The organism is Chitinophaga rupis (assembly GCF_900109685.1).
In the GTDB taxonomy this organism is placed as follows: Bacteria; Bacteroidota; Bacteroidia; order Chitinophagales; family Chitinophagaceae; genus Chitinophaga; species Chitinophaga rupis.
Genome location: NZ_FOBB01000001.1, coordinates 115,344 through 173,014, shown reverse-complemented (window position 1 = coordinate 173,014; position 57,671 = coordinate 115,344). Strand labels below are relative to the sequence as shown.

The 57,671-nt window shown below is 47.3% G+C and carries 35 protein-coding genes and 1 tRNA gene (2 of these 36 cut by a window edge); 22 read left to right on the top strand and 14 right to left on the bottom strand.

Annotated features, from left to right (window positions below; translation table 11 throughout):
- Window positions 1-2,181: the 3' portion of a catalase/peroxidase HPI gene (gene katG, locus BMZ54_RS00655; protein ID WP_089906234.1), read on the top strand. 99 nt of this gene lie to the left of the window's left edge; the window shows 2,181 of its 2,280 coding nt (coding positions 100-2,280); its start codon lies beyond the left edge, outside the window; it ends in the stop codon at window positions 2,179-2,181.
- A 92-nt stretch (window positions 2,182-2,273) separates the two neighbouring features.
- On the opposite strand, the gene BMZ54_RS00650 is transcribed toward katG, so the two are convergent.
- Complete coding sequence (locus BMZ54_RS00650) at window positions 2,274-3,884, bottom strand: DUF6377 domain-containing protein (RefSeq protein ID WP_089906233.1); 1,611 nt, start codon at window positions 3,882-3,884, stop codon at window positions 2,274-2,276.
- Between the two features lie 461 nt (window positions 3,885-4,345).
- On the opposite strand from BMZ54_RS00650, the gene BMZ54_RS00645 reads away from it, so the two are divergent.
- The 6 genes from BMZ54_RS00645 to BMZ54_RS00620 all read left to right on the top strand — a co-directional run bounded on the left by BMZ54_RS00645 (window position 4,346) and on the right by BMZ54_RS00620 (window position 15,385).
- Window positions 4,346-7,360, top strand: a complete 3,015-nt coding sequence (locus tag BMZ54_RS00645; protein ID WP_089906232.1) for a SusC/RagA family TonB-linked outer membrane protein — start codon at window positions 4,346-4,348, stop codon at window positions 7,358-7,360.
- A 119-nt stretch (window positions 7,361-7,479) separates the two neighbouring features.
- Window positions 7,480-9,222 carry a RagB/SusD family nutrient uptake outer membrane protein gene (locus BMZ54_RS00640; protein WP_089906231.1) on the top strand — a complete coding sequence of 581 codons (1,743 nt, stop codon included), beginning with the start codon at window positions 7,480-7,482 and terminating at the stop codon, window positions 9,220-9,222.
- A gap of 63 nt (window positions 9,223-9,285) precedes the next feature.
- Complete coding sequence (locus BMZ54_RS00635; protein WP_089906230.1) at window positions 9,286-11,457, top strand: TIM-barrel domain-containing protein; 2,172 nt, start codon at window positions 9,286-9,288, stop codon at window positions 11,455-11,457.
- Window positions 11,458-11,606: 149 nt separating this feature from the next.
- Window positions 11,607-12,467: a helix-turn-helix domain-containing protein gene (locus BMZ54_RS00630; protein ID WP_089906229.1), complete on the top strand. Its 861-nt coding sequence runs from the start codon at window positions 11,607-11,609 to the stop codon at window positions 12,465-12,467.
- Window positions 12,468-12,553: 86 nt separating this feature from the next.
- Window positions 12,554-13,447, top strand: a complete 894-nt coding sequence (locus BMZ54_RS00625; protein WP_143080867.1) for an MBL fold metallo-hydrolase — start codon at window positions 12,554-12,556, stop codon at window positions 13,445-13,447.
- Between the two features lie 123 nt (window positions 13,448-13,570).
- Window positions 13,571-15,385: a glycoside hydrolase family 2 protein gene (locus BMZ54_RS00620; RefSeq protein ID WP_089906227.1), complete on the top strand. Its 1,815-nt coding sequence runs from the start codon at window positions 13,571-13,573 to the stop codon at window positions 15,383-15,385.
- A 62-nt stretch (window positions 15,386-15,447) separates the two neighbouring features.
- Here the strand turns inward: BMZ54_RS00620 and BMZ54_RS00615 are convergent, their stop codons facing one another.
- From BMZ54_RS00615 to BMZ54_RS00585, 7 genes are all read right to left on the bottom strand, one after another.
- A complete protein-coding gene (locus BMZ54_RS00615; RefSeq protein ID WP_089906226.1) occupies window positions 15,448-16,830 on the bottom strand; it encodes a Gfo/Idh/MocA family protein in 1,383 nt (460 codons plus the stop codon).
- Window positions 16,831-16,873: 43 nt separating this feature from the next.
- Window positions 16,874-18,184: a DUF3472 domain-containing protein gene (locus tag BMZ54_RS00610; protein ID WP_089908146.1), complete on the bottom strand. Its 1,311-nt coding sequence runs from the start codon at window positions 18,182-18,184 to the stop codon at window positions 16,874-16,876.
- Window positions 18,185-18,273: 89 nt separating this feature from the next.
- The gene (locus BMZ54_RS00605) at window positions 18,274-19,785 is read right to left on the bottom strand and encodes a RagB/SusD family nutrient uptake outer membrane protein (protein WP_162277443.1); all 1,512 of its coding nucleotides are present in this window, start codon (window positions 19,783-19,785) and stop codon (window positions 18,274-18,276) included.
- 10 nt (window positions 19,786-19,795) lie between these two features.
- On the bottom strand, window positions 19,796-22,978 hold the full coding sequence (locus BMZ54_RS00600; RefSeq protein WP_162277442.1) for a TonB-dependent receptor: 3,183 nt from the start codon (window positions 22,976-22,978) through the stop codon (window positions 19,796-19,798).
- 282 nt (window positions 22,979-23,260) lie between these two features.
- Entirely contained in the window at window positions 23,261-24,433 is a 1,173-nt protein-coding gene (locus tag BMZ54_RS00595; RefSeq protein WP_089906223.1) for a FecR family protein, read from the bottom strand.
- A gap of 71 nt (window positions 24,434-24,504) precedes the next feature.
- The gene (locus tag BMZ54_RS00590) at window positions 24,505-25,089 is read right to left on the bottom strand and encodes an RNA polymerase sigma factor (RefSeq protein ID WP_089906222.1); all 585 of its coding nucleotides are present in this window, start codon (window positions 25,087-25,089) and stop codon (window positions 24,505-24,507) included.
- 231 nt (window positions 25,090-25,320) lie between these two features.
- Window positions 25,321-25,851 carry a hypothetical protein gene (locus BMZ54_RS00585; protein ID WP_089906221.1) on the bottom strand — a complete coding sequence of 177 codons (531 nt, stop codon included), beginning with the start codon at window positions 25,849-25,851 and terminating at the stop codon, window positions 25,321-25,323.
- Window positions 25,852-26,998: 1,147 nt separating this feature from the next.
- Between BMZ54_RS00585 and BMZ54_RS00580 the strand changes: the two genes are divergently transcribed.
- Both BMZ54_RS00580 and BMZ54_RS00575 read left to right on the top strand, forming a co-directional pair.
- Complete coding sequence (locus tag BMZ54_RS00580; RefSeq protein ID WP_089906220.1) at window positions 26,999-27,520, top strand: RNA polymerase sigma factor; 522 nt, start codon at window positions 26,999-27,001, stop codon at window positions 27,518-27,520.
- Window positions 27,507-28,196: a hypothetical protein gene (locus BMZ54_RS00575; protein WP_089906219.1), complete on the top strand. Its 690-nt coding sequence runs from the start codon at window positions 27,507-27,509 to the stop codon at window positions 28,194-28,196. The genes BMZ54_RS00580 and BMZ54_RS00575 overlap by 14 nt, the downstream gene beginning before the upstream one ends.
- Window positions 28,197-28,453: 257 nt before the next feature.
- Here the strand turns inward: BMZ54_RS00575 and BMZ54_RS00570 are convergent.
- Window positions 28,454-28,526 (bottom strand) — tRNA-Lys (locus BMZ54_RS00570).
- Between the two features lie 135 nt (window positions 28,527-28,661).
- Here BMZ54_RS00570 and BMZ54_RS00565 point away from each other — a divergent pair.
- The 4 genes from BMZ54_RS00565 (at window position 28,662) to BMZ54_RS00550 (ending at window position 35,412) form a co-directional block, all read left to right on the top strand.
- The gene (locus tag BMZ54_RS00565) at window positions 28,662-29,840 is read left to right on the top strand and encodes a thiolase family protein (RefSeq protein WP_089906218.1); all 1,179 of its coding nucleotides are present in this window, start codon (window positions 28,662-28,664) and stop codon (window positions 29,838-29,840) included.
- Between the two features lie 239 nt (window positions 29,841-30,079).
- Window positions 30,080-32,536 carry an ABC transporter permease gene (locus BMZ54_RS00560; protein WP_089906217.1) on the top strand — a complete coding sequence of 819 codons (2,457 nt, stop codon included), beginning with the start codon at window positions 30,080-30,082 and terminating at the stop codon, window positions 32,534-32,536.
- 22 nt (window positions 32,537-32,558) lie between these two features.
- Entirely contained in the window at window positions 32,559-34,934 is a 2,376-nt protein-coding gene (locus BMZ54_RS00555; RefSeq protein ID WP_089906216.1) for an ABC transporter permease, read from the top strand.
- A 31-nt stretch (window positions 34,935-34,965) separates the two neighbouring features.
- Window positions 34,966-35,412: a DinB family protein gene (locus BMZ54_RS00550; protein WP_089908143.1), complete on the top strand. Its 447-nt coding sequence runs from the start codon at window positions 34,966-34,968 to the stop codon at window positions 35,410-35,412.
- Window positions 35,413-35,414: 2 nt separating this feature from the next.
- Here BMZ54_RS00550 and BMZ54_RS00545 read toward each other — a convergent pair whose 3' ends face one another.
- The gene (locus BMZ54_RS00545) at window positions 35,415-36,128 is read right to left on the bottom strand and encodes a S24 family peptidase (RefSeq protein ID WP_089906215.1); all 714 of its coding nucleotides are present in this window, start codon (window positions 36,126-36,128) and stop codon (window positions 35,415-35,417) included.
- 717 nt (window positions 36,129-36,845) lie between these two features.
- On the opposite strand from BMZ54_RS00545, the gene BMZ54_RS00540 reads away from it, so the two are divergent.
- The 5 genes from BMZ54_RS00540 (at window position 36,846) to BMZ54_RS00520 (ending at window position 45,230) form a co-directional block, all read left to right on the top strand.
- Window positions 36,846-38,504, top strand: coding sequence for a DUF1800 domain-containing protein (locus BMZ54_RS00540; RefSeq protein ID WP_089906214.1), 1,659 nt, complete (start codon window positions 36,846-36,848; stop codon window positions 38,502-38,504).
- 20 nt (window positions 38,505-38,524) lie between these two features.
- Entirely contained in the window at window positions 38,525-40,114 is a 1,590-nt protein-coding gene (locus BMZ54_RS00535) for a DUF1501 domain-containing protein (protein ID WP_089906213.1), read from the top strand.
- Window positions 40,115-40,198: 84 nt separating this feature from the next.
- Window positions 40,199-40,528, top strand: coding sequence for a hypothetical protein (locus BMZ54_RS00530; protein WP_143080866.1), 330 nt, complete (start codon window positions 40,199-40,201; stop codon window positions 40,526-40,528).
- An 84-nt stretch (window positions 40,529-40,612) separates the two neighbouring features.
- Window positions 40,613-43,060: a TonB-dependent receptor gene (locus BMZ54_RS00525; RefSeq protein ID WP_089908139.1), complete on the top strand. Its 2,448-nt coding sequence runs from the start codon at window positions 40,613-40,615 to the stop codon at window positions 43,058-43,060.
- A 265-nt stretch (window positions 43,061-43,325) separates the two neighbouring features.
- On the top strand, window positions 43,326-45,230 hold the full coding sequence (locus tag BMZ54_RS00520; RefSeq protein WP_089906211.1) for a beta-N-acetylhexosaminidase: 1,905 nt from the start codon (window positions 43,326-43,328) through the stop codon (window positions 45,228-45,230).
- A gap of 142 nt (window positions 45,231-45,372) precedes the next feature.
- Here BMZ54_RS00520 and BMZ54_RS00515 read toward each other — a convergent pair whose 3' ends face one another.
- Both BMZ54_RS00515 and BMZ54_RS00510 read right to left on the bottom strand, forming a co-directional pair.
- Entirely contained in the window at window positions 45,373-45,783 is a 411-nt protein-coding gene (locus tag BMZ54_RS00515; RefSeq protein ID WP_089906210.1) for a DUF983 domain-containing protein, read from the bottom strand.
- A gap of 124 nt (window positions 45,784-45,907) precedes the next feature.
- Window positions 45,908-47,692 carry an ABC transporter ATP-binding protein gene (locus BMZ54_RS00510; protein WP_089906209.1) on the bottom strand — a complete coding sequence of 595 codons (1,785 nt, stop codon included), beginning with the start codon at window positions 47,690-47,692 and terminating at the stop codon, window positions 45,908-45,910.
- Between the two features lie 261 nt (window positions 47,693-47,953).
- Between BMZ54_RS00510 and BMZ54_RS00505 the strand changes: the two genes are divergently transcribed.
- Both BMZ54_RS00505 and BMZ54_RS00500 read left to right on the top strand, forming a co-directional pair.
- The gene (locus tag BMZ54_RS00505) at window positions 47,954-50,083 is read left to right on the top strand and encodes an elongation factor G (protein ID WP_089906208.1); all 2,130 of its coding nucleotides are present in this window, start codon (window positions 47,954-47,956) and stop codon (window positions 50,081-50,083) included.
- A gap of 127 nt (window positions 50,084-50,210) precedes the next feature.
- Entirely contained in the window at window positions 50,211-51,206 is a 996-nt protein-coding gene (locus BMZ54_RS00500) for a phosphotransferase (protein ID WP_089906207.1), read from the top strand.
- 13 nt (window positions 51,207-51,219) lie between these two features.
- Here BMZ54_RS00500 and aqpZ read toward each other — a convergent pair whose 3' ends face one another.
- Window positions 51,220-51,933 carry an aquaporin Z gene (gene aqpZ, locus BMZ54_RS00495; RefSeq protein WP_089906206.1) on the bottom strand — a complete coding sequence of 238 codons (714 nt, stop codon included), beginning with the start codon at window positions 51,931-51,933 and terminating at the stop codon, window positions 51,220-51,222.
- Window positions 51,934-52,296: 363 nt separating this feature from the next.
- A complete protein-coding gene (locus tag BMZ54_RS00490) occupies window positions 52,297-53,838 on the bottom strand; it encodes a YifB family Mg chelatase-like AAA ATPase (protein WP_089906205.1) in 1,542 nt (513 codons plus the stop codon).
- Between the two features lie 261 nt (window positions 53,839-54,099).
- Between BMZ54_RS00490 and BMZ54_RS00485 the strand changes: the two genes are divergently transcribed.
- Together BMZ54_RS00485 and BMZ54_RS00480 are read left to right on the top strand one after the other, a co-directional pair.
- The gene (locus BMZ54_RS00485; protein ID WP_089906204.1) at window positions 54,100-57,594 is read left to right on the top strand and encodes a SusC/RagA family TonB-linked outer membrane protein; all 3,495 of its coding nucleotides are present in this window, start codon (window positions 54,100-54,102) and stop codon (window positions 57,592-57,594) included.
- On the top strand, window positions 57,595-57,671 hold the start of the coding sequence (locus BMZ54_RS00480) for a RagB/SusD family nutrient uptake outer membrane protein (RefSeq protein ID WP_089906203.1). The gene runs 1,264 nt beyond the window's last position; the window shows 77 of its 1,341 coding nt (coding positions 1-77); its start codon is at window positions 57,595-57,597; its stop codon lies off the right edge, out of view.

Below are 57,671 nucleotides of genomic sequence, written 5' to 3'. Positions count from 1 at the left end.
CCCAACCAGTTAAAGCTGAATATTCTTCGCCAGCACTCGCCCTTATCAAGTCCGATGGATGAAGATTTTAACTATGCCGAAGCTTTTAAAAGCCTCGACCTGGAAGCTGTAAAAAAAGATCTTCATGCACTCATGACCGATTCGCAGGATTGGTGGCCGGCGGACTTCGGGCATTATGGCCCCTTGTTCATCCGTATGGCCTGGCATAGTGCAGGCACCTATCGTGTGGGGGATGGCCGTGGTGGCGCAGGCTCAGGACAGCAACGTTTTGCCCCGCTTAACAGCTGGCCTGATAACGTAAGCCTCGATAAAGCCCGCAGGCTGCTTTGGCCCATTAAACAAAAATATGGACGCAAAATTTCTTGGGCCGATCTGCTGATCCTTACCGGTAATGTAGCGCTGGAATCAATGGGATTTAAAACATTTGGCTTTGCCGGTGGACGTGCAGACGTATGGGAGCCGGATGAGGACGTGTATTGGGGTTCAGAATCCACCTGGTTGGGTGGCGACCTGCGTTATGCGCATGGCTCCCCTGGCGTGGTAGAGGGGCATGGCGTACTGGTGTCTGATGATGACGCGGACGGTGATATCCACTCCCGCAACCTGGAAAAACCGCTGGCTGCTGTGCAGATGGGGCTGATCTACGTGAATCCCGAAGGTCCTGATGGCAATCCCGATCCGATTGCTGCTGCTAAAGATATCCGTGATACTTTTGGCCGCATGGCAATGAACGATGAGGAAACCGTTGCCCTGATAGCAGGTGGGCATAGCTTTGGTAAAACCCATGGCGCTGCTCCCGCTACCCATGTAGACAAAGAGCCTGAAGCCGCCGGCCTGGAAATGCAGGGCCTGGGCTGGCGCAACAGCTATGGTTCCGGTAAAGGTGCTGACACGATCACAAGCGGGCTTGAAGTAACCTGGACGAAAACCCCCACCAAATGGAGCAATAATTTCTTTGAAAACCTGTTTGGCTTTGAATGGGAGCTTACTAAAAGCCCGGCTGGCGCACACCAGTGGGTAGCTAAAGATGCAACCGGTATTATCCCGGATGCATATGAGGGCTCAAAAAAGCATTTACCAACCATGCTTACCACCGATCTTTCTTTAAGGTTTGATCCGGTTTATGAAAAAATATCCAGGCGCTTCCTGGAAGATCCCGCAGCATTTGCAGATGCTTTTGCCCGCGCGTGGTTTAAATTAACGCACCGCGATATGGGACCCCGTGCACGTTACCTGGGTCCTGATGTGCCACAGGAAGAGCTGCTTTGGCAGGATCCCATTCCTGCAGTTGACCATGTATTAATAGATGCAAATGATATTACAGCGCTGAAGGCGAAAGTGCTGGAATCCGGGTTAAGCGTATCTGAGCTGGTTTCCACCGCATGGGCTTCCGCCTCCACCTTCCGTGGTTCTGACAAACGCGGTGGCGCTAATGGCGCCCGCATCCGCCTGGCTCCTCAAAAACACTGGCGGGTAAACAATCCTCCGCAGCTGCAGAAAGTATTGGATACATTGACAGGCATTCAGTCTGCATTTAACAGTTCGCAATCAGGCGGTAAAAAAGTTTCGCTGGCAGATCTGATCGTACTGGCCGGTTGCGCCGGTGTTGAAAAAGCAGCGAGAGATGCAGGACAGGCAATCACCGTTCCTTTTACACCTGGCCGTATGGATGCTTCGCAGGAGCAAACCGATGTTGAATCAATAGGCCACCTGGAGCCCGCTGCGGATGGTTTCCGTAACTACCGCAAATCAAGGAACCCCGCAGTATCTACTGAAGCTTTGCTGATAGATAAGGCCCAGCTGCTTACACTTTCAGCGCCTGAGCTAACGGTATTAGTAGGTGGTATGCGTGTACTGGAAACTAATTTTGAAGGCGGCAAACATGGTGTTTTCACACAACGCCCGGGCAAGCTTACCAATGATTTCTTTGTGAACCTGCTGGATATGAACACTGCATGGAAAGCAGTATCCTCGGACAATGAATTTTACGAAGGCAGCGACCGTGCCACCGGTGCAATAAAATGGATAGGCACCCGTGCAGACCTGGTGTTTGGTTCCAACTCAGAATTGAGAGCTATTGCAGAAGTGTATGGCAGCGCAGATGCCCAGGAAAAATTTGTGAAGGACTTTGTAGCAGCCTGGAATAAGGTGATGAACCTGGACCGGTTTGATTTAGTTTGATAGCATTAGTTGTTTAAATAAGTAACAAAAAGGCGCCGGATCGCGGCGCCTTTTTGTTTTAAGGTGCCTGTCTTTTGTGAACGGATACCCCATCACTGATGATTACTATCAATAAACTTAATCTCCATGATCTTCTGCTCAAAATCATTGGCCGGAACCAGCGCCCGGGACTTGATCCGCATTTTATAAGTATATACGGTGCTAACGCTATAATCCAGTATTTTGGCAATGGCCTCATGCTCATTGATCCCCAGGCGCATTAAGGCAAAGATCCGGAGTGTGGCATTGAGCGTTTCCCCGGATTTAGGCCAGATCTGATCCTCCTTTTTTAAAAGCGCATTAAAAGAGCTGATGAAATTAGGGAACATGGTTAAAAAAACGCTGTCAAGCATGTTGTATAAATTCCCTTTTTCTTCTTCAATATGAACATTGTTTAAAAACAGGGTCACCTCTTTATATTTCCCCAGTTTGATGTTGTGCAGGGTTTGGTGTTTTATTTTATCCAGTGTTTCTATGTAGGACGAACACGTTTTAAAAAACAACCCGATCAGCTGCTCCTTTATTTTAGTGGATTCCCAGAGCTTCCCGTTCACGCTTTCCAGCTCATGGTTCTTTTCCTTTATCATCAGCTCATTTGCCTTGATGCGCAATATTTGCCGCCGGTAAATAACCAGCAGGAAAAATAATATAACGGCAACGATTAAAAAGGTCAGAAAGCCGATGAGCAGCTTATCCCTTTCATGCTGTTTTTCATCGATCAGCTTACCGGCAACCAGGGGCAGCATGGTTTCAATCTGCACGGCACGGTTCCTGGCGCCATAGAATTTGGCGTTGCGGGCGGCTTCCTGGAGAAAAATATAGGCATCGTTTGTTTTACCCAGCTTAAACAGCTCCTGCCCCAGTAGAAATATGGCCAGTGTTTCTTTGGTAGAGGAACGCACATCATTTATTACCGCCAGTGCAAGGAAAAGGATCCGGTCGTGCCCTGTGTACGCAAAGCTGATCCTGGTAGAAACCATCGCAATACCATGTTCAGGCAGGCCACGCTGTATAATATAATTATAAAAAAAGTCGGGGGTTAATTTTTTGTCCCTTATTGAATCCGGCAAAAAAGCCAGGTCAATCGTTTTCTCAAAATCATTGGGAGGCGTAACTATATCAGCATTTTTAAAATAATCTTCCGATTGCTTGTAATAGCTGTGTGAAAAATAAGCGTCGTTATCATAGTCGGCAATACCGGCATGCAGCCGCGCCCGCAGGATCAGGTAATCGGTTTTGAGTGCCTTGGACAACCCGCTGGTATCTATTTCCCCGGTAACATCAAAAGCCTCCTTATAAAATCCGGAATTCAGCAAAATGCTTCCCAGCAACATCTTGCTCTGGATCAGCGAGTCCTTTTTCTGAAACTGCTCCGAAAGGCTGATCATCCTTTTCACGTAAACAAATGCGGAATCGAACTTGAAGGAACGGTACTCATCAAAGATCTTTGAATAAAGCCCGAACTGGCTATTAAAATCTGTGTGGTCTGTGTGAAGCAGCTGAAGCTGCAGCCTGTTTATCCGTTTTTCTTTGTCCTGGTTGTAAATATTTTCCCGGGCAATTTCGGATTTCAGGACGGTTAAAAGGCTGTCTGATTTTTTGTTTTGCGTATATCCATTAAAACCTGCGAGCAGAAAAAGTGAAACAAATAATATCTTATTCATATAGATCTGAGATCTAATTTAAGTAATGCGTAAACCTGCCGCCCGGTATAGCGGCTTCCCCCAATAATTGTTTTTTGACCCGGAATGATTAACCCATTTTAAAAATGCAGTACCGGTCATTTTTGTTTTCCTGGAATAATTCTGATGCCTTAACAACTAATTCCGGTGTTTTTAAGCAGTTAAAAGTACAGTTTTTTGCTGTGTAATTGACTGAAAACGTGTCCGGTAACCTTAGATTTTTCGATACAAATCTCTCAATAAAATGCTGGTTATCAAATATTTAATTTTTTAAAAGGTTAGATTTTTGGATCGGACTGCGCTATAGCGGCATCACACGCCTGATTAGTCATTTAATTTGACCTGCCAAAGAAAAAGCCGTGACTGGCATTGGAGTCACCAATCATCAGCTGCAGCGATGAACGATGAATGTCCGCGTTAATGAACCAATCAAGCAGACCGTTATGTTTAAAAAAATTCTACGAGTATTAAGTGCTTTCGCCCTGCTCTTTGCCTTCGCCTACCCGGCAGCTGCGCAAAACAGGGTTTTGGAGGGGAAAGTAATTGATTCAACCACTGCCACTCCGTTACCAGGTGTAACGATCAGAATTAAAGGGACAAGCTCCGGAACCACCACCGATGCAACCGGCTCTTTCCGGTTAACACTGACAGCAGGTGCCGATGAGCTCATTTTTTCTTCTATTAACTATGCCACACAAACAATTCCTGTTACCAATCAGAACAATTTATTAGTTAAGCTGGCGCTATCCAGCCAGCAGCTTGAAGGCGTTGAAGTGGTGAGCGTGGGTTACGGTACCCTGAATAAAAGGGAAGTGTCCAGCGCCATAACTCACGTAAGCGCAAAGGACCTGAAAACTGTGGCAGCCAACAACCCTTTAATGTCCTTACAGGGGAAGGTGGCAGGGCTCACCATCTCCAATACTTCTACGGCGGATCCTAACTCCTCTCCCAGCATCCAGCTGCGTGGGGTATCATCCCGCAGCGCAGGGTTAGGCCCCTTATATGTTATAAACGGGGTACCGGGAGGTAATATTGATAATATTAACCAGAACGATATTGAATCCATCGACGTGCTGAAAGGTGGTGCAGCATCGGCTATTTATGGTACGCGCGGCGGGAATGGTGTAATTATTATTACTACTAAAAAAGGCAGCGGCGAATCAAAGCTGGTGTACAATGGTTATGTTACCATGGACCGGCTGACGATGGTACCGGATGTGCTCAGTCCCGATGAGTTCCGCCAATACCGGATCAATGCCTCAACACCCCGGGGTTTTGAATTTGGAGGTAATACCGACTGGATGAAGTCAGTTACCCACCAGGAGGCATACGCACAAAAGCATACTTTACAGATCTCCGGCGGAACAGCGAACGACAACTATTTTGCCTCTGCCGACTACCGGAATGCTAATGGTATTGACCTGCGTGCCTATAAAAAAGAATACGGCGCCCGTTTCAACCTGAACCATACTTCAAAAAGCGATGTTTATACCGTTTCCCTGAATGTTGCACCCAGGTACATGCATACCAGCAACTCGGACCAGGGGAATTTCAACAACGCTATTACACTGAATCCAACCATCCCTATTTACGACAGTACAGGGAAATATAATTTTATTAATACCGGGTTCTTCTCAAACAACCCCGTTGAAAATGCAAGGCTTATCAGGAGTGAGGCACAGATAAAGGAGCTGGATATGAGCGGCTCCCTGAAGGTGAACCTTATGAAGAACCTGTATTCAACGGTAACGGTATCCACTATTAAATCATCCTATAAGAACCTCAATTTCCGGCCCTCAACCCTGACAACTATTGTTCACTCAGGGCAGGTGACCAAAACCAACGAAGCTTCACAGGAACAGATAGATAATGACCAGCGGAACATCGAATGGACGATCAATTATGCGCTTAACATAAAAAGAAACCACGTTAAGGTACTCGGCGGCTATTCATATAGCTATTTCAATTACCAGCAATTCAGGGCCCATAACTTTGATTTTCCGTTCGATGCGTTCCTGTGGAACAACCTGGGCTCCGGCACCTGGAATGGTGGCGATAAGGGCAATGGGCAGGATGCCGTATCCTCCACCCAGAATGATTCCCGCCTGGCGTCATTCTACGGCAGGGTGAATTATGATTTTGATAATAAATATATATTAACCGCAAGCCTCCGGCACGAAGGTTCATCAAAATTTGGCGCCGCTAACAAGTGGGGTAACTTCCCTGCTGTATCCGTGGCCTGGCGCATTTCCGATGAAGACTTTCTGCAGGACAAGGTTAGCTGGCTGAACGACCTGAAGCTGAGAGCAGATTACGGTATCACCGGTAACCAGGATTTTGACAGTTACAAGTCTTTGATCCTGTATGGCGGTTATGGATATTTTGCTTTCAATGGTCAAACCTACCAGGTGTATGGCCCGTCGCAGAACGTTAACCCTAACCTGGGCTGGGAAAAAGCGATCAACTTTAATGCAGGTATCGACTTTGAAATATTCGACAGCCGCATATCAGGTTCATTGAACTATTATGTGCGTACGAACAAAGATCTGCTGGCCAACTATAGAGTGCCGCTTCCGCCCAACCCGCAAACGGAAACCTTTGCTAACGTAGGCACTATGAAGAACTCAGGGATTGAGCTGCAGCTGAGCGCAGCGGTGATACGGCGCAAGGAATTTGGCTACAACCTGTCATTTGCAGCCGCTTATAATAACAATAAATTCGTTTCCTTTTCCAATAAGCTCTACCATGGTGATCCTTACCGCGATATGGCAGGATTGCCTGCCCCGGGTTCTCCCGGTACTATCCAGCGTTTGCAGGAAGGGCGCCGCATCGGAGATTTTTATATGTTAAAATCAGCAGGTGTGGATGAAAATGGCTCGCTGCTGGTTTATAAAAAAGATGGAACTATAGTGCCCGCCAACCAGGCAAATGCGGATGACAAACAGTTTGTGGGCAATGGCCTGCCTAAGATCACCGGCTCACTTGGTAATGTATTCACCTATAAAAACTGGGACCTTAACATTTTCCTCAGGGGAAATTTTGGATATAAGCTGTTCAACATGCAGGCATTTTACCTGGGTACGCCGGCCACACAAACCGATGCTAATACTTTAAAATCGGCCTACGATCCGAAAAGCAAATATTCAAAGCTTACTAACCCGGCCACCACGGCACTTGCTTCAGACTATTTCCTGGAATCAGGTTCCTTTGTTAAGATCGATAATATAACGCTGGGGTATAATTATTCCGTTAACTCCAAGTACCTGCAGGCCATCAGGATCTATGGAGCGGTAAGCAACCTGCATACCTTTACAAGCTTCACCGGCGGCGATCCCGATCTGTACCCGGTGAATGACATAACACCTGGTGTTCAGGGTAATCCGCGGACGAACATTTATAATATGAATTTTTACCCGGCCACCATCCAGATACTGGCAGGCATACAGGCAACATTCTAAACAACTAACCGGTACAAGATGAAACGTCCATGATAAAATTTTCATTATAATATACAAGTGAATGAAAATTTTATCATGGTAAGTTCCACCTGACCATTGAAAAAATAAAACATTAACAGGTGAAAAAGAATTACAGAAAATATATAGTAAATGCCGCTTTGAGCACTGCGCTGTTTTTAGGCGCCTGCACAAAACTGGATGAAACTGTTTATGATAAAGTGGATGCAGGACAGTTCCTCACCCGGCGCGATGATGTGATCAGGGACTTTTTACGGCCATTTGAACACGCCTACTGGAGCATCCAGGGGAATGATGTTTATGCCGCAGGCGAGAACTCCACTGACGAAATAGGCACCTATAACCGCCAGGGCGACTGGCAGGATGGTGGCTATTACCAGCGCATGCACTATCATACCTGGACCACACAGGATGGTTTTACGAGCGGCGCCTGGACGGCTTTTTACCAGGGCATTGTACTTGCAACGAACTCGCTGCAGGATATGGAAAGCATAACGGACCCGGCTAAACTGAGTATTACGGAAACGGAGCTGGCCGATTTTAAAGCCGAGCTCAGAACACTGCGGGCCTGGTTCTATTTAAGAGCATTTGATTTTTACCGCAATATTGAGATCGTAACGGACGTAAAACATACTACTACCGCTAACAAGCAGTCACCACCGGATGAAATGTTCGCCTATATTGAATCAGAGCTGAAAGCGGCGCTGCCCGATCTGCCCAAACGCGAAACATTAGGCAATAATGGCATTGGCCGGTGGACACAGGCCGGGGCCGCAGCACTGCTGGCACGCCTGTATCTGAATGCCAAAGTATATGTAAACCAGGATAAGTTCAGCGATTGCGCCACGGTTTGCCAGGACATTATCAGCGGCAAATACGGCAGCTACCAGTTGGATACCCGCTGGGATGCACCGTTTGATTATACCAACAATACGGTGAATTCAGAAACCATCTATGGTTTCCCATCCACCCTTGCACGCACACACTGGCAATATGATGGCGGCATGTTCTTCTGGGCAGTAACTTACGACGCGGCGCCGTTGTATTGCGGCTTTACGGATTTTGGCCAGGCTAACCCCAGGTATGCATTGCAACCCGGCAGGGATGTGGACAGCGTGGAGTACAGCTTTCAGCTGGGCAAACCTTTCGTTAAGTTCCAGCATTATCCTGACGACTATCGTCTGAAGCTTTACAAAAACCTGGGCGACAGCAAACGCGAAGGCATGTTCCTATATGGCTACCTGCCTTTTCAACGTCTCGTGAACGGCGTACCAAAGCCCGATACCGTACGCGGTAATAAAGGCCCTTACCCGCTGTTCATCCGCGACCAGGTAGGCTGGTTCCTGGATGCAAAACCCGGAACCCGGATCGCTGATAAGGAATCGGATATGAATCATGCCGATCACAACTCAGGTGTGTTCTTCCTCAAATATCCTTTATATCCAACGCCCGATCCTAACCGTATCACATCAGCTTATGCAGAGATCCGTTTGTCGGAGATCTATTACACATTGGCTGAATGTAAATACCGGGCAGGCGATAAGGGCGGTGCAGCAGTACTGCTGAATGCAGTGCGTCAGCGCAATTATCCTGCAGGTTCTCCCAGCCTGTATAGACTGGATGGGAGCCAGCTTACCGACCAGGAAATGCTGGATGAATGGGGCCGTGAATTTTTAGGTGAGAACCGCCGCCGTACAGATCTGATCCGCTGGGGCGTATTTAATACCGGCACCTGGTGGGATAAGAAACCCGATGCCGATAATCACACGGCTATATTCCCGATAGGTCGCGATATTATGGCTGTTAACCCGCAATTTGTACAAAACCCGGGTTATAGTAATTAATACACCACTATATGCCAGCTGCCCCGTACTCGGGGCAGCTGGTTTTAAATGAACATTCAATTCATGACTCTCTCGTCAAAGTGTTACCTGTTTGTCCTTTCTATTCTTATCTGCTCCGCAGCGCAGGCACAAAAGATCCCGGTTCAGCGCTCAGGCCTTGTAGGTAATTCAATCGTAACGTTTATCCCTGCAGGGTTTGATGTTTCCAAAACACCATCACTTATGCTGAAAGGCGCACCCACCATACAGGGTGCTGTGCCGGCAAACTGGAACATTGTTCCTGAATTTTTCTTAACAGATGGCAAGGCCGGCGCCAGCGTTCATTTAAAAGGCGACATAAGCCTCTATGGCGGTGGCGAAGTAACTGGCCCGTTGCTGAGAAACGGCCAAACCATTAAACTCTGGAACACCGACAACGGTGCTTACGGAACAGATGATGGCAAACGCCTTTATCAAACCCACCCCTGGGTTTTAGGCGTAAGAAAAGATGGAACTGCTTTTGGGATCCTTTTTGACAGTCCGTGGAAATCAGCGCTGACCACGAATCCGGATAAAATTGAATTTAATACAGAAGGTGCTTTGTTCCGTGTTTTTGTGATTGACCGCAAATCGCCGCAGGATGTGCTGAAAGGATTGGCTGAATTAACGGGCACTATTGAAATGCCGCCCAGATGGGCTTTGGGTTATCATCAATGTAGATTCTCCTATGGATCAGAAAAACGGGTACGGGAAATTGCCGATACCTTTCGTTTAAAACAGATCCCCTGCGATGCCGTGTGGATGGACATCGACTATATGGAAGGTTACCGCGTATTCACTTTTAACAAAAATAATTTTCCAAACCCTAAGCAATTGAATGCGGACCTGCATGCAAAGGGTTTTCATTCGGTTTTTATGATCGATCCGGGCGTTAAGTTCGACAGCACTTATGCGGTGTACCAATCAGGCACGGCAAAGGATGTTTGGGTGAAAGACAGTACGGGAAAAGAATACCATGGAAAAGTTTGGCCGGGCGACTGCGCCTTTCCGGATTTTACTATGCCCCGCACGCGGCAATGGTGGGCCGGCTTGTATCATAACTTCCTGGCAAATGATATGGATGGCATCTGGAATGATATGAACGAACCCGCTGTGAATGATAACGAGCTGCCGCAAAACCTGCGGCTGGGTACTATGCCATACAGCACCCCGCATCGCGGTGGTGACGGCTTACCGGCAGGGCCGCACTTGCTATATCATAACGCTTACGGCAGATTGATGGTAGAAGCTACCCGGCAGGGTGTTATGGCTGCCAAACCGGATAAGCGGCCTTTTATTTTAACCAGGGCAAACCTGCTTGGAGGGCAGCGTTACGCTGCCACCTGGACGGGTGATAACTACGCCGATGAGAAATTCATGAAGGTTTCCGTGCCCATGTCAATTACGCTTGGCTTATCGGGCCAGCCTTTCAGCGGACCTGATATTGGTGGTTTTTTAGGTAATACTTCTCCTGATCTATGGGCAAAATGGCTGGGCTTTGGCGTGTTTATGCCTTTTGCAAGAGGCCATGCCTGTGCCGGAACCAATGACAAAGAACCCTGGGCATTTGGTGCGGATATTGAAAAAACATCGCGGATAGCGCTTGAACGGCGTTATCGCTTATTGCCTTACCTCTACACCTTGTTTTACAACGCGCATAAAACCGGCTTGCCCTTAATATGCCCTGTGTTTTTTGATGATCCTGCCGATGTAAAGCTAAGAGCAGAGGACCAGGTATTTTTGCTTGGGAAAAATTTGCTGGTAGTGCCTTCATTCGCCAAAGATCCGCAGCTGCCCAAAGGGCTCTGGGAACCTTTAAACCTCGTTGAGGGTGATGGTTCAGATCCATACCAGGCAAAATTGCTGATCAAAGGCGGCAGTATTATTCCTGCAGGAAAGATCATTCAGCATACCGGAGAACCTTCCATAGATCAGCTGACCTTGTTTATATGCCTGGACAGCCAGGGTAAAGCCAGTGGCGAGCTTTATTGGGATGCCGGCGAAGGCTGGGGCTTTAAAAAAGATGATTATTGCCTGCTCCGATTTCAGGCAACAGAAAAAAATGGGGTGACCAACATTAGTCTGATAGCTAACCAGGGCAAATACAACATTAACAAAGACATTCACCAGGTTAAGGCAGTAGTGGTTAAAAACGGACGGATCTATTCAGGCCCAATAAATTTAAAGAGCGGCGTGTTAAGAACGGATGTTCAGTAAACCGCCGGCTTTCGCAGGTTCTTCAAAAAATAAGAAATTTCATACAGGTTGGTTTACGAATAGTTATCCAGGCATGTAACGCTGAATACAGGTTACATGCCTTTTTTATTTTAAGCTATTCCCTTATTTTGCTATCCTTTACCAGGCCTATGTTGAAATTTCATTTCCACAAGTACAAATATGGAAAGGAGCTGCTGGTGGACTGTTTTAACCTTTCCGATATAGCCGGCCGCAGTATTGCGATGAAGGAGGTACATGCTACTACCTTTTACGAGATCTTTCTTTTTTTGGAAGGGAACGGTTCAATAATGCTTGAAGGTAGCCAGCTTGATTTTAAAAGTCCTGCTGTGCTGTTCATACCACCTGCCCGTCCCAGGATATGGAACCTGCATTCAGCGCATGATTGCAGGGTGGTGATATTCGAAGGAGAATTTATGGAAACGTTCCTGAAAGATCACCTGTTCCTTCACCGCCTGTATTACTTCGGGAATTATGATTCACCGCCGGTGTTGCCACTGCAAAGTAATGATATACCCTTCTTTCAGTCCTTGTCTGACAGTATTATGGAAGAAATAAGGAGCCAGTCCTTCGACAGCCAGCACTTGCTGAGAGCTTACCTGTACCAGCTGCTTATTCTGCTGAACCGCCGGTATACCGATTGCTATCAGCTGAAAGGGAACCTGTATCAGAATACCGGTATGCTGAAATTCAGGGAGCTGCTGAAGAAGCATATACGGGAAAAACAAACAGTCAAAGAATATGCGGAGCTGCTTAAGATGAACCGTAACCGCTTAAACCAGCTATGTCATGAAGCATTTGGCAAAGATGCCAATATGATCATCCGTAACGAACTTTTACAGTCCTGCAAGAATGAGCTGCTGGCCGGCAGTAAAACGATTGCTGAGATCAGCTATGAGCACAACTTTTCAGCCCCTTCCAATTTTGTCCGCTTCTTTAAATCCCTGGCTAAAGTTTCACCCGCTGCTTTTAGGGCTCAGTATGCAGATTGATAACAACTAATGCATATTGATAACGTTGCAGGGAGGTCTTCAAAGTAGCTTTGTATCGTAATTAATTAAACAATAAAAAAATTACGATGACAAACAAACTAAAGACCATAACACTCCTTGCGCTTGGGCTCACAACTATGAACCAGGCAAAGTCACAGGAACTGCGTAAAGCAGCTGTTCACCTGGCCGTGCAGGATCAACGGATAAAAATATACACCCTGGTAGCTCCGCCGGAGATGTTTGCCAATACCAGCCATGTTATTGAGTTAGCTCATGAGCTGATTGTTGTAGACGGGCAGTTTTTTGCGCCCTATGCGCAGCAGCTGAAGATGCTGACAGATAGTTTGAAGAAGCCGGTTACAAGATTTTATATATCACATGACCATCCGGATCATTACCTGGGCTTTGGCGACGCTTTTCCGGATGTGCAGGTTTACGCACTGGAAGAAACAAAGCAGCACATTGAAAAAGATGGCCGGGAAGTGTTAAAACAAAGACAGGAGCAATTCGGGGGCATTATTGCCAAAACTTTGAATGTACCTGCTCATGCGCAAAAAGAAGGGAAAGAAGTAATAGACGGTGTAACGTTCATATTTGAAAGATCTCTTGACAATGAGGACGCAGTATCTCTGGTAATTAAGATCCCCGAAGTAAAGACCTACATTGCCCAGGATATCGTTTATAATAAGATCCATTTGTTTATATCCGGTAACCTGGACGGCTGGCGTAAAGCATTAAGAAAAATAGAGCATGAAAGTGAGTATAAGATCATACTTCCGGGACACGGGGAACCTGCCGGTCCATCCATACTTAAGGAAGACCTGGAATACCTGGATTTTGTTGACAAAACATTGGCAGCATCCAAATCAAAGGAAGAGTATAAATCTAAGATCCTGGCAGCTTACCCGGATTACGGGGGTGAGAAGCTTATAGATATTTACCTGGCTTACTACCTGAAAAAGGACTGGAAAGAAAAGTAAATTCGACAATGAGCGGTACCAATACCGCTCATTATTTTACTTATGCACCTGAGTAGTACTAAAATAAAAACAAATAAATAAGCAAGTAATAGATAATCGGATTTGAATAATTAAATTCACTTCATGATATCTTATAAATATTATAGGACCTTACTGATCATCTTACTGATAACCGGGTATTTTAATGTTTCCGCACAGGATGCACAGCTGCCTACACCATGGACAAACGACGCAATGCAGGCGTCTGTTCCGCTGTCAGAATACCCGAGGCCTCAGCTGCAAAGGGACGAATGGATATGCCTGAACGGAAAATGGGATTACCAGGGAGGTAAAGGTGCGCCTGTTGCCCTTCATCCGCAAGCGCCTGCCTCATTTGAGGGTGTGCATGAAAAAATATTGGTGCCCTATTGCCCCGAATCTTTTTTATCCGGTATCCGGCGGAAGCAGGAGATAAATATGTGGTACCAGAAAACATTTGAGCTACCGGCAGTCTGGAAAGGTAAACAGATCATCCTGCATTTTGGTGCAGTTGACCATAGCGCTACGGTGTTCATAAACGGGAAAAAGGCCGGAACCCATGAAGGAGGATACGATGCGTTTAATTTCAATATTACCCCGTTTTTAAAAAGCGGTTCAAACACGCTCATTGTTGCTGCACAGGACCTGAATGACGGAAGAACACCCTCCGGGAAAAACGGCCCCCGGGGCGATTATACCTTTACTTCAGGCATATGGCAAACTGTGTGGCTGGAGCCGGTAAGCAGCAACTATATAAAAAGCATCCGCTTACTGCCTGATGTTGACGGCAGGCGTTTAAAAGTATTCGTTAACAGTGATGGTGCAAATAAGATAGCTGCAGTGGCTTCCGATGGCCATAAAACCGTTTCCTATACAGACGCAGTGGCGGGTACTTATTTTTATCTGCCCATTGAAAAGCCTGTATTATGGTCGCCTGATACGCCCTTTCTTTACGATCTTAAGCTAACACTTTACAATGCCGATGGCAGTGTTGCGGATGAAGTAAAGAGCTATTTCGGGATGCGGGATATAAAGCTTGGTAAGCTGAACGGTGTTGTAAGGCCACTTTTGAACGGAAAATTTGTTATGCAGCTGGGGCTTCTGGACCAGGGTTACTGGCCGGATGGCGTATTGACAGCGCCGACCGAAGAAGCGCTGAAGTCTGATATTTCGTTCACAAAAAAAGCAGGATACAACCTTATCCGGAAGCATATGAAAACCGAACCGCAGCGTTTTTATTATTGGGCTGATAAAATGGGGCTGCTGGTTTGGCAGGATATGCCGGCTATCTGGTATCAGCATGAAGATACAGCTGCCACCCGGAAAGCGTTCCGCAAGGAGCTGAAAGCAATCATGGATGAACATTACAATTCACCCTCCATTATAACCTGGGTGCCCTTTAACGAGAACTGGGGCGCATTCGATGTTAAAGAAATTACCAATTGGGTGAAAGCATATGATCCCTCCCGGCTGGTGAACGGTAATTCAGGGTTTAATAATAATCCGGACTATCAAAAGCCTTATGGCGATCCGGGAAACGGGGACTATGTAGATACCCATATTTATGTAGGGCCCTACAGCGCATCTGTACCGGATGATAAGCGTGCAGCATCATTGGGCGAATTTGGCGGCGTTGGATTGTTTACCCGCGGACACATGTGGCCTATTGAGAATAATGCGTATGCTTATGAACCTACCCAGGCCGCACTTACAGACCGCTACATTCTTTTACTGGAGCAGGTAGAGCAGCTTATGAAATACCGGGGACTTAGCGTGGCTATTTATACGCAAACAACAGATGTGGAACATGAAGTGAATGGCCTGCTGACTTATGACAGAAAGGTTGAAAAGATGCAGGTGGAGAGGATAAAGGAGGTTAACCAGGCGGTGATGGAGGAGTCAAAAAAGATGAATGACTGAGTAAGTGGGAAAGCTGAACGGATCAGCCTTTCCCGCTTATACCAAATTCATTCAATCCTGACTTACCATTCATCATTTAGCGCAAATACCGGTTTGCGGTTTATCCACGCGCCACGGGTAAAGTCAGGGATGTATTGCACGCCTCCGCCTTCTGCCACAGACTGTTCGCTCAGCGGTGTAATAGCATACCAGGTAGCCAGGTCATAGACATCAAGTGCGTAAGGAGCGCCCCGTTTAATACTTTCAATGAAAGAGTTGATCACAAACCAGTCCATACCGCCATGGCCTGCCCCTGAAGCGTCATTAGCATAACGTTTCCATAATGGGTGGTCATACCTGTTCATATAACTGCCGGCTTCATCAGGTTTGCCGGCTTTTTCCCACTGGTCATAGGAGCTTTTACCTTCCACGTAAATGGAATCCAGATCATCCATCCATAACCCGTTGGTGCCCTGCACTCTGAAATTAAGAGAATAAGGACGGGGAGAGTTCGTATCATGCGAGAGCAGGATGGTTTCCCCGTTATTTGTTCTGATCAGCGTACTCACAATATCCCCCAGCTTAAATTCCACTTTGGCATTGGGATGATCCTGACCGCCTTTATCCACTATGTATTTATGTAATCCCCTGGATTTAGTGGCTACAGCGCTGAGTGATATTAAACGGTTGCCCCGGTTAATGTTGATCATATTGTTAACAGGCCCTAATCCGTGTGTAGGATAAAGATCGCCGTTGCGGTGTACGGAATGGTTGGTTCTCCATTTGGCTTCCGACATAGCTTTTTCGCCAAACTCCACCCCGCCGCCATAGACCTGCTGCCCGTTGTTAAATTTAACTCCGCGCAGATCGTGCTGGTAACCGCCCTGCATGTGTGTAAGCTCTCCGAATAATCCCTGCCGCACCATATTCAGTACAGCCATTACATCCCGGCGGTAACATACATTCTCCATACCGAACACGGGCACACCGGTGCTTTCGCTGGTATTCACCAGCTCCCAGCATTCCTGTATGTCGCTGGCGCCGCAGACTTCCACTGCGGGCGTCTTACCCGCTTTCATAGCAGCTACGGCCTGTTTGGTATGCCATTCCCATGGAGTGGCAATGATCACGGCATCAATATCATCCCGCTTAAGCATGTTTAGAAAATCTTCATTGCCATTAGTGTATGCGGTTACCTTCCTGTTAGCGCCATATGCTTTGCTGATCAGCTGCATTGATTTGGGAATGGCCCATTTTGTATCAGGATCACAGATGGCTATCACGTCCACATCTTCACGCCGCAGGCACAGGCTCAGATGGTTCTGCCCGCGTGCGCCTACGCCTATCAGACCCACTCTTACTTTAGCTTTTTTAACCTGGGCAAATAATTTGGCCGGCGTATTGAGTAGTGATAAGCCAATACCGGTAGTTATAGTTTGTTGAAGAAAAGTTCTGCGATAGATCATAATAGTAGTTGTTTGTAGTTACTGATTAATTGATGGTCCTTAACTATGGCAGCGTGCTGAGGTTCACAGTAGGCGGTACGCCTGTAGCCGTGCGTGTAAAGCTGGTATTGTAGTTCACATAATTGGAGAAGAATCCGCCATTCTGAAGATAGAATATCCCTGATTCAACACCGCCTGCATAATCACGGCGCTGGTCATTGTGAGCGGTGGCATCTGCTGTGAAAGTAGCTGTAGATAGCTCTATCCACGTGCCGGCCGTACTTCTCACCCATTGGTTGCCATAGCGTGCTTTTCTTCCAAGATAACCCTGCGTATCATTGAAGTTTTCAAGAAAAGAGTATAGCCCTGTCAGATAGGTAACGGTATTGGGTCTTTTCCAGGTGGCAATAAAGCGCCAGCTGCCGGATTCCGGGGTATAGATCCAGGAAGAGAGATCTGTGGCGCCGGCGCTGTCAGGTTTGGCCTGCGTAAGGAATTTATACGTAGTGCCGGCCTTCCAGTTGAATACCAGGTAGCTTTGTCCGCCGGTGCCCTCCCCGCCAAAACTGTTGTCCACCACGTTTGCGCCTTTCCGTACAAGCGATGTTTTACCGGTAGCGGGATCCCACACAGAGAATAACACCCGCCTTTCTGCGCTGCTGTTCACCTGTATGCCGAAGTAGCCGCCGTCAAAGCCGTTGGCCATAAAGTAAGAACCAATTTTGTCCTGGCCCGCCGGCACATACAGCTCACTGTAGAACCATTCCGCTGTAGTACCTGCCGGAGGCGTGAACTGCAGATGCACGGAAGGCCCTCGTCTTGACCAGTAATAATTTTCCGGGTCATTGGCATACACGACATTGTTTGCCGTAGCGGCTCCGCTGATAACAATATCAGATACATCTGCAAAATAGCCGCCGGTCTTGCTAATGCCCTGGAGGTCTACCTTTACATATCCTGCAGCAGCGATATTAACGCTGCCTGCAGCATAGGTATTATAGGCATTGCCGCTGAGCGTTACGTTAAAGGAAGCGCCGTTAACAGTTACCTTTATCTTGCTGGTACCGTCCGGCACTTTTGCCTTCACGGCCACATTGAGCTGCCCTGTAAGGCCCAGGCGGAAATACACGCTGGTAATACTGGATGCGCTGCTCCAGTTGCCAAGTCCGTTGGAAGTGATCACTTCTGCGTTGCCAGCCGGCAGCGTGGTAACAAACCCGTTTCCCGCCAGGGCTACATCATAACTGGAAGCAGATGGCGCGGCAGCAGGATGGTCCTGCATTTTGGGCCTGCGGGAAATGCCTTTGTCTTTTCCGCAGGCAAATATGCCGGCAATCAGCAGAAAGGCGCTGAGCATGCTTGGTTTAGGTTTCATGTAATAGTATTTGATTTTGCAGGCCTGCCGGACCTGGCGCATGAGTAGCTGCGCATAGGCCCGTCAGGTGCTTTTTAAGAATTAAAAGATCATGGATTCTGGGAAAGGTTTTGATTGATCAGGATCTCCCTGTTCGGAATATAAAAGATCACCCTGTTATCAGTGGGCGGTATGTTTTGTGTGATATTGGTGGAAGGAGTATTATTAAGACTGTGCGTACCGGGATAGTCCCGCATCAGCGGCCGGTTATTCCTGAACAGGTCATAAGCGCGGTGGCCTTCAAAGGCCAGCTCCAGCTGACGTTCTTCCAGCACTACGTCCAGCACCGTTCTGGTGCCTATATTGGCCAATGTATATAATGCATTGCCGTTTAGGCCTGCCCGTTGCCGGATAGTGTTCACATCATCCAGCGCCGCCTGCAGGTTCCCTTTCTTGGCATTGGCTTCTGCACGGTTCAGTATAATCTCCGCCAGGCGCAGATATACCGGAGAGCTGAGATTTACAAGACCTTCCTGGTAATTATACTTATTCACATAATACATAGGCGTATTGGGGTTCAGCCTTGTATTGTAGCGGATGTTGGTTACCGGTATTGCATACGGATATTCCAGTGTACCGGCCGTTGTATAGGGCGAGATGAAGCTATGGCGCAGATCTTCCGGATGCTTGTCCAGCAGGTTCACATACTGCCTGGAAGCATAGATCTCTCCCCAGCCGGTCACACCCTGTCCGCCTTCGCTGAAATACATAGAGCCAATGGAGGAGAAATCGCGGTTCTCCGTTGTCATATGCCGTATGCAGAAGATAGTTTCGTCATTATCTTCCGGCACGCCCCTGAAGTAATGCTGATAGTCTGGTCCCTGCAGCAGCGCATACCTGCCGGAGCTGATCACTTTATCTGCATATTCCAGGGCTTTGTCATTGTCATCCATATACAGGTAAACGCGGCAAAGCAAAGCATAGGCCACTTCCCTGGAAGCAAAGTTGTTGTTCTTCTCTTCCGTCATCATCGTAGCGGCTTTCTGCAGATCAATGATCACCTGGTCGTACACTTCTTTTACAGTGTTCCGTGCAGGGAATTCCTCCTGTGCGTTTTCCAGCACCAGCGGTATCCCTGCACCCGTGCCGCTGTTCTGCGGGAAAGGCCTGCCAAATACGCGGGCCAGGTTGAAATACATCATGGCGCGCAGGTAAAGGCATTCTCCCTTCAGCTGGTTCAGGGCATCTGATTCATTATCCGTCACAAAGGCAATCACCTTATTGGCTGCATTGATCACGGAATAGGCCTGCATCCACACATTGGTGGCATGGGCCCCGTCTACCAGGTGCGTATAGCGGTAGCAGTTAGACAGGTCATCTGAAGAGGTCTGGGCCTGTGCAACATCATCGCTGGGATATTCAGAGAGGAAATGCATGCTCCTGACGTACTCCGGTTTCTTGAGCACGGCATATGCGCCGATGGTGGCGGATTCCACATCATCAGCGGAGTTCAGCGCGTCTGCCTCCGATTTGGCGGTGGACGGCTCATAATATTTTTTACAGGCTGTTGTACCAAACACCAGGCAGCCGGAAAGGAATATATACAGAATATAATGCTTCATGATCTTGTTTTTAGAATTCAACATTTACCCCAAATAATATCTTCCTGCTAATGGGATATTTGGTCCCGGATTCGCCGGAGCTGAGGTCTACCTCAGGGTCCATACCTGAAAAGCGGGTAGCGGTCCAGAGATTATCTCCGCTTACGAATATCCGTGCAGTGCTGATATGGATCCTGCCAAGCAGGTCACGCGGAAGGTCATATGCCAGGCGCACATTACGCAGGCGGATGTAGCTGCCATCCTCCAAATATCTTGATGATGGCTGGTTGGATGATTTATTCCCTCCCAGCAAAGGTTTGGGATGCGTGGCATTATCCCCTGGCTGCTGCCATCTGCTCCAGCCATCTGCCAGCACCATCTGGTTGTAGCTGTCATATAATCCATCGGAATCAAAGAACTGCCTTGAATTATTGTACACCTGGTTACCGCTGACGAAATTAAAGAAGGCGCTCAGGCTGAAACCCCTGTAGTAGAAGGTATTCAATATGCCGCCTGTGAACTTCGGCGCAGCGGAGGTGCCGGTGTACTGCAGGGTGGCCTGGTTATAGGAGTTGGTGAGCGTAACGGTCTGCTTACCATTCTGGTCAGTCTCCACTTTCTGCCAGAGCGGATCACCGTTGGCAGGGTCTACGCCGCCCCATATGCGCATATACCATTTATCCATATCCTCATTCAGGCCTACGGGCTGCATGGCGCCCGGGCTGGCAAATTTGTCGCTGCCATTTAGTTTAGTAACCTTGTTCCGGTTATGCGCAATGTTAAAGCTGGTTTCCCATTTTAATGCGCCGGTAAGGTTCTGGGTGTTCAATGTCAGTTCAAAGCCCCTGTTGTTTACAGAGCCTATGTTCTCCAGTATGGAGGAATAGCCGCTGGTATATGGGAGGTTCTTTGTCATCAGCAATGACCTGGCATGCTTGTCATACACATCTGCTATCAGTCCTATGCGGTCTCCGAAAAAGCTGATGTTCAGGCCCAGGTTATTTACCCTGATCTTTTCCCAGGTAAGGTCAGGGTTGGCTTTCTGGGAAGGGTAAGAGCCTGCCAGCCCTGCATAGCTTGCAGTTTGGTCATAGGAGTACAGCCCTAATGCCTGGTAATCACCGCTGGGCGGATTGCCTACGGTGCCATGCCCCAGCCGCAGCTTCAGGAAGCTGATGGTGCTGTTGCCTGCCAGGAACTGCTCATTGGTCAGGATCCATGATGCGCCTAACTGGTAAAAGCTGCCGCCGGGGTTATTGTTGCCGAACTTGGACGAGATATCGTACACATAAGAAGCAACCAGGAAATACTTATTGGCGAAATTATAATCGGCCTGCGCCAGCCATTTGGTAAATGAATACTGGTTCCAGCCACCGGTAGGATTGTTCTTCACTTCCGTAGCGGTGGACATAGCCGTCATTCCCTGCGGCAGCCCGCGGCCGGTGGCGGTATTAACATCATAATAATACTTTTCTCCCTCCTGTACGGCCAGCACTGACAGGTTATGATCTCCGAAGCTGTTGTCGTACCGCAGCCTGTTGGAGCTAAGCAGCCGGCTCGTATAGCTGTTCTCGTTAGAGAGGTAGCCATTGTCAGCCGTTCCTTCCTGCGAGCGCCGGTCGTAGTACTCCACTCCCTTATAGCTGTTAAAGTAAGCCCTGTTATAGGAGGAGATGGTAAAATGTTTGAAGATGGCATAATCGATATTCAGATCGCCTGTTCCTTCAAATTTTTTGTCGTAGGAAAGATTGTACTGCAATGAATGCAGGAAATTGTGCTGGTCGCGGCCCAGCCATCCATCGCTGTTGCCCGGGCGTGGCGTGCCATCGGGGTTATAGGGGTTATCCCAGGGAAGGTCTGTATAAGCATCGTAAAGGGTGCTGCTCTGCTGATTATCGTTCTTCGTAAAGATACCGTTCACCAGTACGCTTACCTTCAGCTTGTCCGTTATCTTATGTGTTACGTTGGTACGGAAGCTGTAGGCTGTCAGCTTATTGGTGAGCAAGGTACCTTCTTCGCTGTAGTAATTCCCGGAAGCAAAGAATTGTGTTCTTTCAGAACCGCCTGATGCGGAAAGCGTGTAGCTCTGTGTTATGGCTGTTCTGAAGGCAAGGTCCAGCCAGTTGGTATTGGTGTTCAGCACCGTATCAGGACGGCTGGTGAACGTTTGCTGGTAGTCATAGAGCTGCCGGGAATCCATGAGCCTGAACTTTCCGAAATTGGCTTTGTTAAATCCTGTCGTGGAGCTGAATGATATTTTTGGTTTTCCTGCTTTTCCCTGTTTTGTGGTGATGATGATCACGCCGTTAGCAGCCCTTGAGCCATACAGGCCGGTAGCAGCAGCGTCTTTCAGGATGGTGACGGATTCCACATCATTGGGGTTAAAGGTGCCGCCGATGTTGCCGTCCACCACGTAAAGGGGATCTGAGCTGGCCCCCAGTGTGCTTTGGCCGCGCACCAGTATCGCGGAGCCGGCGGTAGGATCCCCCGAAGGGGTAGACACTGTTACGCCGGCCGCTTTGCCCTGTAGCAGGCCGGCCAGATTATTGGAAGTAACATCCCGCAGTTTTTCACCGGTAACAGTAGTAACAGCGCTGGACAGATATTTGACATTCTTTGAAGTATAACCTACTACCGTTACACCTTCAATATCCTTGCTCACAGGCATCAGCTGCAGGTCCAGCGTTGTTTTGCCCTGTACATTCATTTCCCTGGACTCAAAGCCCAGGTAAGACACTTCCAGTACTGCATTTTCCTGCAGGTTAGTGAGATTGTACACGCCATCTGCATTGGTGGTAGTACCCCTGCTTGTTCCTTTTACCTTAACGGACACACCCGGCAGGGAATGGCCTTTGTCATCCGTGATCCTTCCCTTCAGATCATTGCCGGGCGACAGCGCCTGCAGAGGGCTGCTTTCCTGTTTTGACCTGGAAATAATAACAGCTTTGTCTTCTATTACATATTCCAGCTGTTTGCCTGCCAGGATCTCATGCAGGAATGTTTCCAGCGGCTGGTTTACAACATGTACATCCAGCGGGCCACAGTTCCGCAGAATATTTTTGTTATAGAAGAACACATAGCCTGTTTGCTTTTTAACTGCGTCGAACACTTTTGAAAGCGTGACCTGTTCTCCTGAATAAGTGACCGTCTGGGAAAAGCTTGCTGCGCTGATGTGCATACAGGCGGCAAGTAACAGAATGGTAGTAAGTTTCATTGTTCTTACCAGTGTTTTTAACTTCCGGCGGTTGGAATGACATGGTCCTGCCGCAGCGTCATAGCTGATTTTGGTTAAAAGCCCTGCCTTTCCTGTATGGGCATAGCAGGTACACTTACAAAAAGTGCGAAAATCCATACTTTTGTAATGATTTAGGTTCAAGAATAAAAAATAGTCTTAGTCGGCTGTTTTGTTTGGCTGCCTGAATTATCTGCAGGGAGGTGGTGCAAACACTTCCCTGTTTTCATTACAGGTGTTTAACAGTTGTTTCTTCGATTTTGGTTACGGTAATATAATAAGACGTTTTTCTTCCTCTATTCGATATTTGACCTCTACCCGGCTTAATATTTTCAACATCTGGGTCAGCTGAAGGGTACTGGGCAGCTCCCCTTCAAATGTAATGTCAGGGATCTTATTGCCCTCATACACTACCTCTATATCGTACCACCTTGCCAGCTGCCGCATTACCTGCTGCAGAGAGGCTCCTTCAAAATTAAAATACCCTTCTTTCCAGGCAATTACCTGGTCTGTATTAACGTTGTCCAACAAGGTAATGGATGCATCCTGCTGTACCCTTGCCTGTTGTCCGGGCCTGACCTGTAACTTCCTGCCGCCGGCAGTTTCCACCAGTACGGCTCCCTGCAGCAGGGTGACATTGACGTTCGCTTCATCGTTATATGCATTAACGTTAAAGCTGGTGCCCAGCACCTTTACCTGCGTTTGATCATTTACCTTTACAAGGAAAGGTGCAGCGGGATTTTTCGCTATCTCAAAGTAGGCTTCACCTGTAACCTCTACCAGGCGCTCTGCCCCGGTAAAGGCGGTAGGATACCGCAGGGACGATCCGGCATTCAGCCAGACCGTTGTATTGTCAGGCAACACCAGCCGGAACTTACGCCCATAGGGTGTTGTAATAGTATTATAGCTAATGCCGCCGGCCGCTCCCGCATCATAAACAAGACTGCCATTGTTATATATTACCTGCGTACCATTCTGACTGGCAATAACTCCGTTGCCTGTGCTATCCAGTACAATAGACTTTCCATTGGCAAGGGTCAGCACAGCGCCTTGCTTACCGGGAGCAACATCCTTCACGGTATGGGCAATAGCAGCCGGTGATTTTTTTAATGGTTGACGGTTCAGCCACAACGCCGCGCCGGCCACAATGCATACCAATGCTGCTGCCGCCGCCCACCACATCCGGGTCCTGAGTGGCCGTACAGGACGCTGAGCGGGCGCATGCCGCAGTATCATGTCAACCATTTCATCTTTCCTTGCATCGGTATAGACCTGCCGGGTCTGCAGATCATCCCATTCCGCCTTTAATAAGGCCGGCAGCTCCTGATCCGGGTCCGTACCTTCAAGCAGGCCCATTAGCTCTTCGGTCTCGGATGGCGAGGCCTGGCCTTTGAACCAGCGTTGGAACAGCGTTGAAAGCCTGGAGGATGTTTGCATGGAAAAATGTTACTTACATAATAGGAACAACAGGAAAATAAAAAAGGGGCTATGCGCCGGAAATTTTTTTTTTAGCGCCGTATGAACAGCAGGAAAATAACCAGGAGATCGATCCGGGAGGCAACATATTGCATAATGGAGCTGGTGGCATATTGCAGGTATTTTTTGACCGTTTCCCTGGAAAGGCTGGTGGCTACGGCTATCTCGCTGTACTTCATTCCCTGTTTCCGGCTCATTACCCATACTTTTTGCTGCTGGGGAGGAAGCCGGCGAACGGCTTCTTCAATCAGGCTTAACCGGTATTCCAGGTGTTCCGGATCACTATCCGCATGGAGGGCTTTGCTTTCTTCCCACTGCTTTATCCGCCTGTTCTCACGGATCAGCTGTTTAATGATGTTCAGCGCATGGTTGCGGGAGATAACAAAAAGATAGCTCCTGAAATTGCGGATATTATGCAAGGTTTCACGGCTTATCCAGATCTGCAGGAAAATATCCTGTACTACTTCTTCAGCCAGCTCGCTGGACTTTGTGATGCTTTGAATATAGGTATGTAAAAGATCGGCGTACAGATGAAAGAGTTGCCGGAATGCCTTTTCACTGCCTGCTGCTACAAGCGGTAGTAGATTTTTTGTAATATCTGAAACATCTGCTGGCAATAAGGAACTTTTTTGCGAATATAAAATTTCCTGTTCAGATGATTGACATAGTTAGCAGAGTGGGGAGAGGGCGCTGCTTGCTATTTATCTTATTTAAATTTTTTTAGGTATGTGGGGAAGAAAAGAGATGGGGTCTTGTGTTGATTATGAACTGCCTCACAACACTAAAGATGGGAAAGCCAACCTCAAAGGTTGGCTCAATGTTGATCGTAAAATGCGGTCAATACCCATTTATTTTGTTTCAATAACAAACTTCCAGGTTTCAATGTTCGATTTCTCCAGCTCAATACTTTCAGTATAAGTGTCTTTATCTATTTCTGTTGCCTTGCCTGTTACGGCAGCTTTCACTATCTCACTGGAAGGAGGTAATTCAAGCACATTGTAGGTTTTTTCAACAGTTTCAGCAAATTTTGAGAGTGCCGTTTTCTTGTTAGCTGTGTTGATATTCAATACCAGTTTTAATTTTTTAATGTTATTGGCGTTATCGCTTTCTAAGTAATAAGCCATATTATCGGGTAATTCACCTTCGCCAAAAGAAAAATAAGGTGAGCTGCTCAAATATCCGAAGCCATCCCCCTTCCACTTTCTTAATTCACCAATGCCAGCAGCAGATAGCCTTTTTTGTACATCTTCAACATCATTGAATTGGGATAGCTTTACAGGACTTGGAGCAGCGGTAGCCGCTTTTTGTGTTTCAGCAGAACCACAGGAACTAGCAGCCGTAATAATGGTTGCTAAGCAAAGGACATGATAAAATTTCATACTTTAGGAACTTAGGTTAGGGATTTATTGCACTATAAATATATTATATTATTTTTATATGACAAGTTGGCCTATTTCATATTTGATTTAACATTCTTTACAAAGGCAAGTATAATAATATCAAGCGCAAATCGTACTTGCGTAATACAGCTTGCTCGCTGGTAAAAAATGCAGTTCAAGTAATTGATTTTTTGAAGGATGCCCATTTATTCTTAGCTGAAATTAAAAGGCGGTCAAAATAAGATTTATACATGCTTATTCAAAAAAACTCAGGTATAACTAGATACTTATTAATTCTTGAGAATGAACTTAGTTTGTAAACCAGTAAAAATGAAAAACGCTTCATGCAATTGAACCTGAAGCGTTTTTTCCATTAGTCGTTTAAACTCACCTAAGACTGCAATAAAATCATGATGTAAGCCTTTTGAGTTAGTGGATTCGTTTTAAAAAACGTTTTCATACTCTTCTAAATCTTCATTCTGTCAAACTCTAACGATTCCCTGCTTAAGGAAATATAGTTGCTCTTAGGAGACTATTTTTCTTCAAGTGGCCATAAGTCGTGACCATCATACCATTGTGCAGGAAAGATAGCGTTCATATCCATCGTCTACCATTTGAGCTCCAAAATGTATAGCGATAATTTCATTACTCCCAGCCCAACTCTGTAGTCAATATTCCATTCGCTTACTACTGGGATCTGGATAGTGATGCTATCATGGTTGTTGAGTGTGGCTTAACGCAAAGGAAACATGAACAAGCTTGGGCATTGATAGTCGGCCTGTTACATGAAGCTCCTAAAAACAAAAGCGCTCCAAGTTTTTGAACTTGAAGCGCTTAATTTCAGTGACCCCGCAGGTACATTTTCCGAACACTTTTATAGAGGATTTAAAGAGGATTACAAGTATAGCTATCTGACAGCTAATTACTTGTGAGCTTTTTTTTGTGCATAAATGCCCCTGTATAATTATATAAATATCAGACACCCAACGTTCCAGCGACGGCGGATCACGCATATTTGCACTGCCAGTTTTCTGTTTTTGTCTGGCGCCCCGGTTTGTCTGTCCCCTTTTTTCAGAAAAAACAGTTAAATCTGTGATTTTTTGGATCTCTCGGCGAATCATGAGTAAATCACGTCAACCAGCAATCAATGGACACAAATTCCGATAAGGAGAAGTTCATGGAGCTCATGGAGCAAAATAAAGGGATCATTTTCACGATCTGTAACTCCTATTGCAAGAACAGGAATGATATCGATGATCTCTCGCAGGACATCGTTTACAACTTATGGAAGTCGTTTAACAGCTATAACACTGATTTAAAGTTCAGCACATGGATGTACAGGGTTGCGTTAAATGTTGCCATTTCATTTTACCGGAAAAGAAAAAGGCTTGGAAGTAAAGTTATTTACAATGAACGGCTCATCCAGTTTGAGACAGACAATAGTTACGAAGAAGCGGAGAATCTCACCCTGTTGTTCAATTTCATTAGCACGTTTAAAGACATGGATAAATCGATCATTTTTCTGTACCTCGAAAACAAAACTTATAAAGAAATAGCTTCTATTGTCGGTATCTCGGAAACAAATGTAGCCACCAGGATAGGCCGTATCAAAGAGCGACTAAAATCTGATTTTCAAACTGCTCAAAACAAAGATTATGGAACTAAATGAAATCAAATCTATGTGGTTGTCTCATGAAAATAAACTCCAAAGCGCGCTGAAGCTTAACCGGCATTGCCTCGAATTCATTCTGACCCAAAGGCTGCATTCACAACTTATCCCCTTGCTTTGGCACCGGATCATAGAAGTTGCATTACACATATCCGCAGCGGCGCTGCTACTCACATTTATCATCAAAAATTTATCCGGTCCTCTTTATGTTACGTCGGCAGGTATGTTGCTGGTATTTTATACAGTAGCAATAGTTATGTGCTTCAAACAAATTAAGGCGATAAGAAAGATCGATTACAGTAAAGATATCGTGACCATTCAAAGTTTGCTGGTGATGCTGCAGACTCATTTGCTTAATCATGCACGCGTGGCCGCACTGTGTATTCCTACTTTTCTTGCATATCCAATGGTAGTGTCCAAAGCGATCAGAGACTTTCATCTTACCGGACTGCAATTTATGGACATTCAAAACGGCTATACGGGTAACTGGTGGTCGGTTCAGTTTAAGATCACTATTGTTCTCATTCCGCTTTGTATCTGGTTTTATCGCGAAACATCATACAAAAATATTCATAAGCGTTGGGTAAAGCTGTTTATTCAAAAAACATCGGGTACACGGGTGCGAAAGGCAATAGAGTTTGTAAACGAAATTGAAGAACTGAAGCGTGAAGCGTGACGGAAGCAATGGGTCATTTATCTCATGAGTTTCAGTCCCTGCAGGTCTTGTTAACCTGGCCCACCATTGTTTGGTGTTCGTTATAACCAATAAGGGGCAGATATAAATGTTGTGAGCCCCGGTTGGTTTATTCCGATGGTTTTGAATGTCGAATTCCTCGCATCAAGGAGGCCATTCGCCTGATAGGCGCCATGGACACGGCATTCCGCTAAAATAAAAGGGACATTCCAGCTTTATTCCTGAAATGTCCCCATCAGTGACCCCGCAGAGGCTCGAACTCTGGACCCACAGATTAAGAGTCTGTTGCTCTACCAACTGAGCTACGGAGTCATAAACCACGCTGTTTCAGCGCAATCCCCTTTAACAGGGTTGCAAAAATAAGACCTTCGCTCAAAATTCACAAAAGTTATTTAACTTAATATAAAATAAAAAACCGGGTCCCTCTCCCGGAAAAGGAGTTTAAGCATGGAAACAGCATATATAGTAGCCGGTTACCGCACCGCCGTAGGTAAGTCAAAACGAGGCGGGTTCCGCTTTTACCGGCCCGACGACCTGGCCGTGGACGTGATCACCGCCTTATTAAAAAGCATACCGCAGTTAGAACCGCATCGGGTAGATGACCTGATCGTAGGCAATGCCGTACCGGAAGCAGAGCAGGGCCTGCAGATAGGCCGCATGATCTCCGTTAGAGCCTTAGGCGAAAGCGTGCCGGGTATGACGGTGAACCGCTACTGTGCATCCGGTCTGGAAACCATTGCCATTGCCACGGCCAAAATACAGTCCGGCATGGCGCACTGCATTATTGCAGGTGGTACGGAAAGTATGAGCCTGGTGCCTACTGTTGGCTGGAAAACAGTACCTAATTACACTGTGGCCAGCACTACACCGGATTATTACCTGGGTATGGGTCTCACCGCAGAAGCGGTGGCCAGTGAATACAAAGTATCCCGCGAAGACCAGGATGCCTTTGCCCTGCGTTCTCACCAGAAAGCGCTGGCAGCCATCCAGAACGGTTATTTTAAGGAAGGTATACTACCCATACAGGTAGAAGAAGTATATGTGGATGACAAAGGCAAAAAGCAGAAGCGCAATTATACCGTGGATACAGACGAAGGTCCGCGTGCAGATACTTCCGCAGAAGCGCTGGCCAAACTGAAGCCGGTATTTGCTGCCGGTGGTTCGGTAACAGCCGGTAACTCCTCCCAAACTTCTGACGGTGCCGCTTTTGTGATCGTGATGAGCGAAACCATGGTCAATGAGCTGGGATTAAAGCCCATTGGCCGCCTGGTAGCCTGCGCCTCCGCCGGTGTACATCCACGCATTATGGGCATAGGACCGGTAGCCGCAGTGCCCAGGGCATTGAAACAGGCCGGGAAATCCTTGCAGGATGTGGACCTGGTAGAGCTGAACGAAGCCTTTGCTTCCCAGTCCCTGGCCGTTATCCGTGAGCTGGGTATTAACCCCGATATTGTGAACATTAACGGCGGCGCCATTGCTTTGGGCCACCCGTTGGGCTGCACCGGCGCTAAGCTCACCGTTCAGATCCTGAATGATCTGAAACGCCTGAACAAAAAATATGGCCTGGTTACGGCCTGTGTTGGCGGAGGACAAGGCATTGCCGGTATTATAGAAAGGATTGATTAATTTATTTTATCCGATAAAGTAAAGAGGTTGTATCGATGAAGTGCCTGCAAAATGGGGCATTTACCAGGATACAACCTCTTTTTATGTTTCCTCCTCTATTACGTCTACGCCTCTACTTTCTCTCTTTAAAACCGGACACTCTTGTACGAATACGGACAATCGGCGCAATCTTAATCATCTCAATAAATTGATTTCCAATTGCTCCCGCTTTTGGCACTTCCTTAGTGCTGCAAACAGCTATGCTACAAAACTACCTCCGCATTGCTCTCCGCAACCTGCAGCGGAATAAGCTTTTTTCAGCGATCAATATATTCGGCCTTGCCATTGGCATGACCTGCTGCATGCTGCTCATGCTCTATATCCGCAGTGAGCTGATGTTCGACAAACACCAGCAGCACGCTGCCGATCTGTATTTCCTGAAAAGTGAAAGCGCCGTTTCTACCGGCGAGGTACGTTCCTTTACCACTATTTCCGCATTATATGGTCCCACGTTAAAAAATGAATTTCCGGAAATAGCGCAAATGACCCGCCTATGGGCCAATGTCATAGATTCCAAAACCCTGCTGCAGGTGCGGGAAGCAGGCAAACCAGTGCAGTCGTTTTATGAAACCCGGGGCTACAATGTTGATTCCACTTTTTTTGATCTGTTCACCTATAAGTTCCTGGAAGGCAATGCAGCTACCGCTTTGCAGGAGCCGAATGCCATTGTGCTGTCAGAACCGGTAGCGCGTAAGCTCTTCGGACATGCATCAGCTTTAGGCAAAACCATTACAGTAGGCGGTGATACCGGTAATGGCGAGCTGTTTAAAGTGACCGGTGTATATAAAGATGAAAGCCATCGCTCGCACATAGATGCGCGTTTTTTTGTGCCGCTGTCTGCCGGCTGGGTAGGCGGTTTTTTGCGTAACGGACGGCTGAATTTTTCTTTCAACAACATGTTCATTACCTACCTGCGTTTGCGCCCGGGCACAGATGTAAAAAAGCTGGAACGTAAGTTCCCTGCTTTTATGGAGCGGCATGCCAATAAAGACCTTCAGGCAGCCGGTTATACCAAAACGATCTCCCTGTTGCCGGTTACAGGCATTCATCTTTATGATAAAGTATCTTCCATAGTAACAGATACCACCAGCAAAACCTACCTGTATATCCTGGGCAGCATTGCCATTTTTACGCTGGTAATTGCCTGTATCAATTTTATGAACCTGGCCACTGCCAGTTCTGCTAAGCGTGCAGCAGAGGTAGGTGTGCGCAAGGTGATGGGAGCCGGTAAAGCTGCGCTGGTAAGGCAGTTTTTAGGTGAATCCATGGTATTATCTATGATGGCATTAGTGCTGGCCGTAGCAGGTGTCGCAGGTTCACTGCCGTTGTTTAACCAGCTTACGGGAAAAACACTGGCACTGTCTGAATTAATGGAACCCGCTATCATAGGCACTTTTGTGGTGCTGGCATTACTTACCGGGTTGCTGGCAGGCAGCTATCCGGCATTTTACCTGGCCGTGTTTAACCCGGTGCAGGTATTGAAAGGCCGTTTTAATAACAGGATGTCTGCCGTAACGTTACGCCGCGGATTGGTAGTGTTCCAGTTTGTGATCTCCATTGGCCTGGTGCTGGCCACCATTATTATTCAACAGCAAATGTCTTACCTGCGCAACCGTCCCTTAGGGTTTACGCAGGATCAGCAGGTGGTGATACCGCTGCGTACCGATGAAGCGCATAACGCATATACAGCCCTGCGTGAAGAGCTGCTGCAAAATAACCAGGTGCTGGGCGCGGCGGGCACCTCGTCTTACCCGGGCATTTTTAACCCAATAGGCTTTAGTGTACATAAGCTGGAAGAAACCGTAAACGAAGGACAGCCTATTCAGGCCAACTTCGTATCGCCGCAGTTTATGAAGATGATGGGCTTTCAGCTGATGAAAGGGCACCTCATCTCCGAGCAGTTTATGAGCGATACCAGCGGTCAGATAGTGGTGAATGAAACCACTTTGCGCAAGCTTAATATTCCAATGGATAAAGCAATTGGTCAGCGGTTGAAGTGGGAGCTTAACGGGAAGGCATCTGAAACCTACGAAATTGTAGGCGTGGTGAAAGATTTTCACTTCCAGGATCTGCACCATGCTATTGGACCTTATGCTTTTTTCCTCAGTAACAATAACCACTATAATTACCTGATCGTGCATGTGAATACTGCACAAATGGGAAAAACGCTGAGCTTTTTAGCGGATAAGTGGAAAGCGCTTTGCCCGGATGAACCCTTTGAATATACTTTCCTCGATCAGGATTTTCAGCATAACTATCACGCAGAAACGCGAACAGCGCAGATCGTAAGCTGGTTTACCGGTATCTCCATTTTCATATCCTGCCTGGGATTGTTTGGCCTGGCTGCTTTTGCCGCACGTCAGCGCACACGGGAGATCGGCATCCGCAAGGTGCTGGGAGCCTCTGTGCTGAATATTACGGCGTTGCTGTCAAAAGATTTTGTTATGCTGGTGCTGGTGGCCATATGTATTGCCAGCCCGCTGGCCTGGTATTGTATGCATAAATGGCTGGATGAATTTGCTTACCGTATATCTATCAGTGGCTGGATGTTCATCGCAGCCGGCATTTTTGCAATAGTAGTGGCCATCATAACCGTAAGCACGCAGGCCATACGGGCGGGGTTAATGAACCCGGTGAAAAGTTTGCGGTCAGAGTAAATATTTCACTTAAAATAAGCCGATGTTCAGTAACTATTTCAAAACCACCTGGCGTTATCTGCTCAAAGACCGTCAGTTTACCATACTTAACCTGGTAGGGCTCTCTACCGGGATGGCCTGTACGCTGCTCATCTGTTTATGGATAAGTGACGAATGGCAAACAGACCGGTTCCATAAAAATGATCAGCGCCTTTTCCAGGTAATGATCAATGAAAAGAATGCAGGCGTGTTTAGCACTACACAGGGTACCGGCGGGGTAGTAGGGGAGATCATGCAAAAACAGCTGCCGGAAGTAGAGTATACGGTTACAACTACACCGGCCGCCTGGTTCCAGCAGTTCAGTATTTCATGGAAAGACCGTACCGTAGGCGCAACGGGCAACCTGGTGGGGAAAGACTATTTCAAAATGTTCTCTTATCCACTGCTGCAGGGAAATAAAGAGAACGTGCTGGCGGACAAAAATTCTGTAGTAATATCCGCCCAGCTGGCGCGTAAATTATTTAACACCATTCATAACGTTATCGGTAGAACGCTGGAATGGAAATGGGCCTCCCTTAGCCGTCAATGTACAGTTACCGGCGTTTTTGAGGATATGCCGGTACATTCTACCAGCCGTTTTGATTTTGTATTGTCGCTGGATATATGGAAAGATATTATGCCCGTTACGCTGGCATCCACCTCCACCGGGCCTTTTAACACATATGTAATGTTAAGGAAGGGAACAGATGTGCAGCGCTTTAGTGAAAAGCTGCCGGCCCTTCTCAAAAGCCAGTTTAAGGATTCCTCTTCTGTTATGTTCATGAGAAAGTATGCAGATGGCTACCTGTATGACAAATACGAAAACGGTGTACAGGCAGGAGGGAGGATCTCATATCTACGCTTATTTTCCATCATCGCCTTGTTTATACTGGTCATTGCCTGCATTAACTTCATGAACCTCTCCACTGCAAAGGCTTCCGGCAGAATGAAAGAAATTGGAGTGAAAAAATCTTTGGGCGCTGCACGGCGTACCCTGGTATTTCAATTTTTGGGAGAATCCCTGTTCATGAGTATTGCTGCATTATTAATAGCATTATTAATGGTGGCCCTGTTGTTGCCGCGTTTCAGTGAAATGACCGGCAAGCAGCTGCTACCGCAATGGGATATACGATTTATAGCTGCCGTATTAGGTATTACCTTGTTCACCGGCCTGCTGGCGGGTAGTTACCCGGCTTTATATCTTTCCCGCTTTGCACCCTCTGTTACGCTTAAAGGAAAATTCAGCAATACCGGGAATACTATGTGGATACGGAAAGGGCTGGTTGTTTTTCAATTTGTGGTATCTGTGATCTTCATTATTGCGGTAATGGTAGTGTATAAACAGGTGCAATTTGTGCAAAGCAGGAACCTGGGATATAATAAAGACAACATCGTTTATTTTGAGATGGAAGGAAGGGTGGGGGAAAAGAAGGAAGCCTTTCTGGCTGATTTGAAAGATCTGCCGGGTGTAGTGAATGCATCCAGCATAGAGCAAAAGATCGTATTATCATCGTTCTTACCTACCTCCAATATCAACTGGGAAGGAAAGAACCTGGATAACCAGATCCGGTTTTACGAAATGCCCGTGAACTACGGCCTGATAGAAACATTGGGTATCCAGATGGCTGCCGGCCGGGCATTCTCCAAAGATTTTAGTACAGATAGCACTGCTGTGGTCTTAAATGAAGCCGCTATTAAAGTTATGGGCCTTACAGACCCGGTGGGTAAGATCATTAACCGGGGCAATACCGCGCTGCATATTATTGGCGTGACAAAGAACTTCCATTTTAATTCACTGCATGAAGAGATCCGGCCATTCATTTTCAATTTAGCGCCTGCACAAACCCTGCTGATAATGGCCCGCATTCAGCAAGGCCGAGAACAGGCTACACTGGCGGGTATACAGCAGTTGTACAAAACATTTAATCCCGGTTATTCCTTTAATTATAAATTCCTGGATAACGATTACCAGGCACAGTATGCATCCGAAAAACTGGTAGCACAGCTGTCCGGTTATTTTGCGGGGCTTACCATTATTATTTCCTGCCTGGGCCTGTTTGGGCTGGCGGCCTTTACGGCAGAACGCCGCCGTAAAGAGATCGGTATCCGCAAGGTACTGGGCGCCACAGTTGGTAATGTGGCCGTGATGTTGTCCAAAGATTTTTTACAATTAATATTGATCGCCGTTTGCATTGCCTTTCCGCTGGCCTGGTGGGCTGCAGGGGAGTGGCTGCAGAGTTTTGCCTATCATATTCATATAGGCGTAAGCGTATTCCTGGCTGCAGGAGCAGCTACACTGGGCATTACTTTATTGACCATTGGGTTCCAGGCCCTGAAGGCCGGGTGGACTAACCCGGTAAAAAGCCTGCGTTCGGAGTAATGTAGTATATTTGGTGCTTTATTCCACCACCATGCAGATACAGGTATTAAAACAGCTCTTCCAGCGTGATCTTAATAAACTGAAACAGGAGATCAGCGCCTACCAAAGCGAGCAGCAGCTATGGATTGTAGAAAAGAATATTCCTAATTCGGCCGGCAATCTTTGCCTGCACCTGGTAGGCAATCTCAAACACTTTTTTGGTAAAGTACTTGGCGGTACTGACTTTGTGCGTGACCGGCCTTCGGAGTTTGCGCTGAAAGATATTCCCAAAGCGGTATTGGTACAGCAGGTTGAAGAAACGATTGCTGTTGTGGATACTACATTGGATAAGCTTACGGAAGAGGATCTGGAAAAGGAGTACCCGATAGTGGTGTTTGAGGAAAAGATGAGTACGGGATATTTTTTAGTGCATTTAGCGATGCATTTGAGTTATCATTTGGGGCAGGTGAATTATCATAGGAGGTTGTTGGATGTGTGAGGTTAAATAGGCTTCGTGTGTTTATTGATCCCCTCTTCTTTTCTATGAAGGGCAATAACCTTATGAATGTATCTTACCTTCTCCACTGCTATATCCTTTTTTTTCCATTCGGGATTAGTAGGGATTAATGACAATAGCTTTTTTTTCTTGTCAAGGTTCAGGATCTTAATCGTATTCTCATCGTCATCAGTGCCAACTAAGTAAACATGCCCATTTTTAATATCCTTAGAAGTCAGCCTTGGGCCACATATAACATAATCTCCTTCATAAATAGCAGGTTCCATACTATTACCCTTGACAAACATGCCGAATTCAGCATGTGGGTACATTTCAATAGGTAGGGAAAAGATAGGCTGTGCGTGCTTTGCATCTTGATAAAGTGGAATAGTGCTAGCAGTAGCAAGGATTTCAAATATGGGGATTACAGCAATGAATGCCCCTACTTCTATAAGTTTTACAATTATGCCCCAAGACAGTTTGGTGGGATCAACAATAACAATTCGTTGCATGTTAACGGACTGATATAGATCAATACCAAACACGTCTTTATATTTTTCATAAAACTCGATACTGCTATGTTTCTTCCCCGGGCGTGCCTTTCGTTCATCAGAACTATAAGTTCCACGAACAATTCCCAGCTTGTCGGCTAACTCATCTTGAGTATCACCGATGGCTGTGCGAACTATTTTTAGAATATCGCCTAGCAGTAAGGTCATTAAAAATGAAAGGGTTATACTTAAACAATAAACAAATGCTACATTTGTAGCATATTTGGCTTATATTTGCATATAAATCCAATGGGCATAGCAAATCTATCGAAATGATAATGAAATTATTAGAGTGATAGTAAAGAAATTTTGTGGAGAGTGTATATAAAAAGTAGGGGAAGAAACGCCTGTAAGGCAATACGGTTTGGATTGATATACTATAAATAAAAACATCCCGATGTAAACACCGGGATGTTAAAAAGTGCTGAAGTGATTATCTCCAATAAATATGGAGATTCAACTTCAGGCGACCAATTGTAGCTTCAAAAACTACTTGCAGCAGTCGCTTGCTGCGTGACTGGGTTGATGTTCCCATCTCTTAAGGTTTTGTGACATCCTCCCAAAGGGCTGTCCGATCTGAACTCGGCAGTCCTTTTTCTATTAGGTGAGTGTCTGTTTTAGAATCCCGTAAAACTAAGCATCTGTATGCGCTTAAACAAAAAATAATTTTCATAAAATATTGATAATCAGATTATTATTTCAGCATGAACAATGTTATTTTAATCATTTTGAATCTCTTTTGATACTCCCTCTCCCCATCCCGTAGAAATAATTCCCCCCTTTTCAAATAAAATAATCCCCTATATTAAAAAAATCATTAATTTGGCCCTGCGATTATTGTCGCTCCTGTAAAAAACCAATACGCCTAACCATATCCTATAACATATGGATCGCAGACAATTCCTAACCTTATCCCCTACACGCCACAAAACGGCGAAAGCCCCTTTTGGCCGCACTGATTCCGGTATTGCGCCATTTACCGGTGCCTTTGACACGGCTCAGGCAGTACACCTGTTAAAACGTGCACTGTTCGGGGCGTCTCCGGCAGACCTGAGCTGGGCAAAGGGCCTTGGCTCCATGGACCAGGTAGTAGATGCGCTGCTTACACCACTTGCTACCATGCCTTCTCCGCCGGTAAACAACTACGGGGATGATGCTACCGGTATAGCACCTGGCGCCACCTGGGTAAATGCCCCAGCCTATGTACGCATGGAAGATGATCCCCTGGGACAGAACAGGCAACGTTCCTACAAAGCCTGGTGGACCGGCGTAATGCTCAACCAAACACGGAGCATACACGAAAAAATGGTGCTCTTCTGGCACAACCACTTCGTAACAGAAACACAAACGGTAACGGACCTACGTTACGTTTATAAATACAACACCACGCTGCGGCAACATGCCCTGGGTAATTTTAAAGCACTTACCAAAGCCATTACTAAGGACCCCGCCATGCTCATTTACCTGAACGGTAACCTCAATGGTAAAACCGCGGCAGATGAGAACTATGCACGTGAGCTGCACGAGCTGTTCACCATCGGTAAAGGCCCCGATTCCCATTATACGGAAGACGATGTACGTGCCTCCGCGCGCGTGCTCACCGGCTACCGGGTAGATGAGAACACTATTACCAGCCACTTTGATAGCACCCAGCACGATTTTACCAATAAACAGTTCTCTGATTTTTACGGTGCCAAAACCGTAACCGGTAAAACCGGCCCTGCGGGTGAAACAGAGCTGGACGACCTGCTGAACATCATTTTTTCTCAGCCGGAGTGCGCCAAGTTCATCGTGCGTAAATTATACCGTTTCTTTATCTACTATAAAATAGATGATGCCGTAGAGCAGAACGTAATTGCCCCGCTGGCAGATATTTTCCGGACCAACAATTACGAAATACTGCCCGTGCTCAGCGCCTTATTCAAGAGCGAACATTTCTACGATCCGCTGAATATGTCCTGCCTGATCAAAAGCCCCATCGATTTTTGCATAGGGCTGTGCCGTGAGTTCAGCGTAGTATTTCCTCCTGCATCTGATTACATGAACGCCTACGAAGCCTGGGACTACATCCGCGACTTTGCCGGCAAAATGTTGCAGAACATTGGCGATCCTCCGCTGGTGGCCGGTTGGGCCCCTTACTACCAGGAGCCTATGTTCCATGAAATGTGGATCAACACAGATACCCTGCCTAAACGCAATATGCTGTCCGACTACCTGGTACAGGGGCAGGGCGCGCCGCATGGCCTGAAAATAGATGTACTGGCTTTTGCTGATCAGCTGTCTGACCCCGGTAATCCGGTAACCTTAGTAAAGGACTCGCTGGACCTGCTGTATCGTGTAGACGTTTCCGATAGCCTGCGCAGCTTTATGAAGAATTCTATCCTATTGAGCGGCCAAAGCCCCAACAGCGATTATTACTGGACCGATGCATGGCAGGCCTATAAAGGCAATCCGGGAGATGCGGCGACGAGAACAGTGGTGGAATCACGCCTGAAGGCTATGTATAAATTCATCATGGACCTGTCTGAATACCAATTATCCTGACCTTCTGAAAGACCTCTAACATGCGTAGAAGAGAATTTCTCAAACATACAGCATCAGCCGCCGTACTGCCATCTATTATTGATGGGTTTTCTGTAAAAGCATTCAGTACTTCGCCTATGTTAGCCGCCTTACAAGGCGCCGCCACGGATAATGACCATGTGCTGGTAATGATCCAGCTAACCGGCGGTAACGACGGTTTGAACATGGTGATCCCCCTGGACATTTATGATAAATACCAGGCAGCCCGCAGCAACATTGCTATTCAGCAAGGCAAGGTGCTGCCCCTGGCCAACAATATAAAAACCGGTATCCATCCGGCAATGACCGGCATTCAGCAGTTATATGATGATGGAAAGGTGTGTATCCTGCAAAGCGTAGGTTATCCTTCACCGGATTACTCCCACTTCCGCGCCACAGATATCTGGCTGTCCGGCTCCGGCTCCAAAGAGATCCTGAACACGGGCTGGGGCGGGCGTTACCTGGGTTTTGAATATCCCAACTTCCCGGAAGGTTTCCCGAATGCAGATGCACCGGATCCGCTGGCTATACAGATAGGCTCCCTTGTATCGCCGGTATTCCAGGGATCAGCTGCCAGCATGGGCATTGCCATTACCAGCGCCACTGATTTTTATGACCTGCTGGAAAATCCGCCCATTGATCCCGTGCCTAACACGCACTGGGGCGATGAGCTGACCTACATCCGCTTAATTGCAAAACAATCCGATAAATATACCGACAGCATCAAGCTTGCTGCCGGCAAGGTTACACAGCAAAGCCCTTACCCGGCTAATAACGACCTGGCTGCACAGCTCAAGATCGTTGCACGCCTGGTGGCCGGCGGGTTAAAAACCCGCATGTACATGGTGAGCACCGGTGGTTTTGATACGCACGCCAGCCAGACAGAAGCAGGTGATACCTCCAAAGGATATCACGCAGAGCTGTTAGGCAAAGTAAGCGCCGCTATTAAGGCCTTTATGGATGACCTGACCAAGCTGAAAGTATCCAAGCGCGTAGTAGGTATGACGTTCTCCGAATTTGGCCGCCGTACTAAATCTAATGGTAGTATGGGTACGGACCATGGTGCTGCTGCACCCATGATCGTGTTTGGCGATTATGTGCTGCAGGGAGTGCTGGGTAACTCGCCCAACATTCCGGACGCCGCTTCCGTGGGGGATAACATTCCAATGCAGTACGATTTCCGTTCGGTATATGCCTCCATCCTGGAACAATGGTTCTGCGTAAAAGAATCGGACCTGAAAACCATTCTGCTGGAGGATTACCAGCGCCTGCCCATTGTAAGCGGTATTGCCTGCGGTCTTATAACATCCACTGACGATGTGAACCAGAATGCCGGCATCAATTACATCACCAACTATCCTAATCCTTTCGCAGATAAAACCTATCTCAAGTACAAAACCAAAGGCGGTCATACCATGATCCAGATCTTTGATACCACAGGCCGCCTGATACAGGTGCCGGTAAATAAGATCCATACGCCGGGCGATTACACCATTACTTTCGATGGGGAAGATCTGCCCAATGGCGTGTATTATGCCCGTTTCCAGAATGGTACCATCCAGCAGGTACGCACCATGCTGAAGGTGAGATAAGCTGCTACCACTTATCATTTCTTTGTGCAACAAAGTTGCAAATGGGACCTTTTTGCCTATCTTTGTCGCACACTATACAGATAGGTGAGAAAACAGTGGTTACATAAGATCTTCGCTATCATACTCCTGGGTGTGTTTGCTTTGCATACTACCCCCCGGGAGTTTATTCACCTGTTTGCCCCTCACGAGGATACCATAGATGATTGTGGCTATAAAGGCAACGCATTCTCCATTCAGCATAAACACTGTGAATTTCTGCAGATAGGTGTAGAGCCTTACGAGCAGATCACTTTCCATTACGAAGCGCCCTCACAGTCCGTAACCTGGGTATATACCTTACCGCATATACCCGCAGCAGTACGGCAGCGCTTTGCAGATGCCTCCCTCCGCGCACCCCCGGCAAAAGTTTGCTAATACTTTCCCTTACTAACAGCAATGGCCAAACGGCTATTAGCTGCCCACATTATCCTTTATCATTTTATTTTATCAGAAGATATTATGCAAACTTTGCGTGTATTTATTGCCGGATTATTATGCCTGATCATACCTGGATTTTCATTTGCCCATACTGCCACAGACGCCAACGATAATACGCTAAGCGGTAAGGTGGTGGATAAGTCCAGCCACACCGCCTTACCCGGCGCCACCATTTATTTCCCGGACCTGCACGTGGGCGCTTCTGCCGATGCACAGGGTAACTACAACATTAAAAACCTGCCCAAAGGAAGATTCCTGGTAGAAGTGCATTACATAGGCTATGCTGCCTTTACTACCAGCGTGATCATTAATGGCGCCACCACACATGATTTTGAGCTGGCCGAAACACTGATAGAAAAGAATGAAGTGGTGATCACAGGCGTTAACATGGCCACTTCTGTAAAGCAGAACCCAACGCCCATCAGCGTGATCCGCAAAGAATATTTAGACCAGCAGATCTCTACCAACATCATTGACGCTATTTCCAAAATACCGGGTGTGAACCAGGTAACTACCGGACCGGCTATCTCCAAACCTTTTATCCGCGGCCTGGGCTATAACCGGGTAGTGGTGGTAGGAGACGGCATCCGCCAGGAAGGCCAGCAGTGGGGCGATGAGCATGGTATTGAAATAGACGATTACAATGTTAGCAAAATAGAAGTATTAAAAGGTCCGGCCTCTTTAGCATATGGGTCTGATGCGTTAGCGGGCGTGGTAAACATTGTGCCGCCTACATTGTTGCCGGAAGGCAGCATCAAAGGTAATGTAGCGGCCAATTATCTTACCAACAACGGACAGGTATCCTACCACGCAGACCTGGCAGGTAACCAGAACGGTTTTAGCTGGAGTGTATACGGCACCCAGAAATGGGCGCATGATTACAAGAACAAGTATGATGATTATGTATTCAACTCCCGCTTTAATAACACCAACTACGGCGCCAGCATTGGGTTAAACAAACAATGGGGTTACTCCCGGTTAAGCTTCACCTCTTTTAACCAGAACTTAGGACTGGTAGAGGGCGACCGTGATGAGCAGGGACATTTTATTCAGCCCGTGAATGTAAATGGTACAGAAGAGGAAGCAGTGGCCACTAATTTCAAATCTTACAGCATGAACGTGCCTAAACAAAAGATCAACCACCAGAAGCTGGTATGGGATAATAACCTGTACCTGGGCAATGGCGGGCGTTTGGGCCTTACCCTGGGATACCAGTATAACCAGCGCCGTGAGTTTGGCAATGTGCTGGCGCCTGATGAACCGGAACTGCATCTGCAGCTGAAAACATTTAACTATAACCTTAAATACTTTTTCCCGGAAATGGCCGGCTGGCAAACATCTGTGGGCGTAAACGGCATGCAGCAGAATAACCGTATTTCCGGCGATGAGTTCCTGATACCGGCATATGACCTGTTCGACTTCGGCGCCTTTGCCATTACCCGCAAAACCTTTAACAAGCTAACCTTAAGCGGAGGCCTGCGTTTTGATACCCGTTCCCTGAACGGGAAAGCTTTGTACCTGGATGAAGACGGCGCGCCAACAAGCGCACCCAAAGACGGCGGCTCTACCAAATTCGCTAAGTTCGACCGTAATTTTTCTAACGTATCCGGCAGCGTGGGTATCAGCTATGAAGCTAGTGATAAGGTAACGCTGAAGCTGAATGCAGCACGCGGTTTCCGTGCACCTAATATTGCGGAGCTGGCGGCCAACGGCGTACACGAAGGCACTATTAAATATGAATATGGCAATGCGGATCTGAAGCCGGAGGTAAGCACCCAGGGCGATGCCGGCGTGGATTTCAACACGCAGCATGTGTCCATAGGTGCCAGCGTATTTTACAATCATATCACCAACTTCATTTACTCCCGCAAGCTGCTGAATACAGCCGGAACAGACTCTATTCCGGCAACTGATAATGATGAAGGTTTCAGCGCCTTTAAGTACCAGCAGAATACAGCCAACCTGTATGGCGGAGAGCTGTCGCTGGACATTCACCCGCATCCTATTGACTGGCTGCATTTTGAGAACACCTTCTCTTATGTTCGCGCAGTGGCCAGCAATGGTACAGATTCTACCAAATACCTGCCCAATATACCGGCAGGCCGCTGGTTGAGTGAGCTGCGGGGCAATTTCAAAAAAGTAGGCGGTTGCCTGCGCAATGCCTATGCAGGCGTGCAGATGGATCTGAACCTGGATCAGAATAACGTATTCAGCGCCTATGAAACGGAAACGTCTACTAAGGGATATACCTTATTGAATGCACATCTGGGTGCAGATATCGTAAATAAAAACAGCAAAACGTTGTTCTCACTGCACTTTGCCGTGAATAACATTGGCGATGTGGCTTACCAGAGCCATTTGAGCCGCCTTAAATATGCGCCGGAAAATGAAGCCACCGGCCGCATGGGAGTATTTAATATGGGCCGCACCTTTAGCGTAAAAGTAGCAGTGCCCATTGACTTTAAGTAACGATTTCTAATGTGTTCACTCTTTACTAAACGGCCCGGGCTTTTGCCTGGGCCGCTTTTGTAAATGTCTGTTTTGATATATCAGATTAACATCTTATCTTTGTATGTCATTAAATCGTAATACATATATAAACGTTATATATTACATCTATTGTTATAGCGGAGGTTCTGTAGTGGAGCCTCCCTTTTTTTTATAAACGGTACGCCCCGGTATTGCATGCTAGCCCCTGCTATCCTATTTTTGTTTGAACACCAAAAGTTATCCAATGCAAAAGCAGCTCATGTTGATCTGTACCTTCCTGGTACAGTTGTTTTCATTTTCCTATGCCGCAGATAAAGGACGGATACACATTATTCCCGAACCGGTAGATGTAAAAGAACTGCCCGGGGAATTTGCGCTGGATAATACCACCACGCTGGTTGTAAGCGGCGCTGATAAACAATTGCCCGGCACTGCACAATGGTTTGCAGACCAGGTAGCTGCAGCAACCGGTTTTCGCCTGCAGCAGCAAAAAACAGCAGGGCAGAGTAAAAGCATCCGCCTGGAGCTGAATGCCAAAACCAATACCACCACTGGCCAGGAAGGCTATACGCTGTCTGTAAATAATAACCAGGTAACCTTACGCGCCAATACGGCCGCCGGCATTTTTTATGGCCTGCAAACCTTATTGCAGCTGCTGCCGCCTGACATTGCAGGTGATAAGGTAGTGAACCGCAGCTGGACCATTCCCAACACAGAGATCACGGATTACCCGCGCTTTGGCTGGCGTGGCCTGATGCTGGATGTAAGCCGCCACTTTTTCACCAAGGAAGAAGTAAAGCGTTATATAGATGAAATGGTGAAATACAAATACAACGTTTTTCACTGGCACCTGAGTGATGATAATGGCTGGCGCATAGAAATAAAAAGCCTGCCGCAGCTTACAGAAAAAGGCGCCTGGCGTGTGGAGCGCGTAGGCCGTTGGGGACAGTTTGCCCCCGCCCAGCCGGGTGAAGCTACCCCCTATGGTGGTTTTTATACGCAGGATGATATTAAAGAAGTGATCAAATATGCGCAGGACCGGTATGTAACCATACTGCCGGAAATAGATGTACCGGCCCACAGCTTGTCCATGATCACCGCCATGCCCAACCTTTCCTGCACCCAGCAGCAATACATGGTAGGTCCCGGCGACAGCCTGCGTAAACGGAACGATAATGTGCTGTGTATTGGTAATGATTCCGTGTACCAGGTACTGGATAAAGTATTTACGGAGATCGCAGCCCTGTTTCCCGGCAAGTACATTCATATAGGTGGAGATGAAGCCTTTAAAGGTTTCTGGGATAAATGCCCTAAATGCCACCTGCGCATGGAAAAAGAGCACCTGAAAGATGTGAATGAGCTGCAAAGCTATTTTGTAAAACGTATGGAAAAGATGCTGCTGAGCAAAGGCAAAAAGCTGATCGGCTGGGATGAGATCCTGGAAGGTGGCCTGGCTCCGGAAGCCACGGTAATGAGCTGGCGCGGTATGAAGGGAGGGATAGAAGCTGCCCGTATGAACCATCACGTGGTAATGACGCCCTGGGATTTCTGCTACCTGGATCTGTACCAGGGAGAGCAGGCCGCAGAACCGCCTACCTACGGCATTTGCCGCCTTACGGATTCCTATAACTACGATCCTGTTCCGGATAGCGTAGATGAAAAATTCATCCTGGGCGGACAAGGTAACCTGTGGACAGAATCCGTAGCCAACCTGCGCCATGCAGAATATATGACCTGGCCTCGTTCCCTGGCTTTGTCAGAAGTATATTGGAGCCCGAAGTCAAAACGTAACTGGGATAATTTTGTGGAGCGGCTGGAAGCGCAGTACCCGCGCCTGGATGCCGCACATATCAAGTATGCACGCAGCGCCTACAATACTATTGCTATTCCTGCGCGCGATGGCAACGGTGAGCTTACCGTACGCCTGACCACTGAAGTAAAAGGGCTGGATATTTATTACACTTTTGATAATACGGACCCGGATACTTTTTACCCGCATTATAAAGAGGGCGAATTACTGAAGTTTCCCAAAGGCGCCGCACAAATAACAGTGATCACCTACCGGGATGGAAAGCCCATTGGCGACCAGTTTGCCATTAAGAAGGACGACCTGGAAAAGCGCATTCTGGAAGGCCACCACGTGTATTAAGTAAAAAGTAAAAAAGCAAAAATTAAAAAGGGTACCATACCTGTATAAGTAAAAAAGTAAAAAGCAAAAATTTAAAAGAGTGTCATATGCTCGAAATACTTGCGCATGTGTAGTGCCCTTTTTAATTTTTGCTTTTTTACTTTTAATTTAACTTTTCAGCGTCTTCGTCATAGTACACAAAGAAGTAGAGGTATATTACCCGGCTGATGCGCATAAGCCAGGGTTGAAAGATCAGCAGGATAAACCCATTCACCCCCAGCCATATAAACACACTGTTATCCTTCCAGGATATATTGAAGATCAGCCAGTACCATATCAGGTTAAATACGGAAAATGCCACTGCCAGCGCATAGCTCACATAACCGGTACCAAACCAGAAACCGGTTTCCAGCTCAAACTTCTGGTGGCATACCGGACAATGATCGTACATGTTAAAGATCCTGGAAAAGCGCCAGTGAAAAGGATTGCGGTCCCTGTACATAGGGCCTTTCCGGCAGTGCGGGCACTTCATAGATAACAGGCTCAGTAAATAATTAGGGTGCTTTTTCTTCATCCTGCAAAGTTAATATTTTAATGTCCAGATAAACAGATATGCAAATGTGCAGATAATAGCAATTACCAGCACATTAATACATTGTCAATCCATCTGCACACCTGCATATTTGCATATCCGCATATTACACTGTTTCCAGCGTTTTCCTTTCCCCGATCTGCTGCCGCCACATGGCATAATACAAGCCTTTCTCAGACAGCAGGCTGGCATGCGTACCGGTTTCAATAATATGGCCTTTTTCCAGCACATAAATGCGGTCTGCATGCATAATGGTGGAAAGCCGGTGTGCGATCATTACTGTAATATGTTCCCGGCTGGCAGTTACCTGCCGTACGGTTTGGCTGATCTCTTCCTCTGTAAGCGAATCCAGGGAAGAGGTAGCCTCGTCAAACACCAGCAGGCGTGGGTGGCGCAGCAAGGCGCGGGCAATGGATAAACGTTGCTTTTCGCCGCCGGATATTTTAATGCCGCCTTCACCGATCACGGTATCAATCCCGTTATCTGCACGGGCCAGCAGGGTTTGGCAGGATGCTTTTTGCAGCACTTCCATGATCTGCTCGTCTGTCGCACGCGGGTTCACAAACAGCAGATTCTCCTTAATACTGCCGGAAAACAGCTGTGTATCCTGGGTTACAAAACCTATCTGGTGCCGCAGCGCTTCTATATCTATTTTCGTACTATCTACACCGTTATACAGTATTTTCCCTTCCATGGGTTTATATAACCCTACCAGCAGTTTTACCAGCGTGGTTTTGCCGGAACCGGAAGGGCCAACAAAAGCAATGGTTTCACCCACGTTCACCCGGAAGTTAATATCGTCCAGCGCTTTATTGGCAGCTGTTAAGTGCTTAAATCCTACCTGGTCAAACACCAGCTCATCTACCTTGGTCATAGGAACAGGTTGTGCGGGCATAACCTCTACCGGTGTTTCCAGTATGCTCTGGAAGTTCAGCAGCGATACCTGCGCTTCCCGGTATGCCAGTATAATATTGCCCAGCTCCTGCAAAGGACCAAAAATGAAAAAGGAATATAGCTGCAATGTAAATAGCTGGCCTACTGTTACCGTACCGGGGTACAGCAGGTACAACAGCAGGAACAGGATGCTTTGCCGCAGCAGGTTTACAAAGGTACCCTGCACAAAGCTGATGCTGCGGATGGTGCGTACCTTCTTCAGCTCCAGCATTAATATTTTAATGGTGGTGGAGTTCAGCCGCCGTATTTCCTGCTGCGTAAGCCCCAGGCTTTTTACCAGCTCAATGTTGCGCAGCGATTCTGTGGTAGAACCGGCCAGCATGGTGGTTTCCTTTACAATGGTTTTTTGAACGATCTTTATTTTCCGGCTCAGTACATTCATCAGGGTACCTAATAAGATACAGCCGCCAAAATATACAAACACCAGCGACCAGTGCACCGTAAAAGCATAAACCATTACAAACACCACACCTACCAGTGAGGTGAACAGTACGTTGATGAAAGAGGTAATGAACTTCTCTGAATCCGTACGCACTTTTTGCAGTACGGCCAATGTTTCACCACTGCGCTGATCTTCAAACTGTTGATAGGGCAGGCGCAGGGAATGGCGTAACCCATCCGTATACACAGAGGCGCCGAACTTCTGAATGATCACATTCACAAAATAATCCTGGAATGCTTTGGCAATGCGGGATACCATGGCTACGCCAATACCCGCCAGCAGCAGCCATAGCACGCCGCTCAGGTAGGCTGGCATGCCACGGGGTACCGTGGCCCCGTTCACCTTTTCATTCTGTGGGTGAGAGGCAAAACGGTCAATGATCTTCCCAAAAATATATGGGTCCATTAAAGAGAACAGTTGATTGATGGTGGCCAATAGTAAAGCCAGCATTATCAGCCATTTATAGCTTTTTAAGTAATGAAGAAATAGCTTCATGTAGTTTTAATATTGATTGTTAGAAGGCGCAAAGTGAATATCGGTTAATATATTTTCTGATCGTACAGCGTGCAAAGATACGATAAAACAGCGTCATTACATGTTGCAACATCTTTTCAGGAGGCGTCAATTTTACGTAAAAAATGGTAACTTAATAGTAACATTCCACTTATGAAACCGTGAGGTTCCATCTGCCCCTGCCATCTTACTACAGATGCAACCACAAGGTTCCGCCCGACCTTAACCTTTAAATCTTAACGGATGAAAACGTATGATGAGAAACACATTAAGAACATCGTACTGTTAGGCGCCGCCAAAAGCGGAAAAACGACCCTTAGCGAGACCATGTTATTTGAAGCCGGCATTATCCACAAGCGCGGAACAGTAGAAGAAGCCAATACAGTATCCGATTACCACGAAATAGAATATGAAAGGGGCAGCTCCGTATACGCCACCTGCCTGCACACCGAATGGCGTGATTATAAGATCAATATTATAGACACACCCGGGCTGGAAGATTTCATAGGTGAGGTAATTGCCTCCATCCGCGTATGTGATACCGCCGTGTTGCTGCTGCATGCGCAATATGGTGTGGAAGTAGGCACAGAGCTGATCTGGGATTATGTAGATAAATACCGTAAACCCACTATACTGGCCGTAAACCACCTGGATAACGAGGAAGCCAATTTCAATAAAGTGGTAGACGATGCCCGCCGTACCCTGGGCCCGGCTGTAACTATTATGCAATACCCTGTTAATCAGGGTATTGGTTTTAATAGCGTGATCGATCTGCTGAAAATGACGCTGTACCGCTTTCCGGCTAACGGTGGCAAACCGGAAAAGCTGCCCATTCCCGACAGTGAAAAAGAACGTGCCGAACAGCTGCACAATGTACTGGTGGAAAAAGCTGCGGAAAACGATGATACGCTGATGGAGCACTACTTTGAAAAAGGCAGCCTGGATGAGGATGAGATGCGCGAAGGCCTGAAAATAGGCATGCTTAAGCACCAGGTATTCCCGGTGTTTTGTTTATCAGCCGAAAGGAACATGGGCAGCGGCCGTTTAATGGGGTTCATTGATAATGTAGCGCCTTCCGCTACTGAAATGCCTCCGGAAATAACAGAAGCAGGCGAGCCTATTCCCTGCGATCCTGCAGGCCCGGCCTGCTTGTTCGTGTTCAAAACCTTGCTGGAACCACATATTGGCCGCCTTACCTTTTTTAAGGTGCTTTCCGGCGAGATAAAGGCGGGGCAGGAGCTGGTAAATGAAAAGGGCAATACCAACGAGCGGTTGAACCAATTGTTTATTGCAGATGGTAAGAACCGCAACCCTGTGGAACGCCTGCGCTCCGGTGATATTGGCTGCACCCTGAAGCTAAAGAACACGTTAACCAATCATACCCTTAACGACCGCTCCTTCACCGGGCAGGTGGATCCTATCCACTTTCCCCCGCCCAAAGTACGCGCCGCCATTGAAGCCCGCAGCAAAAGTGATGATGAAAAGCTGGGTGAAGTGCTGGCAGAAATACACATGGAAGACCCTACGCTGGAAATAGAATATAACCGGGAGCTGAAACAGGTGATCCTGCACGGTCAGGGCGAGCTGCACCTGGCTGTAACCAAATGGCGCCTGGAAAATATTTACAAGATGCAGGTAGATTACCTGCCCGCTAAAATACCTTACCGGGAAACCATCCAGAAGCCTGCACAGGCCTCTTACCGCCATAAGAAACAATCGGGCGGGGCTGGGCAGTTTGGTGAAGTGTTTATGAAAATAGAGCCCTGGTATGAAGGGATGCCTCCCTTCAAAGAGCACCCGGTAAGGGATACAGAGGAAATAGCGCTTAACTGGGGCGGTAAGCTTGTTTTTAATAATTGTATTGTAGGCGGTGCTATAGATAACCGTTTCCTGCCATCCATACTCAAAGGGGTGATGGAAAAAATGAACGAAGGCCCGCTAACCGGCTCTTATGTACGCGACATAAGAGTAAGTGTGTATGATGGTAAAATGCACCCGGTAGATAGTAATGATATTTCTTTTAAGATAGCCGGCATGATGGCTTTCCGCGATGCCTTTCACCAGGCATCGCCCCAGCTGCTGGAACCTGTATATGATGTAGAAACCAGCGCCCCGGATACGATGAGCGGCGATATTATGAGCGAGCTGCAAAGCCGCCGCAGCATTATAACGGGAATGGATACACTAAATGGCAGCCAGGTGATCAAAGCCCGTACCCCGCAGGCGGAGCTGGATAAGCTGTATGCCGCTTTGCGCAATATAACCCAGGGTAAGGCCAAGGTAAAAGCGCAGTTTGCAGAATACGCACCTGTACCGGGAGAAATGCAGAAGAAGCTGAGTGATGAGTACCGGAAAACAGAAGTAGTGGGATGAGGATTATATAAGGTAAACAATCAGATCTCCATCAATGTTTAACCAAAAAAAATATAGTTAACAGCACTGCAATCAGCTGGGAAATAGGGCTATTTTTAGTCCGTTTAACCATCCTTCTTTTTAATCTATGATCCCGGAAACAAAAAGAACAGCTGTAAAACAAGCATTGCAGGAAGCCTTTGGAGTAAGCGGCTACGAAGATATCAGGCATATAACTACCGGCCTTTCTTCCGCGCTTATTTTTCGTATAGTGGTGCAGGGTAGAGCCTACCTGCTCCGTATCGTTACCCGTGAAGATGAACCGGGCAATCCCACACATTATTTTGCCTGTATGAAGGTTGCTGCAGATGCGGGCATAGGTCCGCGTATCTGGTACATCAGCACCGAAAGCCGGATCTCCATCACCGATTTTATTGAAGCGCAGCCGTTCTCGTTACAGGAGGCCAGGATTAAACTGCCGGCCCTGATCAGGCAATTGCATTCACTGCCACCTTTTCCTGCACGTGTTAACTACCTGAACTTCGTTAATGGACTGGTTAAAAAATTCCAGGACAAGCAGCTGCTACCTGAAAGTATGACCGGGGAATTATTCCGGCTGTATGCAAAGGTGGCGGATGTTTATCCTTACAACACGCAGGACCAGGTGGCAAGTCATAATGATCTTAAACCGGAGAATTTCCTTTTTGATGGTGACCGGGTATGGATGGTGGACTGGGAAGGCGCTTTCCTGAACGACCGTTATGTGGACCTTGGAGTGGTTGCCAATTTTGTGGTACGGAACGAGGAGGAAGAAGCTGCATATCTCGGTATCTATTTTGGTGAAGAAGCATGCGCATACCAGCGGGCGCGGTTTTTCCTGATGCGCCAGGTGCTTCATATGGCATACTTTACGCTCCTGATGCTGCTGGTCTCCGCAGCAGGCACACCAATTGACCCGGATACAGTCATACCGGATTTCAGAGATTTCCACGACCGTATATGGTCAGGTGAGATCAGCCTGGCCGGCAATGAAGCGCGGTTGCAATATGCCTGGGTACATATGGCACAGCTCTCGCGTAACCTGCGGTCAAACCGGCTGAATGAGGCGCTGGAGGTAGTATCAGGGGCGCATATAACAAATTAAATTCCGGAAGCCGTTACTCCTTCGGCTCAAAAATGGCCCGCCAGGTGATAGCAGCAAGGACACCGCCGGCTATGGGAGCTACTATAAATAACCACAGCTGTTGAAGCGCTTTACCGCCTGCAAGTACAGCAGGGCCAAAGCTGCGGGCCGGGTTTACAGAAGTTCCGGTGATGGGTATGGCTACCAGGTGTATCAGTACTAACGTAAGCCCTATTGCCAAACCAGCCATGTTAGGATTCCCCAGCCTGGAAGTAGTAGCAAAAATTACAAACAGGAATATGAATGTAAGCAGCACCTCCACAATGAATGCCGCTGTTGTTGAATAGTTGCCTAAATACCCCGGTCCCCAGCCATTGGATCCTAATGCCCATTCGCCCATGCTGAATCCGGGTGCATCTTTCTGAATGGCCAGTAACGCAAGTGCTGCCACGGTTGCCCCGGCCATTTGCGCAATGATATAACCAATAGTATCTGCCAGGCTTAATTTTTTAGCCACCAGCATAGCAATGGAAATAGCCGGATTTATATGACAACCTGATATAGGGCCAATGGCATAAGCCATAACCACTACGGTAAGGCCAAAGGCGAGCGATATGCCAAGCAGGCCAATACCTATTGGTGCATCGGCAATAGTTATGGGTATGGTTTTGCCAGCTACAACTGCGGCTCCGCAGCCAAATAATACTAAAGAAAATGTTCCAATGAATTCAGCGAGGTACTTTTTCATAAAGGGGGATTTTGAGTATCAACAAAGTAAGACATTTATCCGATAGCAATCACAACAATCACAATTATTATTATAACAACCTTCACAACTGCACCATCCAAAAGCTCATTACCATCCGCTGCATTCCATCAAGCAAGCATCATCTACTGCTAACAAGCTGTTGCAACCATCCAAAACCGTCCATCAGCAGCAAACAAACCCTTGCAACTGCATTATCCAAAAAACAGTCACCCTCCACCGCATTTCATCAAGGAAGCATCTACCATCCGCTACAAATAAACCATCACAACGACATCATCAACAAACACCCACCATCCGCCGCGTTCCATTTTTAATTTTTACTTTTTTACTTTTAATTTTTGATCACGCTCCCCAGCTCTCCCTGTCCAAGCTTCTGAAACGTATAGCCTCCGCTATATGCGCGGTCTGTATCATTTCAAAACCCTCCAGGTCCGCAATGGTCCTGCTTACTTTTAATATACGGTCATACGCCCGGGCCGATAGCTTCAGTTTATTCATGGCATTCTTCAGCAGGTTAGCGCTTTCGTATTCCAGGTAACATAACTGTTTCTGCAGGCTGCTGCTGATCTGCGCATTGCAGTATATGCCATTGTGTTGTTTAAAACGTTCGGTTTGTACCTCACGCGCCTGCACTACCCGTTGCCTTATACACTCGCTGGGTTCTGCCGTTTCTGTAGAGTTAAGCGAAGCAAAAGGCACCGGCGTAACCTCTACATGCATATCAATCCTGTCCAGCAAAGGACCGGATACACGGTTCAGATATTTTTGCACAATACCGGGAGCACAGGTACAATTCTTTTCCGGGTGGTTGTAATAGCCGCAGGGGCAGGGATTCATAGCCGCCACCAGCATAAAGCTGGCAGGGAAATCAACCGTGGTTTTAGTACGGGAAATAGTCACCTGTCTTTCTTCTACGGGCTGCCGCATTACCTCCAGCACGGTACGTTTAAATTCCGGCAGCTCATCTAAAAAAAGTACGCCGTTATGCGCCAGGGATATTTCGCCCGGCTGCGGTATGCTGCCGCCGCCTACCAGTGCAGCATCGCTAATGGTATGATGCGGAGAGCGGAACGGCCGGCGTGCTATCAGCGATGCATGCGCCGGCAGCTTGCCCGCTACCGAATGGATCTTGGTAGTTTCCAGCGCTTCGTGCAGGCTTAAGGGTGGTAAAATAGACGACAGCCTTTTGGCCAGCATGGTTTTGCCGGCACCCGGCGGGCCTATCATCAGTACATTATGGCCGCCGGCAGCCGCTATTTCCAGCGCGCGTTTTACGCCGTATTGCCCTTTTACATCACTGAAGTCAACATCAAAATGTTGCTGCGCGGTGATAAACTCCTGCCGTGCATCTACGTGTACGGGCAACAGTGATTGCGGTGCATGCAGGAACTGTATCACTTCGCGTATGTGTGATACGCCGTACACTTCCAGCTCGCTCACCATGGCTGCTTCCCGGGCATTTTGCAGGGGCAGCAGCATGCCTTTGAAACCTTCTTTCCTGGCCTGTATGGCCATGGGCAGGGCGCCTTTAATAGGTTGTATGGTGCCGTCCAAGGATAGCTCGCCCATAATAATGTATTGAGATAATGCTTCACCCGGCACCTGTCCGGAAGCCGCAATAATGCCCAGCGTAATAGGCAGATCATAGGCCGATCCTGCTTTACGGATATCGGCCGGCGCCATGTTCACTACAGTGCGGAACCGCGGAAAACGATACCCCAGGCTGATGATAGTAGATTCAATACGTTTTTCACTTTCCTTTACTGCATTATCGGGTAAGCCTACAATAAAAAATTTAGTGCCTTTGGGAAAAACATTCACTTCCAGGGTAATGGTAATAGCAGTTACGCCCTGCACGGCGCTGCCAAAGGTTTTAACAATCATGGATGGATATGGTTGATGGAAAACGAAAATAAGAGAAAACACAGAATCTGCCAATTTCACACAATAGTTTGGCGTTAACATTGGATTAACCAAAAAAAGGTTTAAATTTTGTCAATGGCTATGAAAACCGTTGTAACCCTTTTGACCCATCAACCCGGATTACACCTGAAATATTCATAGCAATATTCGTTTATACATGTAGGTTATATTGGTGAAACTAATCATCCTGTTCAAATAACTCTGGTAATAAAGAATAACCATATGGGGTTTGCAGCCATGCGTTTTAATTTAATGCTACTGTTGCTATGCGTGTGCCTGGTAAGCGCTGCCCTGCCTGCGTTTGCGGGTAACATAATGTTTTTTCAGCATACGGATAAGGTAACCCTCTCTGCAGATCAATGGCCGCTGCGGGAAGTATTAAAAGCCATGAACAGACAAACCGGTTATTATTTCTTTTACTCCGCCGACCTGGTTAACAACAATGAAAAAGTAACGTTACATGTAAAGGAAGCTGCTGTGGAAAATGTGTTGCAACAATTACTGAAGGGAAAGGGATTGATCTGGGTATTTAATGGGAACACGGTTATAATAAAAAAAGCTCCACCGGTCGCGGCCCCTGCTAGTGGCACACTACGCGATTCATTATTGACATTCCTCAACGGGCAGGTTACAGATATTAGCGGTACCCCATTAGCCGGGGCCACCGTATTGGTGGATGGTACGCCCAAAGGCGCTACCACCAATGAACAGGGCCGGTTTGTAATTGACGGCATCACCCGCCCCATCACCCTGCAGGTAAGTTATGCGGGTTACCTGAAACAACAGGTACGGTTGAATGAAACAGGTAATGTGCAGATCCGTTTGCAGAAAGAGATCCTGGACATTACCAGCGTATCCGTAGTAGCAACCGGTTACCAGGCCATTCCCAGGGAACGCGCTACCGGCTCTTTTGTAAAGCTGGATAATGAGCTGCTGAACCGTAAAGTGAGCACCGGCATCCTGGACCGCCTAGATGGGGTGGCCAGCGGCGTATTGTTTGATAAACGTGATGCCGCCAGCACCAGGATCCAGATCCGCGGCTTGTATACCCTTACTTCAGCCATTGCGCAACCTTTAGTAGTGGTGGACAATTTTCCTTATGAAGGTGATATAAACGATATTAATCCTAATGATGTAGAGAACATCACCATCCTGAAAGATGCAGCTGCGGCCTCTATCTGGGGCGCTAAAGCTGGCAACGGGGTGATTGTGATCACCACTAAAAAAGGGCGGTATGATCAGGCGCCCCGCGTATCTTTTAACTCCAATGTAACGGTGATCAATAAACCGGAATTATTCCGCTTACCGCAAATGCCAGCTTCCGATCTTATTGACCTGGAAGAATTTTTATTCAGCAAAGGTTATTACAATAGTGCTATTAATGACAGGCGCTACCCGCCTGTAACACCGGTGGTAGACCTGCTGGTAAGGGAGCGGAACGGGCAGCTGTCAGCAGCTGAAACAAAGGCCGCTATTGACAAATTACGCAGCATAGATGTACGCAACGATTTCCTGAAATACATTTACCGGCAGGGCATCAACCAGCAGTACGCCGCCAATGTTAGCGGCGGCAGCAAAAAGGTAAAATACTTTTTCTCCACCGGGTACGATAAGAACAGCACCAACCTGGTGGGCAATACTTACCAGCGTATAACCCTGCGTACCGACAATACCTGGCAGGCCACCCGTAAACTGCAGGTACAGACAGGCATTCAATATACACAGCATGATGATACCAACAACAGCACCGGCCCCTATAACAGCAATGCCTATAAGCTGGGCACGCGTGCGCTGCCGCCTTATAGCCGGCTGGCAGATGATAACGGCAATCCTTTAACCCTGGATACCCGCTACGCAGATACATATACAGATACTGCCGGGCATGGCCTGCTGCTGGACTGGAAGTACCGTCCCTTGCAGGAGATGGCCCTGAACGATAAAACCTCCCGCGCACAGGTGCTGATCGCTAACCTGGGATTGCAGTATAATTTTTCCAATACCATTAGTGCAGAGGTAAAATATCAATACCAGCGTGCAGATAGAAATAGCCGTGCATATTACAGCACACAAACCTTTTTTGCGAGGGACCTTATTAACCGCTATTCACAGATCCATGGCGACAGCGTAACCTATATAGTACCCAATGCCCCTGTCACAGACCGTTCTGCCAGTTTACAGCAGGGGCATATGTTACGCGGGCAGTTAAATTTTAATCATACCTGGGCGGGCAAACACCAGCTGGCAGCTATTGCCGGTGCAGAGCTGCGGCAGCTGCACACGGCAGGCAACAGCTACCGCGATTATGGTAATACAGCGGTAGATCTGCTCCGTTACTACCCGCTGTTCACTGGCCGTACAGCCACCATTCCATCTAATACAGATATAGATGACCGCCTGGATCGTTTTACTTCCGCGTACGCCAATGCAGCTTATACTTACGATAATCGCTATACGTTTTCAGCCAGCGCGCGGAAAGATGCTTCTAATTTATTCGGGGTAAGGGCTAACCGGAAAGGCGTGCCGCTTTGGTCTGCCGGCGCAGCATGGAAAATATCCAATGAAAGATTTTATCGTGCAGGCTGGTTGCCTTACCTGAACCTGCGCCTTAGCTATGGCTCCGGCGGCAATGTGAATAATGCCATTGCAGCATTGGCTACTATTTATAAGTATGATGCTTCCTTCCAGTTCACTAACCTGCCCTTCGCCACCATGCTGAATGTAGCCAACCCCGAGCTGCGCTGGGAAAAAGTAAATACGCTCAACGCCGGGCTGGACTTTACTTTCAAAAACAACCGCCTGAGCGGCAGCATTGAATATTACCATAAGCAATCTGTAGATGTAATAGGCCTGGAAGCGCTGGACCCTACGACCGGACTGGGTGCGGCGCTTACCAACTCTGCGGATATTAAAGGCCGGGGAGTAGAAGTGCAGCTATACGGTAAAGCTATAAATACCAGCGCCTTTCAATGGCAAAGCAGCCTGCTGTTTAATTATGTGCACTATGCAGTATCGCGGTATCTGCTGCCGCCGCTTACCAATGGCTTTGTGAGTGACGGGGAAACAATTATCCCGCTGCCCGGCTACAACCCTTATTTATTGGTAAGCTACAACTGGGCCGGCCTGGACCCTGCCACCGGTGATCCGCGCGGGTACCTTAACAAAAGTATTAGTACAGATTATGCAGCGTTGATAAAGAATCCGCTTGCAGAACAGGTGATCCATGGTCCCGCATTACCCACTTACTTTGGCAATGTATTAAACACCTTTAGCTGGAGGAACATTTCCTTATCTGCCAACATCACTTACCGGCTGGGTTATTATTTCCGGCGCAATACCATTGCTTACAATACGCTGTTTGCAAGTGGTGCTGGACATAGCGATTACCAGCAGCGCTGGCAGCAGCCGGGCGATGAAAAGCATACCAATGTACCATCTCTCGTATATCCTAATCCCGCTTACCGTGATCTGTTCTACACCTATTCATCTATAACGGTAGAGAAAGGAGACCATGTGCGCTGGGAAGATGTACGCTTAAACTACACGCTTAAAAAAGGAATGAACAGCCGCACTTTTTTCAGACAGCTACAGTTTTACACCTACATCACTAACCTGAATATATTGATCTGGAAAGCCAATAAAGCCGGCCTGGATCCGGACTTCCCATCCGGATTGCGAACACCGCGCGCCTTTGCATTTGGTATAAAAGCAGATTTTTAAATGAAAAGAACGTATATACAATACCGGTATATTATCATTTGGCTGCTGTTAGCCTCCTGTAAGCATTACCTGGATGC

What these genes read in the sequence shown, in the direction of transcription:
- BMZ54_RS00515 (WP_089906210.1), bottom strand. Translation starts at nt 45,783, where the DNA reads ATGAAGAAAAAGCACCCTAATTATTTACTGAGCCTGTTATCTATGAAG.
- BMZ54_RS00490 (WP_089906205.1), bottom strand. Translation starts at nt 53,838, where the DNA reads ATGATTGTTAAAACCTTTGGCAGCGCCGTGCAGGGCGTAACTGCTATT.
- BMZ54_RS00545 (WP_089906215.1), bottom strand. Translation starts at nt 36,128, where the DNA reads ATGACCTTACTGCTAGGCGATATTCTAAAAATAGTTCGCACAGCCATC.
- BMZ54_RS00620 (WP_089906227.1), top strand. Translation starts at nt 13,571, where the DNA reads ATGATATCTTATAAATATTATAGGACCTTACTGATCATCTTACTGATA.
- BMZ54_RS00510 (WP_089906209.1), bottom strand. Translation starts at nt 47,692, where the DNA reads ATGAAGCTATTTCTTCATTACTTAAAAAGCTATAAATGGCTGATAATG.
- BMZ54_RS00575 (WP_089906219.1), top strand. Translation starts at nt 27,507, where the DNA reads ATGGAACTAAATGAAATCAAATCTATGTGGTTGTCTCATGAAAATAAA.
- BMZ54_RS00615 (WP_089906226.1), bottom strand. Translation starts at nt 16,830, where the DNA reads ATGATCTATCGCAGAACTTTTCTTCAACAAACTATAACTACCGGTATT.
- BMZ54_RS00650 (WP_089906233.1), bottom strand. Translation starts at nt 3,884, where the DNA reads ATGAATAAGATATTATTTGTTTCACTTTTTCTGCTCGCAGGTTTTAAT.
- BMZ54_RS00525 (WP_089908139.1), top strand. Translation starts at nt 40,613, where the DNA reads ATGCAAACTTTGCGTGTATTTATTGCCGGATTATTATGCCTGATCATA.
- aqpZ (WP_089906206.1), bottom strand. Translation starts at nt 51,933, where the DNA reads ATGAAAAAGTACCTCGCTGAATTCATTGGAACATTTTCTTTAGTATTA.
- BMZ54_RS00600 (WP_162277442.1), bottom strand. Translation starts at nt 22,978, where the DNA reads ATGAAACTTACTACCATTCTGTTACTTGCCGCCTGTATGCACATCAGC.
- BMZ54_RS00625 (WP_143080867.1), top strand. Translation starts at nt 12,554, where the DNA reads ATGACAAACAAACTAAAGACCATAACACTCCTTGCGCTTGGGCTCACA.
- BMZ54_RS00520 (WP_089906211.1), top strand. Translation starts at nt 43,326, where the DNA reads ATGCAAAAGCAGCTCATGTTGATCTGTACCTTCCTGGTACAGTTGTTT.
- BMZ54_RS00500 (WP_089906207.1), top strand. Translation starts at nt 50,211, where the DNA reads ATGATCCCGGAAACAAAAAGAACAGCTGTAAAACAAGCATTGCAGGAA.
- BMZ54_RS00635 (WP_089906230.1), top strand. Translation starts at nt 9,286, where the DNA reads ATGACTCTCTCGTCAAAGTGTTACCTGTTTGTCCTTTCTATTCTTATC.
- BMZ54_RS00595 (WP_089906223.1), bottom strand. Translation starts at nt 24,433, where the DNA reads ATGCAAACATCCTCCAGGCTTTCAACGCTGTTCCAACGCTGGTTCAAA.
- BMZ54_RS00610 (WP_089908146.1), bottom strand. Translation starts at nt 18,184, where the DNA reads ATGAAACCTAAACCAAGCATGCTCAGCGCCTTTCTGCTGATTGCCGGC.
- BMZ54_RS00560 (WP_089906217.1), top strand. Translation starts at nt 30,080, where the DNA reads ATGCTACAAAACTACCTCCGCATTGCTCTCCGCAACCTGCAGCGGAAT.
- BMZ54_RS00485 (WP_089906204.1), top strand. Translation starts at nt 54,100, where the DNA reads ATGGGGTTTGCAGCCATGCGTTTTAATTTAATGCTACTGTTGCTATGC.
- BMZ54_RS00540 (WP_089906214.1), top strand. Translation starts at nt 36,846, where the DNA reads ATGGATCGCAGACAATTCCTAACCTTATCCCCTACACGCCACAAAACG.
- BMZ54_RS00645 (WP_089906232.1), top strand. Translation starts at nt 4,346, where the DNA reads ATGTTTAAAAAAATTCTACGAGTATTAAGTGCTTTCGCCCTGCTCTTT.
- BMZ54_RS00535 (WP_089906213.1), top strand. Translation starts at nt 38,525, where the DNA reads ATGCGTAGAAGAGAATTTCTCAAACATACAGCATCAGCCGCCGTACTG.
- BMZ54_RS00565 (WP_089906218.1), top strand. Translation starts at nt 28,662, where the DNA reads ATGGAAACAGCATATATAGTAGCCGGTTACCGCACCGCCGTAGGTAAG.
- BMZ54_RS00630 (WP_089906229.1), top strand. Translation starts at nt 11,607, where the DNA reads ATGTTGAAATTTCATTTCCACAAGTACAAATATGGAAAGGAGCTGCTG.
- BMZ54_RS00580 (WP_089906220.1), top strand. Translation starts at nt 26,999, where the DNA reads ATGGACACAAATTCCGATAAGGAGAAGTTCATGGAGCTCATGGAGCAA.
- BMZ54_RS00585 (WP_089906221.1), bottom strand. Translation starts at nt 25,851, where the DNA reads ATGAAATTTTATCATGTCCTTTGCTTAGCAACCATTATTACGGCTGCT.
- BMZ54_RS00505 (WP_089906208.1), top strand. Translation starts at nt 47,954, where the DNA reads ATGAAAACGTATGATGAGAAACACATTAAGAACATCGTACTGTTAGGC.
- BMZ54_RS00550 (WP_089908143.1), top strand. Translation starts at nt 34,966, where the DNA reads ATGCAGATACAGGTATTAAAACAGCTCTTCCAGCGTGATCTTAATAAA.
- BMZ54_RS00605 (WP_162277443.1), bottom strand. Translation starts at nt 19,785, where the DNA reads ATGAAGCATTATATTCTGTATATATTCCTTTCCGGCTGCCTGGTGTTT.
- BMZ54_RS00555 (WP_089906216.1), top strand. Translation starts at nt 32,559, where the DNA reads ATGTTCAGTAACTATTTCAAAACCACCTGGCGTTATCTGCTCAAAGAC.